The 57,671-nt window shown below is 69.0% G+C and carries 42 protein-coding genes (2 of these 42 only partly in view); 14 read left to right on the forward strand and 28 right to left on the reverse strand.

The window, feature by feature from the left end:
* The 4 genes from RN51_RS05235 to RN51_RS05250 form a co-directional block, all read right to left on the reverse strand.
* Positions 1-153, reverse strand: partial view of an SDR family NAD(P)-dependent oxidoreductase gene (locus RN51_RS05235; RefSeq protein WP_045262993.1) — the 5' end (the start) only. The gene continues 606 nt to the left of window position 1, outside the view; the window shows 153 of its 759 coding nt (coding positions 1-153); it begins with the start codon at positions 151-153; its stop codon lies off the left edge, out of view.
* Between the two features lie 110 nt (positions 154-263).
* Positions 264-1,652: a hypothetical protein gene (locus tag RN51_RS05240; RefSeq protein ID WP_052674592.1), complete on the reverse strand. Its 1,389-nt coding sequence runs from the start codon at positions 1,650-1,652 to the stop codon at positions 264-266.
* 34 nt (positions 1,653-1,686) lie between these two features.
* Positions 1,687-3,879, reverse strand: coding sequence for a peptidase C14 (locus RN51_RS05245; RefSeq protein ID WP_045262994.1), 2,193 nt, complete (start codon positions 3,877-3,879; stop codon positions 1,687-1,689).
* Complete coding sequence (locus RN51_RS05250; RefSeq protein ID WP_045262995.1) at positions 3,876-5,231, reverse strand: MFS transporter; 1,356 nt, start codon at positions 5,229-5,231, stop codon at positions 3,876-3,878. The genes RN51_RS05245 and RN51_RS05250 overlap by 4 nt, the downstream gene beginning before the upstream one ends.
* Before the next feature lie 150 nt (positions 5,232-5,381).
* Between RN51_RS05250 and RN51_RS05255 the strand changes: the two genes are divergently transcribed.
* Positions 5,382-6,038, forward strand: a complete 657-nt coding sequence (locus RN51_RS05255) for a GntR family transcriptional regulator (protein ID WP_045262996.1) — start codon at positions 5,382-5,384, stop codon at positions 6,036-6,038.
* An 8-nt stretch (positions 6,039-6,046) separates the two neighbouring features.
* Positions 6,047-6,883, forward strand: a complete 837-nt coding sequence (locus tag RN51_RS05260) for an SDR family NAD(P)-dependent oxidoreductase (RefSeq protein ID WP_045262997.1) — start codon at positions 6,047-6,049, stop codon at positions 6,881-6,883.
* Positions 6,884-6,988: 105 nt separating this feature from the next.
* On the opposite strand, the gene RN51_RS05265 is transcribed toward RN51_RS05260, so the two are convergent.
* The 9 genes from RN51_RS05265 to RN51_RS05305 all read right to left on the reverse strand — a co-directional run bounded on the left by RN51_RS05265 (position 6,989) and on the right by RN51_RS05305 (position 17,621).
* Positions 6,989-9,205 (reverse strand): peptidase C14, encoded by a 2,217-nt coding sequence (locus RN51_RS05265; protein ID WP_231579224.1) that lies wholly within the window; start codon positions 9,203-9,205, stop codon positions 6,989-6,991.
* 107 nt (positions 9,206-9,312) lie between these two features.
* Positions 9,313-10,278: a GNAT family N-acetyltransferase gene (locus RN51_RS05270; protein WP_045262998.1), complete on the reverse strand. Its 966-nt coding sequence runs from the start codon at positions 10,276-10,278 to the stop codon at positions 9,313-9,315.
* Positions 10,275-11,309: a hypothetical protein gene (locus RN51_RS05275; protein WP_045262999.1), complete on the reverse strand. Its 1,035-nt coding sequence runs from the start codon at positions 11,307-11,309 to the stop codon at positions 10,275-10,277. Before RN51_RS05275 ends, RN51_RS05270 begins: the two co-directional genes overlap by 4 nt.
* Positions 11,306-12,319 (reverse strand): hydroxyacid dehydrogenase, encoded by a 1,014-nt coding sequence (locus RN51_RS05280; protein ID WP_045263000.1) that lies wholly within the window; start codon positions 12,317-12,319, stop codon positions 11,306-11,308. Before RN51_RS05280 ends, RN51_RS05275 begins: the two co-directional genes overlap by 4 nt.
* Positions 12,316-13,401 (reverse strand): dihydrodipicolinate synthase family protein, encoded by a 1,086-nt coding sequence (locus RN51_RS05285; protein WP_045263001.1) that lies wholly within the window; start codon positions 13,399-13,401, stop codon positions 12,316-12,318. The genes RN51_RS05280 and RN51_RS05285 overlap by 4 nt, the downstream gene beginning before the upstream one ends.
* Entirely contained in the window at positions 13,401-14,435 is a 1,035-nt protein-coding gene (locus RN51_RS05290) for an NAD-dependent epimerase/dehydratase family protein (RefSeq protein WP_045263002.1), read from the reverse strand. Before RN51_RS05290 ends, RN51_RS05285 begins: the two co-directional genes overlap by 1 nt.
* A gap of 19 nt (positions 14,436-14,454) precedes the next feature.
* Positions 14,455-15,372, reverse strand: a complete 918-nt coding sequence (locus tag RN51_RS05295; RefSeq protein ID WP_045263003.1) for a carbohydrate ABC transporter permease — start codon at positions 15,370-15,372, stop codon at positions 14,455-14,457.
* On the reverse strand, positions 15,369-16,274 hold the full coding sequence (locus tag RN51_RS05300) for a carbohydrate ABC transporter permease (protein WP_045263004.1): 906 nt from the start codon (positions 16,272-16,274) through the stop codon (positions 15,369-15,371). Before RN51_RS05300 ends, RN51_RS05295 begins: the two co-directional genes overlap by 4 nt.
* A gap of 105 nt (positions 16,275-16,379) precedes the next feature.
* Positions 16,380-17,621 (reverse strand): ABC transporter substrate-binding protein, encoded by a 1,242-nt coding sequence (locus RN51_RS05305; RefSeq protein WP_045263005.1) that lies wholly within the window; start codon positions 17,619-17,621, stop codon positions 16,380-16,382.
* 201 nt (positions 17,622-17,822) lie between these two features.
* On the opposite strand from RN51_RS05305, the gene RN51_RS05310 reads away from it, so the two are divergent.
* The 4 genes from RN51_RS05310 to RN51_RS05325 all read left to right on the forward strand — a co-directional run bounded on the left by RN51_RS05310 (position 17,823) and on the right by RN51_RS05325 (position 22,519).
* Positions 17,823-19,007, forward strand: a complete 1,185-nt coding sequence (locus RN51_RS05310; protein WP_045263006.1) for an ROK family transcriptional regulator — start codon at positions 17,823-17,825, stop codon at positions 19,005-19,007.
* Positions 19,004-20,029 (forward strand): Gfo/Idh/MocA family protein, encoded by a 1,026-nt coding sequence (locus tag RN51_RS05315; protein WP_045263007.1) that lies wholly within the window; start codon positions 19,004-19,006, stop codon positions 20,027-20,029. The genes RN51_RS05310 and RN51_RS05315 overlap by 4 nt, the downstream gene beginning before the upstream one ends.
* Complete coding sequence (locus RN51_RS05320; protein ID WP_045263008.1) at positions 20,026-21,051, forward strand: Gfo/Idh/MocA family protein; 1,026 nt, start codon at positions 20,026-20,028, stop codon at positions 21,049-21,051. Before RN51_RS05315 ends, RN51_RS05320 begins: the two co-directional genes overlap by 4 nt.
* A gap of 463 nt (positions 21,052-21,514) precedes the next feature.
* The gene (locus RN51_RS05325) at positions 21,515-22,519 is read left to right on the forward strand and encodes a magnesium and cobalt transport protein CorA (RefSeq protein ID WP_045263009.1); all 1,005 of its coding nucleotides are present in this window, start codon (positions 21,515-21,517) and stop codon (positions 22,517-22,519) included.
* An 87-nt stretch (positions 22,520-22,606) separates the two neighbouring features.
* On the opposite strand, the gene RN51_RS05330 is transcribed toward RN51_RS05325, so the two are convergent.
* Positions 22,607-23,419, reverse strand: coding sequence for a hypothetical protein (locus RN51_RS05330; RefSeq protein WP_156149100.1), 813 nt, complete (start codon positions 23,417-23,419; stop codon positions 22,607-22,609).
* Between the two features lie 170 nt (positions 23,420-23,589).
* Between RN51_RS05330 and RN51_RS05335 the strand changes: the two genes are divergently transcribed.
* Positions 23,590-24,474 carry a PrsW family intramembrane metalloprotease gene (locus RN51_RS05335; RefSeq protein WP_156149101.1) on the forward strand — a complete coding sequence of 295 codons (885 nt, stop codon included), beginning with the start codon at positions 23,590-23,592 and terminating at the stop codon, positions 24,472-24,474.
* Between the two features lie 40 nt (positions 24,475-24,514).
* Positions 24,515-25,663, forward strand: a complete 1,149-nt coding sequence (locus RN51_RS05345) for a hypothetical protein (protein ID WP_052674594.1) — start codon at positions 24,515-24,517, stop codon at positions 25,661-25,663.
* A 93-nt stretch (positions 25,664-25,756) separates the two neighbouring features.
* Here the strand turns inward: RN51_RS05345 and RN51_RS17930 are convergent, their stop codons facing one another.
* From RN51_RS17930 to RN51_RS05400, 11 genes are all read right to left on the reverse strand, one after another.
* The gene (locus RN51_RS17930; RefSeq protein ID WP_052674595.1) at positions 25,757-27,931 is read right to left on the reverse strand and encodes a S8 family peptidase; all 2,175 of its coding nucleotides are present in this window, start codon (positions 27,929-27,931) and stop codon (positions 25,757-25,759) included.
* A 132-nt stretch (positions 27,932-28,063) separates the two neighbouring features.
* Positions 28,064-28,594 carry a hypothetical protein gene (locus RN51_RS05355; RefSeq protein ID WP_045263013.1) on the reverse strand — a complete coding sequence of 177 codons (531 nt, stop codon included), beginning with the start codon at positions 28,592-28,594 and terminating at the stop codon, positions 28,064-28,066.
* Positions 28,595-28,665: 71 nt separating this feature from the next.
* Positions 28,666-30,024 (reverse strand): glycosyltransferase family 2 protein, encoded by a 1,359-nt coding sequence (locus tag RN51_RS05360; protein ID WP_045263014.1) that lies wholly within the window; start codon positions 30,022-30,024, stop codon positions 28,666-28,668.
* A 21-nt stretch (positions 30,025-30,045) separates the two neighbouring features.
* Entirely contained in the window at positions 30,046-30,687 is a 642-nt protein-coding gene (locus tag RN51_RS05365; RefSeq protein WP_045263015.1) for an exosortase/archaeosortase family protein, read from the reverse strand.
* Between the two features lie 88 nt (positions 30,688-30,775).
* Complete coding sequence (locus RN51_RS05370) at positions 30,776-32,518, reverse strand: DUF11 domain-containing protein (protein WP_045263016.1); 1,743 nt, start codon at positions 32,516-32,518, stop codon at positions 30,776-30,778.
* 34 nt (positions 32,519-32,552) lie between these two features.
* Entirely contained in the window at positions 32,553-33,218 is a 666-nt protein-coding gene (locus tag RN51_RS05375) for a hypothetical protein (protein WP_045263017.1), read from the reverse strand.
* Positions 33,219-33,315: 97 nt separating this feature from the next.
* A complete protein-coding gene (locus tag RN51_RS05380) occupies positions 33,316-33,507 on the reverse strand; it encodes an LPXTG cell wall anchor domain-containing protein (protein WP_045263018.1) in 192 nt (63 codons plus the stop codon).
* Positions 33,507-34,652, reverse strand: coding sequence for a non-hydrolyzing UDP-N-acetylglucosamine 2-epimerase (gene wecB, locus RN51_RS05385; RefSeq protein ID WP_045263019.1), 1,146 nt, complete (start codon positions 34,650-34,652; stop codon positions 33,507-33,509). The genes RN51_RS05380 and wecB overlap by 1 nt, the downstream gene beginning before the upstream one ends.
* Positions 34,653-34,710: 58 nt before the next feature.
* Positions 34,711-36,861 (reverse strand): DUF11 domain-containing protein, encoded by a 2,151-nt coding sequence (locus tag RN51_RS05390; RefSeq protein ID WP_156149102.1) that lies wholly within the window; start codon positions 36,859-36,861, stop codon positions 34,711-34,713.
* Positions 36,862-36,968: 107 nt separating this feature from the next.
* Positions 36,969-38,411, reverse strand: coding sequence for a sigma-70 family RNA polymerase sigma factor (locus RN51_RS05395; RefSeq protein WP_045263021.1), 1,443 nt, complete (start codon positions 38,409-38,411; stop codon positions 36,969-36,971).
* A 110-nt stretch (positions 38,412-38,521) separates the two neighbouring features.
* Positions 38,522-40,336, reverse strand: a complete 1,815-nt coding sequence (locus RN51_RS05400; protein ID WP_045263022.1) for a DUF5979 domain-containing protein — start codon at positions 40,334-40,336, stop codon at positions 38,522-38,524.
* Between the two features lie 547 nt (positions 40,337-40,883).
* Here RN51_RS05400 and RN51_RS05405 point away from each other — a divergent pair.
* The 5 genes from RN51_RS05405 to RN51_RS05425 all read left to right on the forward strand — a co-directional run bounded on the left by RN51_RS05405 (position 40,884) and on the right by RN51_RS05425 (position 47,785).
* Positions 40,884-41,621, forward strand: a complete 738-nt coding sequence (locus tag RN51_RS05405) for an SGNH/GDSL hydrolase family protein (RefSeq protein WP_045263023.1) — start codon at positions 40,884-40,886, stop codon at positions 41,619-41,621.
* Between the two features lie 102 nt (positions 41,622-41,723).
* The gene (locus RN51_RS05410; protein ID WP_045263024.1) at positions 41,724-42,464 is read left to right on the forward strand and encodes a peptidase E; all 741 of its coding nucleotides are present in this window, start codon (positions 41,724-41,726) and stop codon (positions 42,462-42,464) included.
* Complete coding sequence (locus RN51_RS05415) at positions 42,461-43,816, forward strand: anaerobic C4-dicarboxylate transporter family protein (RefSeq protein WP_045263025.1); 1,356 nt, start codon at positions 42,461-42,463, stop codon at positions 43,814-43,816. The genes RN51_RS05410 and RN51_RS05415 overlap by 4 nt, the downstream gene beginning before the upstream one ends.
* Before the next feature lie 20 nt (positions 43,817-43,836).
* Positions 43,837-45,165, forward strand: a complete 1,329-nt coding sequence (locus RN51_RS05420; RefSeq protein WP_052674596.1) for a threonine/serine ThrE exporter family protein — start codon at positions 43,837-43,839, stop codon at positions 45,163-45,165.
* 109 nt (positions 45,166-45,274) lie between these two features.
* On the forward strand, positions 45,275-47,785 hold the full coding sequence (locus RN51_RS05425; protein WP_231579225.1) for a LuxR C-terminal-related transcriptional regulator: 2,511 nt from the start codon (positions 45,275-45,277) through the stop codon (positions 47,783-47,785).
* A gap of 76 nt (positions 47,786-47,861) precedes the next feature.
* Here the strand turns inward: RN51_RS05425 and RN51_RS05430 are convergent, their stop codons facing one another.
* The 3 genes from RN51_RS05430 to RN51_RS05440 form a co-directional block, all read right to left on the reverse strand.
* Positions 47,862-53,057 (reverse strand): beta strand repeat-containing protein, encoded by a 5,196-nt coding sequence (locus RN51_RS05430; protein ID WP_045263027.1) that lies wholly within the window; start codon positions 53,055-53,057, stop codon positions 47,862-47,864.
* Between the two features lie 307 nt (positions 53,058-53,364).
* Positions 53,365-55,884, reverse strand: coding sequence for an ABC transporter permease (locus RN51_RS05435; protein WP_045263028.1), 2,520 nt, complete (start codon positions 55,882-55,884; stop codon positions 53,365-53,367).
* Positions 55,884-56,651, reverse strand: a complete 768-nt coding sequence (locus RN51_RS05440; RefSeq protein ID WP_045263029.1) for an ABC transporter ATP-binding protein — start codon at positions 56,649-56,651, stop codon at positions 55,884-55,886. Before RN51_RS05440 ends, RN51_RS05435 begins: the two co-directional genes overlap by 1 nt.
* Before the next feature lie 108 nt (positions 56,652-56,759).
* On the opposite strand from RN51_RS05440, the gene RN51_RS05445 reads away from it, so the two are divergent.
* A protein-coding gene (locus tag RN51_RS05445) for a sensor histidine kinase (RefSeq protein ID WP_231579226.1) crosses the window boundary here: on the forward strand, positions 56,760-57,671 show its 5' portion. Its footprint extends 321 nt past the window's final position; the window shows 912 of its 1,233 coding nt (coding positions 1-912); the start codon lies at positions 56,760-56,762; its stop codon lies beyond the right edge, outside the window.

Below are 57,671 nucleotides of genomic sequence, written 5' to 3' on the forward strand. Positions count from 1 at the left end.
CCACAGGATCCCGGCGGGGTTCTCGCCCGCGGTCAGCCCGGGGACGCGGTCGGTCGCGACGACGAGGTAGCCGTCCGCGGAGAGTCGCTGTCCGATCTCCCAGCCGATGCCGGCCGAGCCTCCGGTGACGATGGCGACGGGGCGCGCGGTCATGTCTCTCCTCTACCTCGGGGATTTGCTATAGCAACTCTATCCCGTTCGAATCGCGCAAATGGTTCGATATCGACCGGAAGTGGAGCCATTCGCGCCATTCGAAGGCGGGACTACCCCAGCAACCCACCCACGACCGACACGGCGTGGGACTCCAGGAGCTCCAGGGCGCCGGGAGCCAGGGGCGTCTGCCAGGACTGATAGGCGCCGCGGTCGTAGGCCTCGCGGGTCGGGAGGTACACGAACCCCGGGCCGTTCGTGAGGTTCATCACCACGATCGGCGTCTGGGGGAACCGCTCCCGCAGGGTCGTCTGCAGCCGCGAGTAGGCCTCGCCCGGATGCCCCACGATCACGGCGTCTCCGAGCCGCCAGGCCCACACCGGATGCGACACGGTCGGCCCCTCGATGTAGCCGTCGCGGAGGTTCCGCGCTCGTCCGAGCCGCTCCTCCCGCGAGCGCGGGTCGATGTCCTTCCACTCCTCGGCGAGCTCTTCCAGGGTGGGCAGGTCGCGCAGCGGCAGCTCGACGGCCGAGACGACTCCCGCTGCCTCGTCGCCGCCGTCCGCCGGGGTTCCGGTCCAGATCGCGAGCGGAGCCCCCGACTCCACGACACCGTCCAGCGTCAGCTCCTCGCCGGGCACCGGCAAGCCGTCCAGCGCCGCGAGCACCGCGTGCCCGAGCGAGCGTCCGTGCCGGTCGGCCACCGCGACGTCGCCCGTGTACTGCTCCCGCGGGGCCAGCTCGCCCGAGGCCCCCTGCACGAACAGGCACGGTGCACCGGTCGCGGCCTCCACGATCTCGCGCATCGCGCCGACGTAGTCCGGCGACACCTCGCGGTTCTGCCAGGCCAGGGTCGTCGGATGGCAGGCGTAGTTGACCAGCGTCGCCCGCAGCTCCCCGTCGATGCTGATACGGCCGATGGTCACCGTGTCGTCGGCGGTGCCTTGGGGGTTGTATCCCACAAGCGCGCGGCCGTCGAGGTCGAGCTCCCGCTCCGCCGCGAGGGTGCAGGTACCCGTGGTCCACTCGATGAGCCCGGGTCGGGCGTTCTCCAGCGCTTCACGCCCAGCCGCGATACCCGCGGCGGATAGCGCCTCCAGGTACCCGGGGATGAGGTCCCCGCCCGGCAGATGCGCGTCCGCGGCGCAGAGCACGGCCCCGGCGTGGGTGTGCGAGAGGGAGAGCATGAGCTGGTCGGGCTCGAGGCCCAGACCGTCGAGGATCGCCCCGCGCACGCCCTGCTCGTCCGCGACCCGGCGCCACCATGTGCCGTCCACGGCGAGCAGCACCCGCGGCCGCTCGTCCGCGGCCACCACGGCGAGCGCGGTCAGCTCGAACGGCCGGTGCGCCCCCTCGGACCGCTCCCAGTCGGCCGGGCCCCAGTTCTTGGCGCGGATGCCGACGGGCGGCGTGATGTCGCGCCGGGCGACGCCGATGCGCGCCCGCGTGCGGGGGATGCGGATGCGGTCTCCGAGGTGCGTCGCCGCTGCGGTGTCGTTCACGCGTGGTCCTCCCTGATGTCCATGATGCCGTCCGTCACGCGCTCGCCAGCACGTCCGCGATGACGACGCGCGGTCCGGCCTCCGGGAGCGCCGTCTCGACGCCGCGTTCGACCGTGTCGCTGTAGAGCAGCGTCGACGGCTCGGCGAATCCGTCCGCCAGCCGCAGTCCTCCGCCGACGAACTGGCTGCCGGTGACCCGGGCGTGGTTGACGCCCGTGCCGATGTCGAGGTGCGCCGCGCCCTTCGGCACCGTGGAGGTCACCCCGCTCACCCGCCAGGTGACGACGCCGGCGCCGGCCGCCCTGCTCAGCAGAGCGCCGTCCGCGCGCTCCGTGGCGAGCTCGACCCCGTCCAGAGCGATGAGCTGATCCCGCACCGCGGTCGCGGTCAGGCGCACGTCGCGCACGGCACCGCCGCGGATGGTGACCTTGGCGGCGCCGACCTCGAAGGGCGCACCCGCCGCCGGGCCGCTGAGGCGGCAGTCCACGAACTCCACAGGCCCGGACCCGCGGGCCTTGACGCCGTCGATCCCGGTGATCGTGCAGTCCACGAAGCGCACGGGAGCCGCGACCGGGGTCTGCACGAGCACCTGGTCCTTCGGCAGCGCGAAGGTGGAGTCCGAGATCACGGTCGGTCGCGACGAGCGCTGCGACCGCTGTCCGATCGCCAGAAGTCCCGCGGTGCACCCGCGCACCTGGGCACCGTCGGCGTTGATGGTCATGGTCGCCTGCGGGTCGAAGGTCGAGCGGCCGATGACCCGCACGTTCTCCAGCGTCAGATCGCTGATCTTGGTGCCGGCGACGAACCAGGAGCAGACGTGGTCGCGCACCGTGATGCGCTTGGCGGCCGTGCCCCACTGCGCCCCGGAGTTGGCGATGTCCATGAGCCCCGAGTTGCCGATGAAGGTGAGGTCGTGCTCGTACTGCCCGTGCGTGGTGAACGGGTTGCCGCCCTGGTCGTCACCGTCGCCGTGACAGTTCTCGACGAGGCAGTACGCGCTGGCGGTGAGGTCGTTCAGGTGCCGGGCGTTCGACGACGTGCAGTCGCTCACTCGTCCGTAGAGGCTGTAGATCTGCTGCGTGAGGTAGCCGGCGCCGCCGTAGAACACCGTCGGCGGGTTCTCCACCGAGCAGCGCTCCGTCGTGAAGTGCGTGTTCCACCGCCGCATGATGACGGGCCACCAGGTGCGGCTCGCGTGCACGTCGGCGACGTCGCAGTGGATCGCGTACTCGAAGGCGATCGGGTGCGAGCCGGTGAGCTCCCGCGAGTCGGGGAAGGAGCCGTCGGTGGGACCGTCGAAGGGCCCGGCGCCGAGGAAGCGCATGTTCGCGATCCGCACACCCGCGACCGGGTCCATCTGCCGCCAGATGAGCTTCCGTCCCTTGTCCAGCGGCCAGCCGTTGAGGTAGTCGATGCGGATGTGCATGCCGTCGATCTGCTGCGTCACCTGCACGAACCGCTGCAGCTCGCGCTCATCCGCCCCTCCTCCGGCGACGGGATCGCACTGCACGGCCCACCAGGAGTCGACGGGGAAGCGGGAGGCATCCGGCACGGCGACCGCATCGGTCAGCTCGGGCCAGGCCTCGGCCAGCGCGTGCTCGACCGTGACGTCCTTCGGCACCCCGCTGAAGAACATCACGGCACCGAACGGGTTGTCGTGGCTGTTCGGCTCGATGCCGTCGGTCGTGATGACGTGTCCGCCGAAGTCGAGCTCGAGATACGACCGGTTGAAGCGATGCCTCCGCTGGAACAGCAGGTCGGTGCTCGCCTCTATCCGGCGGATGCGGGGATCGTTCACCATCGCGGCGAGCGCATCGTCGGCCGCGGTCTCCGGTCCCGTGATGCCGAAGACCCGGAAGTCGACCGTGCCGTCGTGCTGCAGCAGCCAGCGGCTTCCGCGCTTCCCGGCGACGACCGTGCCGCCGTTCGCTTCGATCTGCCCGTCTTCGCTGCCGACGTAGACGAGCAGCCCGGCGTCGCCCGGCGTGCGGTACCCCGCGACGATCGCGACCTCGCCGTCGCGAGCGCGGAGGCGGGAAAGCTCGGCGACGGACTCCGCTCGCGTGAGATCCTTCGCTCCGGCCACGACGGTGGCCGCCTGTGCGGGCGTCGTCGCGGCGAGGGAGCCCGCCGCACCGAGCGCGACCGCACCGAGTCCGGCCATGAGGGCACGGCGACTCGAGGAGCGCACGCTCTCGTCTGCCACCAGCGGAGTCCGTGCGCTCATGACAGCTTCTTCTCGGCCAGCAGCACCTCGGCGGGAACCGTGAAGTCCGTGCGCCGGCTCAGCACGAACGCGATGGTCGCCCCGAGCAGCGTGAGCCCGGCGATCAGCAGCAGCCCCCAGATCGCGGAACCCGTGGTCTCACTGATCCACCCGATCGCGTAGGGGCCGGCGAAACCCGCGAGGTTGCCGACGGAGTTGATGAACGCGAGTCCGGCCGCGGCGGCCGTTCCCGTGAGCACCATGGGCGGCAGGCTCCAGAACAGCGGTGTCGTCGAGAACAGCGCCGACATGCCGACGCACAGGGCGGCGAGCGCGAGCACCGGTGTGCCCTGCGCCGCGACCGCCGCCATGAGCGAGAGCGCGGTGATCGACAGCGTGATGCCGATCTGCAGCGGGATGTTGCCCTGCTTCCTGGCCGCGCGCTCCCACGGCAGCATGACCAGCGCCGCGCACAGGTTCGGCAGCGCGACGAGCCAGCCCGTCGTGGTGTTGGAGAAGTCGCCCATGCTCTTGACGATCGTCGGCAGCCACATGCCCAGTCCGTACGCACCGAACACGACGCCGAAGAACAGCACGATCAGGGTCCACAGGCGCCCGTTGCTGAACACTTCGCGCAGGCGCAGGCGCCCGTGCTTCTGCTCGGTCGCCGCGGTCTCGGCGGCCAGGGTGTCGGTGATCCAGCGCTGCTCCGTCGTGTCGAGCCAGCGCGCGTCCTGCGGGCGATCGGGCAGCCAGAAGAAGACCACGAAGGCAAGGAGAACGGCGGGGATGCCCTGCAGCAGGAAGACCAGCTGCCAGCCGTCGAGCCCCCACATCCCGTGGAGTTCGAGCATCCACCCCGACAGCGGCGCGGCGACCGCGTTCGCGATCGGGTTCGACAGCACGAACACGACCAGCACCTGCGTGCGGTACTGCCGGGGGAACCACAGCGTGAGGTAGAGGAGGACACCGGGGAAGAAGCCGGCCTCGGCGATGCCCAGGATGAACCGGGCGATGGCGAACTGCGTCGCATCCTGCACGAACGCGGTGAGGGCGGCGACGAGCCCCCAGGAGACCATGATGCGGGCGATCCACTTGCGGGCGCCGAACCGCTCGAGCAGAAGGTTGCTCGGCACCTCGAACAGCAGGTAGCCGATGAAGAAGATCCCGGCGGCGAATCCGAAGGCCGCCTCGGTGATCTGCAGCGCTGTCGTCATCTCGAGCTTGGCGAACCCTGCGTTGTTGCGGTCCATGTAGGCCACGAGGTACAGCAGCCCGAGGAAGGGGCCGAGGCGCCAGATCGCCTTCTTCATGGCGGAGGCGCCGACCTCCTCGGGTGTTCGAGTATCGGGGGCGGTTCGGGTCCCGGACATGACAACTCCTTCGTCATCGGTGGATGGGCTTGCTATAGCATCTAGCAATTACGGAGCCGTGTCCACCCATGGACGAAATGCCATAGCATCGATCGAACGATTGCGCGCCCGCTCGACCAGACGGCACCGCGGATCGAGAAGGGCAACCGAATGCGCAGCGTCTCGGATCAGAACATCGCCGAACAGGTGGCAGACGAACTGCGCACGGCCATCCACTCCGGAGAACTCGCGCCCGGCGAACGTCTCGTCGAACGCAAGCTCGCCGACCGGCTCGGGGTCAGCCACATCCCTGTGCGCGAGGCTCTGACCCGCCTCGCGGAAGAGCGCCTCATCACACGGGAACCCCGTCGTGGCGCCCGAGTCGCCGAGCTCACCGCGCAGGACCTGGAGGAGATCTCCAGCCTGCGGATCGTGCTCGAGCAGTTCATGGCCATCCGGGTGCAAGAGCGGTGGAACGAGGAATCCGCTGCGCGGCTCGGCGCGATCATCCAGTCCATGTCCGCTGCGGCGCCCGGTGACATCGCCGAGGTGCTGCGCCAGGACCGCCTCTTTCACGAGACGCTCGCCGACCTCGCCGAGCACCGATTCCTCGACGAGGTGAGCGGCCAGCTGCGCGGTCGCATCACGGGCTTCATCCAGGCAGCCAACTCCGCGCTCGATCCTGCCGAGCAGGAGGAGCATGTACGCAGCCACCAGCAGATCGTCGATGCGATCGCGAGCGGCGACCCCGAACGGGCACGCACCGTGATCGCCGAGCATGTCACCAGAGCCGTGCAGCGCATCACACCCTCCGTCTCGGCCGAGTGAGCCGCGCCATGACCCCGAAGACCATCGTCCTCACCGGAGCCTCCGACGGGATCGGAGCCGCCGCCGCACGACAGCTCGCAGGACCGGCCCACCGCCTCATCCTGGTCGGGCGGTCCGCCGAGAAGACCCGTGCCGTCGCCGAGGAGACCGGCGCCGAATGGTTCACGGCCGACTTCGCCCGCCTCGACGACGTGCGAGCGCTGGCCGGGAAGATCACCGACGCCGTGGGCGACGCCGGCATCGACGTGCTGGCGAACAACGCGGGCGGCATCTTCGGCGACCGCACTCCGACCGTCGACGGGTTCGAGAAGACCATGCAGGTCAACCACCTGGCGCCGTTCCTGCTCACGAACCTGCTGCTTCCCCGGCTGCTGCGGACCGGCGGAGCGGTCATCAACACGTCGAGCATCGCCCATCGCCTGTTCGGGCACCTCGATGTCGACGACCTCGACAACGCCCGCCGGTTCAGTCCGAACAAGGCCTACGGGGATGCGAAGCTCGCCAACGTGTTGTTCGCCAAGAGTCTGCACACGAAGTTCCACGCCGACGGACTGAGCGCCGTCGCTTTCCACCCCGGCACCGTGCAGACCAACTTCGCTTCGGACTCGTCGAGCGTGATGCGGCTGCTCTACCGCACGCCACTCAAACACCTCATGCTCATCGGCGCGGACAAGGGCGGTGCGACGCTGCGCTGGTTCATCGAGGGAACCCCCGACGAGACCTGGTTCTCCGGCGCCTACTACGACGAGCGTGTGCTCACCACGAAGGTGAACCCGCAGGTGGACGACACCGCCCTCGCCGAGGCCCTCTGGCAGCGCAGCGCCGAACTCGTCGCCCTCCCCTAGCCCCACGCCCGGGAAGCCCTCCGCTCCCGTCGCACTTTCTGTCGCTTCACGGGCGTCAGAGCGACAGAAAGTGCGACGGGAGCAGGAGGAATCACGCGCCCGGGGTCAGACCGCGAGGTTGGCGGTGTCCACCACGCGAGGGCCCTCGGCGGGGAAGGCCGTGCGGGTGACACCGGACTCGACGTTGCCGGTGTGCAGCAGCGTGGAAGACGAGCCGAACGCGGCGTCCGCCAGCTCCAGTGCTCCCCCCTCGAAGCGGTTGCCGACCGCACGGTAGTGGTTCGTGCCCTTCGTGACCGAGACATGCGTGGCCGAACCCTCGGCACGGAAGGTGCTGTCGGAAAGCGTCAGATGCAGCTCGCCATCACCGGTGCGTGCGACACCGGCGCCGCCCTTGTTCGCGACGTCCGATCCCGCGATCTCGACCGTCTGGCGCTCGCCCCTGGCTGCCGCGATACGCACGTTGCGGAGGGTCGATCCCTCGAAGCGCAGCCGCTCGGACGACGACACGACAGGCGCCGCATCGTCGGCGGCGGTGAGCGTCGAGCCGCGGAACGTGACTGCGCCCGCACCGGTGATCTTCATGCCGCCCACCCGGTCGAGCACGGTGTCGACGAACGTGACCGGCGTCTTCACCGTGGCGTTGGTGAGCTCCCCCGGGGCCACGAACGTGAAGTGCGAGTCGGCAATGGTCGTCGGCCGCGCCGAGTTGTCCGAGGCCTGCGTGATGATCAGCGTGTCGGATGCCGTGCACCCCCGCAGCTGCGCGCCGTCGGCGTTGATCCACAGCATTCCGGAGCCCGCGAGCGACGGCTTGCCGATCACCTGCACGTCTTCGAGGGTGAGGTCGGTGATGCGCACGCGCGCCACGAACCACGAGCACACGTGCTTGCGCACCGTGATGCGTTTGGCCGCCGAACCCCACGCCGCCCCGGAGTTCGCGAAGGTCATCAGCCCGGAGTTGCCGGTGTACGTGAGGTCGTGCTCGTACTGTCCGTGCGTGACGAACGGGCCCTGGTCGTCGCCGTCGCCATGGCAGTTCTCGACCAGGCAGTAGGCGCTCGCGGTGAAGTCGTTCAGATGGCGGGCGTTCGCGGTGTGACAGTTGGCGACGTAGCCGTAGAGGCAGTAGATCTGCTGCGTCAGGTAGCCCGCTCCACCCCAGGTGACCGAGGTCGGGTTCTTCAGCGTGCAGCTCACGGTCGAGTAGTACGTGTTCCAGCGGCGCTGGATGAGCGGCCAGAACGTGCCGGTGCCGTCGATGTGGTCGACGTCGCAGCGCACCGCGTACTCGAACGCCAAGGGGTGCGAGCCGGTGTACTCGTCTGTGCCCGTGCCGAGGAACTTCAGGTTCGACACCGTCACGTCCTGCACCGGAACGACCCGTCGCCAGGTCATCGTGCGATCCTTGCCGAGCGGCCAACCGTTCTTGTAGTTGATGCGGATGTGCGTGCCGTCGACGATCTGCGTCACCTGCACCAGCCGCTGCAGCTCGCGCTCCCAGCGACCCGAAAGCGCGTTCACCTCGGCCGCGTACCAGTCCCCGACCGCGAAGAACGAGGAGTCGGCGACAGGGAAGATGTCGCCGAGATCGGGCACGACCTCGCCGAGCTTGGCCTCCTGCACGGCATCGGTCACCTCGCCGCGGAAGAACATGACCGCGGCGAACGGGTCGTCCTTCCCGGCGTTCTCGATGCCCACGGTCGTCATGAGGTGGCCCCCGAAGTCGAAGGCGATGTTCGACCGGGAGAATTTGTGGCGGCGCACGAAGTTGAGGTCGGTGTGCGCCTCGATGCGGTGGATGCTCGCATCGTTCACCATGGCGTCGAGGGCGTCGTCGGCATTCACGCTCGCATCCATGATCCCGAACACACGGAAGTCGACGACTCCCTCGTGCACGAGTACCCACGATCCACCCTTGGGGCCCGCGAGCACGGTGCCTCCGTTCGCGGCCGGAGCGTCCTTCTTCACGAAGCGGTACAGCCCGGCACCGCCATCACCCGGCGTCGCGTAGCCGGCGGTGCGGGCGAGGTCGCCGTCCTTGCCCTTCCGGTTCGCGAGCGCCACCGCGGTGCCGCCGTTGGCGACGCTCTTCGAGCCCGAGGAATCCTGGGGCGCCACGGGGCCGGCCGCCTGCGCCGGAGTCTGCGCAGTGACCGCCGCGACGCCGCCGATCGCCGCCGCACCGAACCCCGCGAGCAGCATGCGCCGGCTGCGCAGGGCCGCGGTCTCGTTCCTCTCACGTGCCGACTGGTCCTGCAGGGCAGTGCTCGACTCCAGGGTCGTGCTCATCTTCCGGGTGGTCTTCAACTTCTGGGCCATGCTCATCCTCCTTGCGGCGTCGTCGCCGCGGTCAGGCGTCCGGCTGATTGCCGGGCCGCATCATCCGATCGATCCCCAGTCCCCAGAGCTGCATCCGAGCGGATCGCTCAGAAGTAGTCGCCCGCCGTGAAGTGGCGGATGCCGTCCAGCCGGGCCGCGCGCCGCAGCGGACGGATCATGCCGGTGCGGTCGTCCTGCCGCACCGCCCGCGGCGCGAACGCCCGGAGCGCGGATTCCTCCTCGGGCAGCGCGGGGACGGCGAGCTCACACGACGTCACCCCGGCGCGCGCCCAGTCCACGGCGACGGCGGAGAGCAGTTCGTCGCGCACACGCCCGGAATCCGGGATCACGGCGCTCTCCAGAAGCACGCCGAGGTCCCCTCGGTGCTCGGCGATCAGGTAGCCGAGCACGGTCGACCCCTCGATGCGGCGGTACAGCGTCGCGCCCCGCATCCGCACCTCCGCCATCGCCGCGTCGCGGTCGCTGCGCACCGGGGCGAGGAGGACGCGGCCGGCACGCGAGCGCTCGTAGACATCACGCAGAGAACGGAAGCTTCCGAGCCCGACCGTCTCACGCTCGACGCTCCCCGCCGCGCGTCCCTCGACACCTCCCTCGACGCGTCCCTCGACACTTCCCTCGACTCTGCGGAGCGCGGGATCGTGCCAGGGCCCGGTCAAGGTCCGCGCCATGGAGAAGCTCTCGAACCCGCTGGAGCGGTACACCTCCGGGGTGCCGGTGAAGAGCAGCGCCCATTCGGCGTCGCCCGCCGCATCCAGGGTCGCGGCCACGAGGCGGCGGGCGAGCCCCTGCCCTCTGGCACGCCCGGCGACCGCGACACTGCCGATCGCGTGCACGTCCGCCACACCGCCGTCGTCCTCCCGCAGCCGCTTGGGCAGACCGTAGATGGATCCGCAGACCCCTCGATCGTCTTCGGCCACGAGGGTGTGCGCCAGCCGATCGCCATCGATCAGCCACTGGTCGGGAGCCAGCGGTGGAGTGAACGCGGTCGCCCACAGCGTCGTCAGGTCGGGCTGGTCCTCGGCGCGTGCGGCGCGGATCATCGGGCCGCTCATGCCTGACCTCTCGAGATCTCAGCAGCGTGGATCGTGTTCGCCACGACCGCCCGTGCGCTGGTCCAGGAAGCGACTGTCGCACCCTGCGCGGCGGCATCGAGCAGCGCGCGGATCAGGCCGCGGAATCCGAGCTCCGTGTTCGCGTCGTCGACGTCGAGCGCGAGCGAACGGATGCCATCGGCGGTCACGACCTCCAGCGTGTACGCGTCCGGTCCGGGAGTCCCGGTGACCAGCACCTGCACCGGCACCTCGCGCTGCGCACCGGGAACCCGCAGCAGGCCTTCGATGCCTGCCGCATCCTCCGACACGGTGTTCGATCCCCGCCGCACGCGCGTCCATCCGGATCCCGACACGAGGGTCGCGCCCGGCAGCAGGACGTCGATCATCTCCCAGGCATGCACACCGACCGTCACGGCGGTGCCGCCGCCCTGTCGCGGATCGTCCTGCCAGGAGCGATCGGACGGCCCAGCCCCCGGTTCCCGTCGCACTTCCTGTCGCTCTGCCGCGGTCTTGGCGACAGAAAGTGCGACGGGAGCATCGGATGGGCGGCGGCGGAAGGCCGCGTTGTCGTGCTGGGCATGCACACGGAGCGCGAGCACCTCGAACTCGACGGGGCGGATGGAGGTGGCGAGGGCCGTGAGCGCGGGGGCGAAGCGCAGCACCGAGCTGGTTCCGACCGGGACGGACGATGCCGCGAGCGCACGGTCGAGCTCGGCGAGCTGAGCCGTGGTCGCCGCGATCACCTTGTTCGCGAACACCGGTGCGCGCCCGCTGTCGAGCGCCCGCAGGAAGGGCACGATCTCGTGCGGACGCGGTGTCGCGATGACGAGGTCCGGTCGCAGCACCGCCAGCTGCTCGACCGAGGCCACCGCCGCCCCACCGAACCGCGCCGCGAACTCTCCTGCCGCCGCGGTGTCTGCATCGTGCACTCCGACGACCTCGGCCCCGAGCGCTCGAACGTTGGCGGCGTCGGTGTACGGGTGCGAATGCGCGAGTCCGGCGAAGGCCACACGCAGCGGCGTGCCGCTCATGCCATCGAAGACAGCTGGTCGCGGGTGATGGTGTGCGCGAGGGGGCGGCCAGCGGCGAAGGCCTCGACCTCGTCGACGACGATCCGTCCCTGCCGCAGCCGCCCCTGGTGCGTGCCCGCCGCGCGATGCGGGGTGACCAGCACCCCGGGCAGCGTCCGGAACGGGCTGTCCGCGGCGAAGGGCTCCTCGTCGAACACGTCGATCGCCGCGCTGAGCCGCCCGCGTCGGAGCTCGTCGAGCAGAGCGGTCTCGTCGACGAGCCAGGAGCGCGCGGTGTTGACCAGGCCTGCTCCGTCGCGCATCAGCGCCAGCTCGCGGCGACCGATCATGTGGTGGGTCTCCGGCAGCGTGGGGGCGTGCACGGCGACGATCTGCGCGCGGCGCAGGGCCTCCTCGAGCGGCACGAGCTCGGCGCCGAGAGCAGTGGCCTCGGAAGCGCCGAGCGTCGGGTCGACCAGCAGCGGTTCGGCCCCGAGCGCGCGGATGAGGTCGAGGTAGGCCCGCCCGGTGCGCGAAGCTCCGATCACCGCGATGCGCGTGCCGAGGATCTCGCGCTGCACCCCGACCGTCGCCGCGTCGTACCAGCCGTCGCCGGCGCGCAGGGCGTTGTGCATCTCGGGCACGCGGTGCAGCAGCGCGAGCGTGAAGGTGAGCGACACCTCGGCCACCGGTCGCGCCATCCCCGCGCCGGCCTGCGTCACGACGACGCCGCGGTCGAACAGCTCATCGGTCGCGAAGGGCTTGATCGTGGCCCCGGTGTGCGCGACCAGTTCGAGCTTCGGCAGCGCCGAGAGCACCGCGGCGTCGAAGGGACCGACACCCCAACTGGTGATGACGATCCGTGCATCACGGAGTTCCGCGTCCGCGAGACGGTCGACGCGCACGAAAGCGCCACCGAGACGAGCGGCGACCGCGCCCAGATGCTCGGCGTCCGCGGACGAGAAGAACTCCGCGAAGAGCTCTTCCGAGACGACCGCGACCACGGCCGGTGCGCTCGCCGCGGCGTTCATCGCAGCCAGTCCTCGAGGTTCTCGGCGATGAAGGCGTCGTCGTTCAGAGCCGGGTACGCCCGACGCACGCGGGCGATCTCCTCGGCCTGTCCCGGCGAGAGCCCCTCGGCGGGGTCGAGGCACCAGATCCCCTCGAGCAGCCCCTGCTGACGCAGCATCTCGTGCACGCCCGCGATGACCCCGTGGAAGTCGTTGCCCGGATCGAACACCGCCTGATTCACGTCGACCATGTCGGAGGCGACGAGCCCGAGCTCGCGATAGGCCTCGGCGTCGCCGGCCATCGCTCGCTGCGCACGATCGAGCAGCGCGACCGCCGCCCGGGTGCCGACCGCCCACTGGCCCAGGAGCCCGCCGACGAACCGCAGGGTGCGGGATCCGTCGGGCGAGTCCACGTGGAACTCGGAGAGCAGGTCGGCCACGATGGCGTCGTCGTTGCCGGTGTAGAGCGCGATCTCGTCGGCACGGCCGGACGCAGCCACCCCGCGCACGAGCTCGAGCGTGCGATAGCGGTCGAACGGGGCGGCCTTGACCGCCACCACCGAGGGGATCGCAGCGAACTCGCACCAGAAGTCGCGGTCGAGCACGGGTCCGCCGATCGCGGTCTGCAGGTAGAAGCCGACCAGCGGCAGCACCTCGCCGACCGCGCGGGCACGCTCGAGCAGCGCACGCTCGTCGGCCCCGGCCACACGCGGGCTCACCAGCACGGCGTCGTAGCCGAGCGAACGCGCGAGCTCTGCCTCGGCGACTGCCTGGGCGGTGTCGCCGGCCACCCCGGCGATGCGCACGAGCGTCGCATCGTCGCGGGCGTCCATCTCCTCCGCGGCGAGCGCGAGCACCGGCTCGAAGAGCGCGTGCTCCGGGTCGCGGATCTCGAACTGCGTCGTGTGCACGCCGACGGCCAGGCCACCGGCCCCCGCGTCGAGGTAGTAGCGGGAGAGAGCCCGCTGGCGCCGCTCGTCGAGGGAGCGATCGGCCGTGAGGGCGAGCGGGTGCGCGGGGATCACGGCCCCGCGGGCGAGCGTCGCCGCGGCTTCGGGGCGCAGCGACGGCACGGTCGCGGTGCGTTCGGCAGAACCGGCCATCAGAACTTCCCGTCCCGCACGGCCCACTTGGTCGGCTTGGCGATCATCGGCAGCCCCTTCTCGATCCATTCGGCCTGCATCCCGATCAGCGTCTCGGCGGACACGGCCGGGTAGCCGAACAGGGCCATGCACCGGCGCGCGTCGCTGAGCAGCGCGGTCGACTGGGGCTCGTCCACGACCTCGACCTCGCGGTCGAACAGCGTGCCGAAGCGGCGGGCGATCGACTCGACGCTCAGCAGCTCGGGGCCGGTGAGGTTGATCGTGAACGGTGCCGTCGACGCGTGCACGAGACTGCGCAGCACGACCTCGTTCGCGTAGCCCTGCCAGATCACGTTGACGTTCGCGGTGGCCACCGAGACCGGCTGCCCGGCGTGCACGGCACTGCCGATGTCGGCGAGCACCCCGTAGCGCAGGTCGACCGCGTAGTTCAGGCGGATGATCGCGACCTTGGTGCCGCGCTCCTGAGCCCCGAACTCGAACACGCGCTCACGGCCGAGGCACGACTGCGCGTACTCGCCGATCGGCGCGGGCTGCACCTCTTCGGATGCTCCGCCCGACGACGCCGGCAGGAACGGGTAGACGTTGCCGGTGGAGAGCACCGAGATCGAACTGTCGCGGTAGCGGCGGGCCACGCGGTCGGGCAGGGCGGCGTTGACCTCCCACGCCCAGGAGGCGTTGGTCGCTGCACCGAACTTCGCACCGACCATGAACACCACGTTGGGAGCGTCCGGCAGCGAGGAGAAGTCGTCGTTCTCGATCAGGTCGAACGGGACGACCTTGACACCGGCGGTCTCCAGGCGCTCACGGATCGCGGCATCGCCGAAGCGGGAGACCGCGTAGACCGCGTCGTCCTGTCGGCCGGCAGCATCCATCCCGCGGCGAGCGAGCATGGCCAGTGTGGGGCCCATCTTGCCGCCCGCGCCCAGGATCACGAGGTCGCCCGCCCCGCGCGCGAGGTCGTCGATCAGGGCGGCGCTCGGTGTCGCGAGCGCCTCCTCGAGCTCCGCCTCGGAAGTGAAACTGTGCTGAGTCATGTGGTGCTTTCCCTTCTTCTCAGCCCTTGATGCCCGTACCGGCCACGCCCTCCTGCACGTACCGCTGAGCGATGAGGTACGCGAGGAAGATGGGCAGCAGCGCCACGACCGAACCGGCGAGCATGGTGCTCAACGGAACGTTCTGCTGCTGCAGCGACGAGATGCCGACGGTGAGTGTGAACATCGCGTTGGACTTCGCGATGATGAGCGGCCACAGGAAGTCGTTCCAGTGCCACAGGAAGACGAAGATGCCGAGCGTCGCGAGGATCGGCTTGCACAGCGGCAGCACGATCCGCAGGAAGATGCGGAACTCGCCGGCGCCGTCGATGCGGGCAGCCTCGAACAGCTCGTCGGGGAGCCCCGAGATGAACTGCCGCATCAGGAACACGGCCTGCGCGTTCGCGAGCGAGGGCAGGATCAGGCCCCAGTAGGTGTCGACGCCGCCGAGGTTCGCCATCAGGATGAACGTCGGGATGAGCGTCACGTGGAACGGCACCATCACCATGGCCAGGAACGACCAGAACATCACCTCTTTGCCACGGAAGCGCTTCTTGGCGAAGGCGTAGCCGGCGAGCGCCGACAGGAACAGCACGGCGACGACCGAGACGAGCGAGTAGATGAGGGTGTTGCCGAGCCAGCCGAGGATGTTCTGCCCCGCGAGCACCTGCTCGTAGGCGTCGAAAGAGATGTCCTGGAAGGGCAGCAGCGAACCGGGGAGCTCGACCACCATGCCGGGCTTCAGGCTCAGCACGACCATGGCGTAGAACGGGAAGAAGCTGAGGATGCCGGCCAAGCTCAGCCAGACCCATCGGCCCACGATCCCCCACCCGGTGGGCTGGAGTGCGCGATACGCACGGCGCTGCTTCGGCGACGTCTTCGGGGCCTTCGGGGTCTTGGACGTCTCGGTCGGCGTCGGCGGCTGCATCAGAGCGGTCATTTCTGCTTTCCGATCACCAGGCGCTGGATGAGCGCGACGACGAGGGTCATGACGAACAGGGCCACACCGATCGCGGCCGCATAGCCGTAGTCGAAGTAGCGGAAGCCCTGGTCATAGAGCATGTAGACGAGCGAGTAGCTGGCGTTCGCCGGCCCGCCCTGGGTCATCACGTAGATGACGTCGAACACCTGGAAGGCGGCGGTCGTCTCGATCACCGCGAGGAAGAAGAAGGTGGGCCGCAGCACCGGGAGGATCACGTAGCGGAAGCGCTGCCAGGCGTTCGCGCCGTCCATCAGGGCGGCTTCCTCGAGCTCGCGCGGCACGTCCTGCAGCGCGGCGATGAGGATCATCATCCCGTAGCCGAATCGCGACCAGACGCCGACGACGACGATCGCGGGGATCACCAGCACGGTGCTGCCGAGCCAGGAGCCGCCCAGGCCCAGCGGAGTCATCAGCGCGGACCAGGGGCCGTTGGCGGAGAAGATCCAGACGAAGATCGACCCGGCCAGCACGAGCGAGGTGATGACGGGGAGGAAGAAGATCGAGCGGAAGAAGCGCGCGCCCCGGAAGGCCCGACGCACACCGAGCGCCATGACGGTCGAGAGCACGAGCGCTATCGGCACGGCGAACACCGTATAGATCAGCGTGGTACCCATGGCCCGCCAGAACAGCGGGTCGGCGATCATGCGCTGGAAGTGGTCGAGACCCCGCCAGGAGATCTCGCCGGTGATGTCGTAGTCGAAGAAGCTCAATGCCACACCGGCGATGCTGGGGCCGAAGCGGAAGGCGATGAACAGGAGGAAGGCGGGGAGCACGAACAGGAACGCGATCCGCGCCTCGCGTCGTGCGATCAGCCTCGTCACCCGCCCTGCGGGCTTCTTCGCCGTGGTTGCCGTGGTCATCAGTGCTACCTCACGTGGGGAGAGGGACAGGGTGCGGGGGCATGCGGAGCTCGGGTTCCGCATGCCCCCGGTCGACTACTTCTCGATCGACTACTTCTTGATCAGCTACTTCTTGATCAGAGGCGCCGCAGCCGTCGCGGCATCCTTCAGCGCCGCCTCGGGAGTCTTGTCTCCGAGGAGGGCGGCCTGGATCTCGGGCGCGAGCACGCCCATCAGTGCGCGGGACGACGCGTTGAGCTCGCCCACGGTGGTGTCCGGAACGTACTTCTCGACCTCGCCGAGCAGCGGGTCATCCGCGTACAGCGGCTCGGTGGTGCTGAGCGCCGAGAAGTAGCCGGCTGCCTTGAGGTAGGGCTCGACGACGTCCGCGCCGGTGGCGTATTCGACGAACTTCGCTGCCGCGTCCTGAGCCTTCGAGCCCTTGAGCACCGAAAGCGAGCCGACCGTGCCGTATGCCACGGACTCCTTCTCGGTCAGCGGCGCCAGCACCTTGACGTTCTCCTCGCCCCAGAACGGCACGACCTCGTTGACCGCGTTGTTCCAGGTGCAGGCGACCTTGCCCTGAGCGACCGCGGTCTGCTCGAGCGGCACGTTGGTGGTCAGCGCCTCGGGGTCGAGGGCACCCGCCTCTGCCAGGTCGGTGAGGAAGGTGAGCGCCTGCACGCCCTGCTTGCTGTCGAAGCCGACGTCGCCGTCCTTCGTGTAGACCGCGCCACCGGCCTGCCACAGCAGCGGGTAGTACGTGAGGTTCAGGGTGTTCTCGGCCGATGCCGGGTAGTTCAGGGCGTACATGCCCTTCTCGGTGAACTTCGGCGCCATCGCGGTGATGTCGTCCCAGGTCTCGGGGTACTCCGTGACACCGGCGGCCTCGAAGGCGGCGGCGTTGCAGATGAGCGGCTGGGCGCTGGTGAGGATGGGGGCGCCGAGGATGTCGCCGTCGAGCGTGACCGACTTCTTCACGTTCGGCAGCAGGTCGTCCTGACGCTCCTGGCTCAGCAGGTCGTTGAGCGGAGCGATGGACTTCTGGTACGCCGCGAGCTGGTCGGGGATGAGGTAGACGACGTCGGGACCCTTGCCCGCGGCGATCGCGGTCTGCAGCGCCTCGTCGCGGTTGGCCCACGGGAAGATCTCGTACTTCACGTTGACGTTCTCGTTCTGCTTCTCGAAATCGGCGATCGTCGAGTCCCAGAAGTCCTTGTGCACCGCCTCGTCGGCGATGACCGGGTAGAGCCAGACCGTGATGTCCTGCTCACCCTCTGCGGTGTTGCCTCCGCCGGCCGAACATCCGGCCAACAGGGTGGCGGCCGCGAATCCCGCGACGACGCCGGTGATCTTGCTGACGCGCATGGTGCTCCTTTGCTTATACCGTGCTGAGTACGGTTCATTATGACACTGCGATGGGATAATTCGTCAAGTACAAGTTCGCAGGCCCGTGTTTCAGCGGTGTTTCCGGTTCGAGAACAACAAAGCTTGATCTGAGAATTCGGTGTGCTAATTTGATCGCACCCGACGTTGATCGCAACGAAGCCGGAGAAGAGGGGGCAGCACATGGCCGTGACAGGTCCGCTTTCGATCGTTGCCCGATCCGCGCTGCAGCTGCGTGATTCCGGGCCCGCCACCGTCAACGACCTGTCTCGTTCCCTCGAGATCTCGCGCACTTCCGTCGAGAACGCCGTGACCGCCCTGAGCGACTCGGGTCTGATCGTCGACGCCCCCGCACAGAACGCCGGCGGCGCTGGTCGACCGGCCCGCCGCTACTCGTTCCACGCCGCCGCAGGAACCGTCGTCGGCGTCGACATCGGAGTCGCGAGCGTACGCGTCGTGCTGGCAGACCTGGCCGGACGCGTGATCGCACAGCGCAGCTACCCGGGTGTCGCCGAGCAGCCCGATGGCGCATCCAAGCTGGCTGCCGTGATCGGCGATGTGCGGCAGACGCTCTCCGCGGTCTCGATCCCCGCCTCGAAGGTGCGCGCGGTCGGCGTCTCGCTCCCCGGCATCGTGGACGACACGGGGCGCGTCACCACGTCGGTCGTCATTCCCGAGTGGTCGGGGATCGACATCGGCTCCCAGCTGCGGCAGGCGTTCGGCTGCCCCGTCGCGGTGGACAACGGCGTGCGCCTCGCGGCCGTCGCCGAGCATCATCTCGGCGTCGCGCAACTCGTCGACGACGTCATCTACCTGTCTGTCGGCAACCGCATCGCGATGGGGCTGATCCTCGGCGGACGGCCGCGCCGCGGAATCCACAACGCCGCGGGCGACATCGGCCGCCTCGCCTTCCGGGGACTGAACACCGAGACGGGCCAGATCACATGGCGCACCGCCCCGACCGCCGCCGAGGTCTTCGCGAAGGCGCGCGGCGGTGACGCGGCCGCGCAGCAGGAGCTCGACGGATTCATCGACGAGCTCGCCCATGGCATCGCGACCCTGATCATGACGGTCGACCCGGCCATGATCGTGATCGGCGGCGGACTCTCGGCCGCGCATGAGCAACTGCTCGACCCACTGCGCGCGGCACTGCCCGGCCACCTCGGCCTGCCGTTCCAGGTGCCGATCGCCGAAGCGCGCCTGGGGGCGGAGGCCGCGGCTCACGGAGCGGTCGTGCACGCGTTCCAGCGGCTCGCCGCCGAGATCTACGGCATCGAGGACATGCCGGCTCCGCCGATCATCCCCCTGCGGGTCGCCTCTTCGGAAGCCGCTGACCCGACCGATGAGACAACCGAGGAGAAGCAGTGAGCACGTTGAAGGTCGGACTCATCGGCGCGGGCGGGATCTCCCGCGTGCACGCCGACGCCTGGCGGGCGCTCGGGGCGGAAGGCTACGTCACCTCGCTCGTCGGCGCAGAGGAGATCGCCGCGGAATACGGGTTCGAGCTCGTCGACGATGTCGACACCCTCATCGGTCTGGTCGACATCGTCGACATCGTGACCCCGAGCAGCACGCATGCCGACTTCGCCCTGCGCGCCATCGCCCGCGGCCTCGACGTGATCTGCGAGAAGCCGCTCGCGGAGACCGCCGAGATCGCAGCGACCGTCGCCCGCGCCGCCGAGGAAGCGGGCGTGCGCCTGTTCCCCGCCCATGTCGTCCGGTACATGGGCGAGTACGCACAGATCAAGGCGGGCATCGACGCCGGCCGCATCGGCACGCTCGCGGTGCAGCGCTTCAGTCGCGCCGGCTCCGCCCCGCAGACCCCGTGGTTCTTCTCGGAGCGCGCGGGCGGCGGGATCATCCGCGACCTGATGATCCACGACATCGACCAGGCGGTCTGGTTCGCCGGCCCCGTCGAGTCGGTCTACGCGGTGCAGAACCCGCCGACCATCGACGACCGGGTGCCCGCACCGGTGACGGCGCACGTCGTGCTCACGCATCGCAACGGCGTCATCAGTCACATCCACGGCAGCTGGATCGCCCCGGGCATGCCGTTCCGCACCAGCGTCGAGGTCGCGGGGTCGAAGGGGCGCCTGCGCTACGACAGCGCCGAGGACAACGCGCTGCGCGTCGACGCCGTGCTCCCGGAAGGCGACACCGACTACCTCCCGCCGATGTCTCCGCAGGAGAGCCCGTACTTCGCCGAGATCGCCGACTTCGTGGCCGCGCTGCGCGAGGGGCGCGACGCCAGGGTCGGTCCGGCGGACGGCATCGAGGCCGTCGCCGTGGCCGAGGGCGCGTACGCCTCGATCGCCTCCGGCGGCCCGGTCGCCCTGCCCGTCGCCACCCCTGCACCGTCCGCACGCACGACCGAGGAGGCCACTCGATGACCGCCACCACCCCGCTGCGGATCGCCGTCCTGTCGTTCGCGCACACCCATGCCCTGAGCTACGTGCACGCGCTCAACGCGATGCCGGATGTCGAGCTGATCGCCACCGATCCCGACGGCGCCACGGCCCCCGACGACGCGCCCCGAGGAGCGGCGTTGTCCGCCGAGCTCGGTGTCGCGTACGTCGAGACCTACGACGAGGCCTTCGCCTGGAAGCCCGATGCGGTCGTGATCGCCGCAGAGAACTCCCGACACCGTGCCCTCGTCGAGCGCGCGGCCGCCGCCGGGGTGCACGTGCTGTGCGAGAAGCCCCTGGCCACGACGGTCGAGGATGCGATCGCGATGCGCGAGGCGTGCGAGCGTGCCGGCGTGATCCTGATGGTCGCCTATCCGGTGCGATTCGCCCCGAGCGTGCGGGAGGCGATCGCGGACCTGCGCAGCGGTCGCCTTGGCACGGTGCTGGGCGTCACCGGGATCAACAACGGCAAGCTGCCGCAGGACCGGGCCTGGTTCACCGATCCGGAGCTGGCGGGAGGCGGCGCACTCGTCGACCACGTCGTGCACTGCGCCGACCTGCTCGACGAGCTGCTCGGCGAGCGTGCCCAGTCCGTCCGCGCCGTGTCGAACGGCATCCTGCATGCGGAGCGCGACCTCGAGGTCGAGACCGGCGGCCTGGTGACGATCCAGTACCCGAGTGGGGCCATCGCCACGATCGACTGCTCCTGGAGCTGGCCGATAAGCTCGGCCACCTGGGGCGGACTCACCCTGCAGGTGATCGCCGAGCGCGGCACCGTGACCGTCAGCCCCTTCGCCAAGGGTGTTGCCGGGCACGATGCGCACGGCGAGACGTGGAGCCCTGTGGGCGCCGACCTCGATGCGCTGCTGCTCGACGAGTTCGTGCACGCCGTGCGGGAGGGCCGTCAGCCGCAACCCGACGCCGGCGTCGGCATCCGCACGGTCGAGATCGCCAAGGCCGCCCAGGCTTCGGCGGCTCGCGGCGGCGAGGTCGTCACGCTCGCCTAGCCGCTCGACGCTTCGACCATCGTCCATCAACCCTGGACAAAGGTCGCCATACGGTGTTTACTTGTGCGGGCCGCACGCCCGATCACCCGACTGCGGTCGGGGCGCCGCGAGTCGGCAGATCAGGATCCGCTCTCGACCCGAACGAGAGCGGATCCTGATAGCCGCCGGCCTCAGGCATCGGTCGACGCATCCGGCTGGACCGCCGGGCCTGGCGCCCAGCTTCGAGGAGTATGCTGACCCCTTGGGTCGTTCGGCCCGACGAGTCCCGAAAGGTGGTGATGGCGATGTCCGGTGATAGTTACGACGCCGCCTTCGCTGCGTCGCGACTCCCTGCGCTAGCGCGTTGACCCTCTGGTCCCCTTTCGCACGTCCTTCCCCGCAGCCGTCGGCGGCGTCATCCGCCCCCTGACGAACCGCGCACGGAGTTCTCCGCTGCCGTGCGCCTGCGAGAACGGAGCCGATCATGGCCCTCATCGACAACGGCGTGTACGTCCACGGACGTCGCGTGGAGACCCCCAAGAACCTGGACGAGACCTACCGGATGCTGGACGCTGCCGGAGGCATCGCATGGATCGGTCTGTACCGACCCAGCCCCGAGGAAGTGGCGTCCGTCGCTCGCGAGTTCGACCTGCATCCGCTGGCCGTCGAGGATGCCCTGTCCGGCCACCAGCGGTCGAAGGTGGAGCGCTACGGCGACACCCTGTTCGCGGTCCTGCGCCCCGCCCGGTACCGCGACAAGGAGGAGTCGATCGAGTTCGGAGAGCTGCACCTGTTCGTGGGCCCCGATTTCGTGGTGACGATCCGGCACGCGGAATCGCCGAACCTCGCCGCCGTGCGCGCCCGCATGGAGGCGAACCCCGAGCTGCTCGCGATGGGACCGGAGGCCGTGCTCTACGCGATCCTCGATGAGGTCGTCGACGGGTACGAGCCGATCGTCGCGGGGTTGCTGAACGACATCGACGAGATCGAGGACCAGCTCTTCGGCGACGGCGACGACGACAGCGCGCTCTCCCGCCGCATCTACGAGCTGTCCCGCGAGGTGATCAACTTCCAGCGGGCGGTGCATCCGCTGAACGGCATGCTGGAGTGGCTGCGTCGGGGCTCTGCGAAGTACCGCATCGACGAGGAGCTGCAGCGCTCCCTGCGCGACGTGCTCGACCACACGATCCGTGTCAACGAGAAGATCGACTCGTTCCGGGCGATCCTGGAGAACGCGTTGACCGTGCACTCCGCGCTGGTCGCCCGGCGTCAGACCGAGGCCGGGCTGGCACAGAACGACGAGATCAAGAAGATCTCCTCCTGGGCGGCGATCATCTTCGCGCCGACGCTCGTGGGCACCGTGTACGGGATGAACTTCGACGTGATGCCCGAGCTGCACTGGGCCTTCGGCTACCCGATGGCCATCGGCGCGATGCTCGCCTTCGCGGTCGGCCTGTTCGGGGTCTTCAAGTACAAGAAGTGGCTCTGATACGAGAAGTGGCTCTGACGCAGACGGGAACCCCAAGGGCATTCCTCGGGGTTCCCGTCCTGTGCTGACGCGGTCTTCGGCGATGAACTACATGCCGCTGCCGTCGAAGAAGAGAGCGAGAGCGGGGGCGGTGTCCGCCACTGTGGACAGGTTCGCCAGCAGCAGCAACCCGAGTGCGGGAAGGAGCATCGGGAGTGCGAGTGCACCCGCGAGAAGCACTCGACGCGGTCGCTTGTCGGCCTTGGGCATTCGGGCACGGCGCACCCAGAGAGCCACCGTGGCGGTGATGACCCCGACGATCGCGACGACCAGGCACGTCACCAAGACCGCGTGATAGGCGCGGAAGTCGTTCACGAGGGCTGTCGTCACGGCGTCGGGCGTCCCGGCGGCGAGCTGCGCCGTCACCTGTCGCACCCCGGGGGTGGCCTCCGCGGGAAGGAACGTGAGCACGGAGGACAGCGGGGCGAATGCTCCTTGCACGTTCGCCATCACCACGAGGAGGGCCAGGACCGGAAGACCGACCCCTGCCACGCCGACGGCGCTCCACCCCGCCCTGGCTGCACCGGAACGGGACCGAGCGGCGTGCGACCAGATGCGGACGCCCGCGACGATCAGCGCGGCGAGAAGCGCGACCCCCAGGACCGCCTTCACGATGTGGAACACGGCCCAGAACGTCACCGCCCCCGAGAGCGCCGGCCCGTCCGTGCCGGTGAGCACCCACTGCTCGAATCCTTCGGCGATGCCTGCGCCGAGGTTGGACATGGTCACCTGCCCACCCGACGACCATGCCGCCACCGCGCCGGGTGCGGCCATCACCGCCGCGCCCAGGCCGATCGCGGCCGCACCCCACAGCGCGGTCTGCCGCCGCGACATCGTCGGTTCTGAAGACACTACGGACATGCCTGTCCCTCTCTCGCAAGGAGGCCGAACGCCGGCCCCCTTAGGAGGCTAGGGATCGTCCCCGCCCGCCGGCGTCATCCTCTGTGACCGCTTCGAGGATCCGGGGTCATACGTCAGAACGACATGCGGCCGGAGATCGAATCCCCAGGTTCGCTCGGCGAGGATGAAGTGTGAACTCGTCTGCATCATCGCCTGCCCGCATCCGATGGGTGGGCGCGGCCGTTCTCCTCGTCTTCGCCCTGACCGTGGCACTTTTCACCTGGCAGGAAGGATCGGTGCTCCTCCTCTCTCTTGCTGCGGTCACTCCTGCCGCCGTGGCGACGATGTTCGCGGCACGCTGGCTGGATCGGAAGAATCGGCCGGGGTGGGCATCGACCGTGATCGCGCTCGTCTGGGGTGCGGGTGGCGCCGTGCTGCTGGCCACCTGGGGCGGCTCCTGGCTGGCAGAGGCGGTCGTCTACATCGATGCCCAGGGCACGCTGCGCGAGCGGATTCCCAGCAGCTGGGTCCTCACTCCGCTCGTCGAGGAGACGGCGAAGGCTATCGGTGTCCTCCTCGTGATCCTCGCCGTAGGACGCTCTCGCTTCGGCGGCGTTCTCGGCGGCGCCATGGTCGGCGCCCTCGTCGGTGTCGGCTTCGGGTGGTTCGAAGACGCCGCGGCGATCGCCACGGACATTGCCGCGAACGATCTCGGCTACGGCATCGGCACCTGGATCGTGCGCACGCTGACCTCTCCCACGCACGCCGCCTTCACGATCTGGACCGGTGCGGGAATCGGTCTCGCGATGACGGTGCGCCGCCGATGGGCCCGCCCCCTTGTCGCGATCAGCGGGTTCGCCATCGCCTGCATCGCACACGGCACCGTCAACCACGCGAACCTCGTCGGCGACTCCCCGATGGCCTCGTTCATCACCGCGGTGGCGACGGCCGCCGGGTGGGTGCTGCTGACCGTCGCCATCGCCGTCGCCGCGCGGCTGTGGCTCACCCGCAGGGGCAGCCGGATCGCCTTGGACTCGCCCACCGTCTCCCAGCCGCGGTCCGATTCCATAATCTAAAGTTTTACTCCTGCCCGCTTGACGACAGGAGCTTCCGATCATGAACCGACGCCCGGTCGCGCTCGACGCACCCTCCGCCCGCCGGCGACCTATGAGACGCGCCATCCTGCTCGCCCTCGCCGCGGTCGTGCTCGGTGCTCTCGGCGTCCTCGCCTGGAAGCTGTTCGCTCCCGCTCCGTCAAGCTACGACGCCCTCGACGCGACCGACCGCGAGATGCTGCGCCAGCTGTCCGAGCAGTACGACGTCACGGCCTCGCGCGGGGACGCGGTGTGGACGGACGGCTACCAATACGAGCAACAGCCCATCGTGTTGCTGCGCACGGACGGGGAGAAGAGTCCGATCTGGTCACACGCCTTCCTCGTCAACATGAGCGGTGTCACCGACACCACCGGCATGGCCAAGATCGACGTTCCCGGCGCGACACACCTCGACGATGTGCGGATCAGCGACTCGTTCGGCGCAGGTGATGCCGCGCTCCACCTCCCGGCGAACTTCAGCCCCATCGAGGTCGACGGCCGCGAGGTGCTGGCCTTCAAGTACCACGACGCGATGCTGCAGACCGAGAGCACGACGTCCCAGGGGTTCCAGCGCTTCTCGATGCACGAGAACTTCCACGTCACGAAGCAGGGCATCGACTCCACCGCCGCAGGTGCGTGGCCCTGGGAAGCCGGCGGCCTGATCGAGGACTACCCCCACACGGAGGAGCACTACGAGCTGTTGCGCGTCGAGGCTCGAATCTTCGACCGCGTCGAGAACGAGACCGACCCGCAGGTGCTCTCCGCGCTCGCGACCGACCTCGCGAACGTCAGGATGGCCCGGTACACGACCTGGCCGACCCTGCGCCTGGAGATCGAGCTCGAAGCCATCGAGGGGACGGCGACCTACTTCGAGCGAGCCTTCGACCGCGCGCGGGGCCTGCACCCGAAGGTCTCCACGTTCGCCGATGGACTCGAGCTCTTCATCTCAGACCCCGAACAGAACGTGGTGCTCGAGCGCGACTACGCCTACTTCACCGGAGCACAGCTCGGCCTCCTGCTCGACACCGTCGCACCGGAGTGGCAGCAGAGCATCGAGCCCGCGCCGAGCGGGGAAGCGGCGACCCCCTTCGCGACCTTGCAACGCGCCACCGGGGTGACCGTCGCACCCGACGAGGCAGAGCTCCGGGCCATCGTCGACCGCTACCTCTGAGGCGCTTGTCCTGTCGCGGGCGCACCTCGTCGAGGGTGGCCATGCAGGTCACGGACCCCACATCTGGCGGATGAGGTCCCCTGATGCGCCGCCCTACTTCACGACGATCACCGGGAACGACAGGTCACCGGCACCGGCGTGCACCGGGATCTGCAGCTGCACCTTCTGCGCCGAATCGAGCGTCAGTCTCCATCGCAGGCCCTTGTCAGAGCGCTCGATCTCCCCTGTCGAGGGCACCGGAACCTGGAAGCCGTCGTAGTCGGTGAGGTCGATTTCCACCACGGCCTCCCCTCCCGACGCCCCTGCGTTCGTGAGGTCGAGGAGGATCAGGCTGTCGTCAGCGCCCGCCTGTGGGGCGATCTGCACCGAGTACGACATCGCCGACGCTGTATGGACGGAGAATCTCGTCGGGGCCGTCACGGCCGACGTGTCCGATCCGACGAACGTGCGCGCCGTCACCTCATAGTCCCCTTGCGGAAGCGGGGCCTTGGTCGACCATCGACCATCCGTTCCTACCTGCACGAACCGAAGGAACGGCGTGAGGTCGCCGACGAAGACGTGCACACGCACCAGAGACCCGGGGACTCCCGTGCCCATGATGTTCGTGCTCGTGGCATAGACCGTCGATCCGGCGACGGGAGTGACCACGATCGGCAGCGCTGGGGATTCGCGGATGAGGACCGGGGCGGATGCGCTTCCGCCCGTGAGCGTGGCCTCCCCCAGGGCTGCGTCAGCGGGAACATCGAAGACGGTGGCGAAGCGACCGGCACCGTCGGTGCGCACCTGCTCGACAGCTTCGCCGATCTTCAGGTCGACGGTGCTCCTCGCCGGGTACCCGCTGCCGTTGACGCGGAACGGCTGCCCGGTGAGGGCGACCTTCGAGTAGACGCCGATCGTGGGAGTAGAGCTTGCTCCGGCGTCGACGAGTCCTGCCCCGACCCGGTCCGCGCTGAGCCCGGCGAGCGGATCCGCCGTTTCCGTGATGCGCTGGGTCAACTGGTCCGGCGTGAGACCTGGAGTCTCCGAGAGGATGCGGGCGGCGACCCCGGCCACGTGCGGCGACGCCATCGACGTTCCGGGATACAGCGCGTAGACGGAGCCGTCGTCCTGGCGTGGCACTGCTGACCACACGAAGCCCGGCGCGGTCACCGTGACCTTGCCCGCACCGTAGTTCGAGAATCCCGCACGCACGATCGCGCCCGTCGCCTCGTCCTGATCTGCGGCAGCGACGGCGATGACACCCGGCAGCGCGCCAGGTGCCTGAAGACAGGAGGAGTTCACCGGCCGAGGCTCGAGCGTCCCGTCGTTCGGACTCATCTCATCCGTGGTCATGGTGGCGAGATCCTGACCCTCATTGCCGACCGCGGCGACGTTCAGCACGCCCTGGTCGTGGGAGTAGGCGTATGCGCGACGGAGCGCTTCGAGAGCCGCACCCTGTGAGTCGACATCAGCGCACCAGAGGTACCAGGGGTCGACGTAGTAGCTGTGGTTCACGATCGGGATGCCGTGGTCGGCAGCCCACATGGTCGCGCAGATGCTGGCCTCCGGGTAGATGCGGCCGTCATCGTTGACGACCTTGATCGATGCGAGGCGCGCATCAGGGGCGACACCGACGATGCCGGTGCCGTTCGCCGCTCCCGCCACACTGCCGGCGACATGTGTTCCGTGCGCGCTCGCGCCGTCGGACCCCGGCTGCCACGCCTCCGGCCTCGTGTCCGGTACGCCGTTGACGGTGCAGCCGACGGACAACGCCGGGTCGATCTGGCCGGCGAGGTCCGGATGTCCGGTGTCGATGCCGCTGTCGGCGATGCCGACGACCACCCCCTTCCCCGACGGTGATGTCGCCCCGATGGCGACGGTGTTCCACGCGGTGCCCTCGGCCGGCATCGTCGTCGGCTCCGTCGTGTCGCCGGAGATCGGTGGCGCGGGTGCGGTCGGCGTGTCCGGATCGGTCGACGTTCGGGTCGGGCCAACGGACTGGACCCAGGCGAGACTCTCGAGCTGAGTGGGGAAGTCGCCGTCGGGTGCGCGGGCGACCGTCACCCCGATCTCGGGATAGGAGATCAAAAGCTCCCCGCCGGCGCCTTCGATGGCCGACCGCAGCGCATCCGCGCTCGGCGCTCCCGGTCTCGTGTTCACCACCCAATTCAGTGCGGACTGCTCCGCTGCGGCGACGGGCACGGCGGCCGTCAGCGGGGCGCTCATCGCGAGTGCCGCGCCGACGGCGAGGACTGCACAGGTACTGCGGACGATCATGCGACTGGTCATTCAGGTCTGCCTTTCCGCAACGCTCGACGGAGAACTGCCGAGTCGAGGACTCTCCTGCGTACAGGAGTGGAAAGGCGGAATACCGTTACGCGAGGCGGATGACGTCTCTGCGGATGGCCGGGACTCAGCAGATCAGCTGTCGGAGCGGCTGATCTCGTCGAGCAGGTCGTCGAGGGTGCCGAAGTCGATGGTCTCCGAGCCGTCGAGGTCGCGCACCTCGACGCCGTCGACCTCGAAGTCCTCGTCGAGTTGCACGAGGATGCGCGACTCGGGGAACTGCTTCGGCGCGAGGAAGGCGAGCAGCACCGCGTCGGCGAACACGACGACCGAGGTGGCCTCGAGATCATCGCGCAGGTCGATCTGTTCCGCGACGGGCTCGTCATCGACGGCATCTTCGATGTCGGCGACGATCTCGTCGATCACCGAGCGCCACCGAGACTCTCCGACCGAGAGAGTGCGAGCGACTGCCGCGACCAGCGCCTCATGATTCACATCATCGCTCTGGACGTCATCCAACTCCGGATCGACGTTCACGTTGACGGTCGTACCGGCGGCGTCGATGATCGCGCGTCCGTACACCAGCCCGTTCTCGGCGATCGGATCCTCGAGCAGTCCGCTCTCGACGATGCGGGCCAGGAGAGTGTCGAGTGCAGGCGAAGTCATGCCTCCAGTCTTTCGCATCTCGCTCGTGCGGGGGCTGCGAGCCGTGAGATCCCGAACGGGCGTCCCCCGCGTCACACCTCGACGGCGACCGAGCCCCCGACCACGACGTGCGCTTCCGCGTTGCGTCGCGTCTTCGCCCAGCCGTTCTTCCGGCGCATGATGCGCAAGAAGGCCCGCGCGATGCAGATGTACATGTAATACACGTAGAGCCAGACACCCAGCCCCCACATCAGGGCCGTGAACCAGCTGGCCTGCGGCTCGCAGCGCACCTTGTAGACGAATCCCCAGACAGCGAACGGGGCGATCGAGAACACCGAGAGAAGTCCGACGAGGCCCAGGACGCTGCCGAGCGCGAGCTGCACCTGAGCGGGATCCTGGATCAACAGCGACACCTGCGCGCCCAGCAGGATCGTGAATGACAGCGCGCCGAGCATCTGCAGGAACGGGAGGACGAGGTAGTAGCTGGTCTCGATCACACCCGCGCTGTCGACATGAGGAGACTTCACCACTTCGGCGATGTACTTCACGCACTGGATGTTGCCCTGCGCCCAGCGCGTGCGCTGCGTGAGGAGGCGGCGGATGGACGGGAGCGCCTCCTGGTTCACGTGGGTGTCGTAGACGTGCTTGACCTGGAAACCGGCGAGCACGACGTGCACGCCCAACTCGTAATCCTCCAGGAGAGCTCCGTGCCACGGTTCGCCGAACCTCTCGCCGATCGCGTCGAGAACCGACAGGCGCGTGAACTGTCCGTTCCCACCGAGCCCCACGGTTCCCGTCTTCGCGCGCAGGGACTGCATCGCTGCGATGGTCGTGCGGAACTCCAGGTCCTGCATGCGCAGCAGGAAGCGGGCGAAGGTGTTCGCGAACCGGCCGCTGTTCGGGTAGGGCTTCTTGTCGTCGCGGTTCTTCATCCACACCGCGATCTGCGCCGCACCGACCGCAGGATCGCCGAAGGTGTCCTCCGCCGAGCAGATCTCCAGGGCGTTGGGCTCCATCTCGCCGTCGGCATCGATCACGACGACGACGATCCGATCATGGTCGGCGTCTTCGGGCAGCCAGCTCAGCAGCTGATGGTAGGCCGCATTGAGGGCGTCGCCTTTGCCGGTGCGGGCTTCCGGACGGCGGCGCTGCACCAGGTGCACGTGCGAGTCCTCTGCGGCCCACCGCGAGACGATCGCCGAGGTGGCGTCTTCGCTGTCGTCGTCGATCACCCAGGTGTGCGCACCGGGGAAGTCCCGACGGGCACGCGAGATGGTGGTGTCGATGACCGCCTCCTCGTCACGGCACGGGATGAAGAAGTGCCATTCGAAGTCGGCGGGATCCCCCGGGATCGCCTTCGGGTACCGGAGGTACGGAACGAGGATGAAGACGACGTAGGTGACGAAGGCGACACCGAGAAGAATCGTGAAGGCGTTGAGTATCGAGAGCATGGAACGGCCTTTCAGGTCGCGTCAGCGCGCGCCGTTTCGGTGGTAGTGAGGCCCCTCGGTCTCTTCCGGCACGACGCGGCGACGGCGACGCGGTCGCACGCCGACGATGAGCAACAGGGCGGCGAGCCCGAGCGCATAGCCGATGATGCCGACGACGGAACCGACGAAGACATGGCTGACCTCGTAACCCGGGTCGAGACCCCAGGTCTGCGTCGACCATCCGATGATCGCGAGCCGGAGGAGGTTGACGACGAAGATGACGGCCCACATCGCCAGGATCCCGAGCATGCTGCGACTCCATGGCACTCGGGTGCTGGCGAGGATGACGGCACCGACGACCGTCAGGGGAACGCCGATCAGCAGCGTGGTGCACTCGACGGTGACGCGAAGGGCGATGAGCTCATGCTCGGGCGTCCGCACGAAGTAGTGCTCGGCGATGGGAAGACGCTGACCCTCGACGAAGGGGGAGAGAGCCCAGGTCGCTGCCGAGGCTTCGAAAGAGCGGAACGCCTGGTTGACCCAGACGAGGGCCAGCACCGCGAGGATCAACAGCGACGCCGCGAGGATTCGAGCGGCACGGTCGCCCTTCGGCCCGCCGAGCGCGAACCGCACAGGAGGTCGGAGTTCTCTTCGCGGGTCTTCGACGATCGTGCTGCTGGCCATGACTACCTCTCACTGCGGGTGGTGCGAAACGGGGCGAGGAGAGGACCGCCCTGGAAGGACGGCCCTCTCCTGTTCGCCGGGGCGCGCCTTAGCGGGCGCTCCCGTAATAGGTGACACCGGGGAAGGCGAAGCCGTCTCCGTTGCCGTTCCAGACACCGGTGAAGGTGATCACGACGGTCTGGCCGGACGCCAGCGGACCCTTCCAGTCGATGGTGTTGCCACTGACCACGACGGTGCCGCTGTTGGCCGTGACGCTGGACGGGTTCCAGGTGGAATCATCCAGCACGCCGGCCAGGGCGTACTCGATCTCCGCATTCGCCGAGTCGACGTTGCCGTTGTTGCCGAACTCCATCCGGTACGTGACCGCCTGACCCGGCTGCGGGTCGGTCGGGTTCGAGTTGAACGTGTACTGGAAGAACTCGCGCTTGACGGTGTCGGTGTCGGTGGCGCAGACGTTCGCTGCGTTCGATGCGACAACGCACGCCTGGTTGGTCAATGCCCCCGGCGCTGCCGACTGGTTGACTTTGGCGTTCACCTTGAGCGTGACCGACTGCCCTGCGGCGAGGTCGCCGAGGTTGGCGGTCACGTTGCGCCCGGAGGCCGTGACCGTGATGCCCGCAGGACCGCTGCCCGACACGAAGTCGAGACCGGCCGGGAGCGGATCGCTGACCACGACGCTCTTGGCGGCACCGTCACCGGTGTTCCGCACCACGATGTCGTAGGTCAGGTTCTGACCCAGCTTGACGTCACCCTGCTGGTCGTCCTTGGTGATCGTCAGGACGGGCTTGGTCTGCTTGTCGATGGTCGTGTCGTCCCAGTCGCACGCCTGGTTGGACGAGGTCGCGACGGCACAGGCGTTGTTGCGCAGGTTGCCGAGCGGAGTCGACGTCCCGACCGTCGCCTTCACCGTCAGAGTCGACGAGGCACCGGGCGCGAGAGACGGGATCGTGCCGCGCACCTGCTGTCCGGAGACCGTCACCTGACCCGAGCTACCTGCCGTGTAGGAGGCGGTGATACCGGTCAGACCGGCGGGCAGATCGTCGCTGATGGCGACGTTGGTCGCCGTCGCATCACCGGTGTTCTTGACGACGATGTCGTAGGACAGCTGGTCGCCGATGACCGCCGCGTCGCGGTGGTCGTTCTTGTCGACGGTCAGCACGGGCTTGGTGGGCTTGTCCACATCGATGTCGATGCTGTGCAGGTCGCTCGGCACCTTGGTCCACGTGGGGACCAGGCCGAGGAAGGCACCCTTCGACCGCATCGTGACCTGGAACTCGACCCTGGAGACCGTGCCGTTGATCTGCACGGTGCCGCTCTTCGCCGCGAAGTTCGTGGAGGTGATGGTGTTCGAGGTGACGTCGAGGTTGCCGGACGACGAGCTCAGAGTCACGCCGGAGGTCTTCAGCGTGTACTTCGCGGAGCTGTTGACGACACCGCCGATGGCGTACACGTCGCCACCGAGCTTGTCGAGCGTGATCTTCGGGTTCGTCACCTGCTGACCGAAGTCGACTACGACGTTGCCGCGGACGCACTCGATGCCGTTCTTGCAGGGAAAGCCCTCGTTGAGACCGATCACGTTCAGCCCCAGCTCACCGCCGTCGCGGACGGTGGCGAGGTTGACGACGTCGCCGGAGCTCTTGACCTGGATCTTGTCGGTGGTGGTGATGGTCGCCGTGGCACCGGCCGCGGAAGCGGTACGGGTGTCGCCTGAACCGGACCAGCCGTTGACGTCTGCTGCCGTGGCCGCGGGGGCCGCCGCGAGGGCGCCCACCGCCAAAGCGGCGAGCAACCCCCCGGCCAGCGCACCCCGGAGGATGGATTTCTTCTTCACTGTGGTTTCTTCCTCTTGAGTGAGCCGAGCGCGGTCAGTCGGTGGCCGTGGAACGACGCCGCAGGGCGAGTGCCCCGAGAGCGCCGACCCCGATCACACCGGCGCTGGCGAGTCCGACGCCGGCATCGATCACCGGCACCGGAGGGCGCTGCGCGAACTGGTGTGCGTAGTTGTACGTGAACCGGACGTCGTCCGTGAACACTCCGCCCGTGTAGACGACCTTGGCGCTGTTGGTGATCGTCGGTCCCCAGTAGCCGTCGGCCACCGTGAACGACGCCATCGGCTGCACGATCCGCGTGCCACCGTCGTGCGTGACGTTGAACGTCCACACGACGTTGGAACCGACCAGCGCGCCCCCTTCGGTCGCCGAGGCGAACGTGGTGTTCGCCGGCACCGGAAGGATCACCTTGTAGACGCCGTCGATCTGCTCGTCGTTGACGAGCTGTACGATGGCGCCTTCCTTGATCTCCGATCCGGGAGTGACGCCGGTGGCGGCCGTCTGTGTAGCGCGACCGAGGTAGCCGCGGACCTGCACGGGAGAACTCACCTTCTCGGTGCCAGTGGTGCTCGTGGTCGTCGTCGACGAATCCGGTGTGACCGGCTGGTCGTCGGCCATGGCCACTTGCCCGCCGAGCACTGTGCCTCCCACGATCAGCAGGCCGATGCCGGCGGTGCAGGCAGTCTTGAGGATGCTCTTCATCTCGAGCCCCTTCCTTCCATTTGAGTGACGCGCAGAGTGCATCGCCGCCGATAGGACCGCGGATCGAACGTTCGATTACGCCCGTGCAGGAAACGCCTCAACGGCACGGCCGGCGTCGATCCCGCCCAGCCGGGACGGCCCGGCGCAGCACGCGCCGACGGACCGTGAGCAACGCTCCAGCCCCCATGGCTGCCGCGCCCACGATGACCCAGGTGAGCACCGACTCCGGACCGGTCATCGCGAGGAGGCCGACGGCGGCGAGAGGCGTGGTGAGATCGCTGCTGTACATCAGGACTCCTCTGCGGCGAGACGGACGACGGAATGGATGTGCGTGGCGATGCGTGCCGTGGCCTTGCCGTCACCGAACGGCGACGGCAGGGCGCTCAGCTTCTCCAGGGTCCCCTCGACATCGGCGAGCACAGCCGCCGCCTCGCTCGCGAGCGTCTGCGGTGTGACGAGCTTCGTGAACGATCCCAGCGCCTCAGGGCGTTCCGTCGAATCGCGCACGACGAGCACCGGTCGCCCGAGCACCGTGGCCTCCTCCTGGATGCCGCCGGAGTCCGACACCAGCACTGCCGCGTGCGCGGCGAGGGCGAGGAAACGCTCATAGCTGTACGGCTCCTCGGCGATCAGGGCGTCGAGGAGATGCTCCGCGTCCAGTGAAGTGAGCATCGCTCGCGTTCGAGGGTGCACGGGGAAGACGACAGGCCATCCCGAAGCGGCGATCTCGTTGAAAGCGTGCAGGGTCGAGATGAGGTTGGCCGGGGTGTCCACGTTCTCCTGACGATGCAGGGTCGCGAGCACGTAGCGGTCGGGGTGGACCCCGAGCCTGACGAGCTCGTCGACGTCCGCGGCGACGTCAGAACGCTGCATGCGAACCGCCTCGACCACGGGGTTGCCGGTGACGAGGATGCGCTCGTCACCGATTCCCTCCTCGAGGAGATTGGCCCGGTTGGTCTCGGTCGCGGCGAAGAGGTCGTCGGAGATGTGGTCGACCATCACCCTGTTGTGCTCCTCCGGCATGCGACGATCCCGAGCCCGGAGGCCGGCCTCCACGTGCCCCAGTCGCACCCCCGCCGCGTTGGCGGCGAGCGCGGCGGCGAAAGTCGCGTTCGTGTCGCCCTGGACGACGACGTACTTCGGGTCGAGCTGGGTGATCGCCTGTGCGATCTGCTCGGCTGCTCGGCCGATCTGCGCAGCGCGGGGGAGTCCACCGACATGCAGCTGGAGATCAACGCGCTTGATGCCGCACGCCTGCAGGAAGACACGGGACATGCCGGGGTCGTAGTGCTGGCCCGTGTGGACGATGTAGGCGGCGTCGCCGAGGCTTCGCACCAGCGGGGCGAGCTTCACGATCTCAGGGCGGGTGCCGAACACCACCATCACCGAGGATTTCGGAAGCTCGGCGGACGAAAGGGATGAAGAGGATGTCATTTCTGGGTACTCCGATCAGCCCCCGGGGTATCCCCGGGGACGACGTGTGTGAGGGGATCTAGCGGTTGGACCTGCGGCGCACACCGACGACGATGAGGAATGCCCCACCGGCGAGGAGGATGACCGCGGGGATGGCCAGCGCGAACGTTGCACCGGTCTGGGCAAGAGCGGCAGGAGCCGGAGTCACCGTGGTGACGGCACACGACCACGAGGCGTCATCCGCACACGCATGCACGGCGGTCAGCGGAGGCAGTGCCGGCAGCTCGGACAGGTCGGCATTCTCAGGAACGGGCATGCCCGCCTGCTTCGCCGCGCTGCGGAGGGATTCGTTCATGACCTCGTCGTAGGCGACCGTGGCACGGTTGACGATCTTCCCGTTCAGGGTGGCCGGAACCTGAGCCCGGAGACTCATCGTCGCCGACTGGCCAGGGAGGATCTCCTCCACCATCCACCCGACGCGGTCCTTGACGGCGACGCCGCCCGTCGAGGCGGAGATGAACCGCGTCCCATCCGGAAGGTCATCGACGACCGGGATCTGCGTCGCGGTGCCAGGACCGGTGTTCACGACCGTGATCGTGTAGTCGAGGATCGCGCCGGACTGTGCGGCGGCCTGCGCCACCGTCTTGCTGATCTCCAGAGAAGCGAGCGCGGGGATCGCCGTCACCGCACATGCCTGCGCGACGTCGTCGATGCAGGGCGTGAGGATCGTCGGGTCGGGCGTGCCCGCCGGGACTCCCGCCGGGTTCTGCACCGTGGCCCTGTTCACCAGCTGCGCCTCGTCGAGTCCGCCCGGGGTGGTTCCGACGACGTGCAGTTCGACCTGACCGCCTGCCGGTACCTCGGCCACCGTCCAGCGGACGGTGTCGCCCTCGATCACGCCGCCCTGGTCCGCGGAGACCTCGGTCAGCGTGGCCGGAAGCTGATCGACCACCGGGACATCTGTGGCGGAAGCGACGCCCGAGTTCGCGACGACGACGGTGTAGGCGAGAGCCTCACCATGTCCGGCGACCTGCTTGTCGACGACCTTCGACAGCGAGAGCGCCGGCAGCGCGGCCACGACGGTGGTGGCACACGCCGCAGACGGGTCGTCGGCACACGGGGTCGTGCTCGTCGGAGCCGGAGTGCCCACGGGCGAGTCGACGGGGTTCTTCACGCCGGCGCGGTTCACGAGGGTGGTGCCCGCGCTGGAGCGATCAATGGCCCCCGTCACGTGGAGTTGCCTCTCGGCACCTGCCGCGAGGCTGTCGATCGTCCACGCGATCGTGGAGCCCTCGATCGCGCCGCCCTGGTCGGCAGACACACTGGTGAGGCCCCCCGGAAGCACGTCCGTGACAGGTACCTGGCGAGCCTCGGCATCACCGGTGTTCTTGACTGTCACGGTGTACTCGAGCTGGTCACCCGGCACCGCAGCACCCTTGTCCACGACCTTGGACACGGACAGCGCAGCGTACGTGGGCTCAGGAGTCGGGGTCGGCGTGGGAGTCGGCGTCGGCTCCGGCGTGGGCGTCGCGGTCGCGGTGACACCGAAGGCGTATCCGTCGATGAAGCCGGACTGAGTGCCGCCCAGAGCGAAACGTGCGACGTCGAACACGATCTCAGTGATCTGCTTTCCCGTCACCGTGAAGCTCCCGCACCCACCGGGCTTGCTCGCCGCAGTGCACTTGATCGCGGCGTCTCCCCGGTAGTAGCCATCCCCTCCGTCGGTGAATGTCGCTCCGCGAGAGACGGTGGCGCTCGATGCACCGCCGTCAGCAGAGGAGAAGCGGATGCCATCGGCGGCCGCGACCCCGCCGCCGAACGGGCTCGTGGACGCAGTTCCTGCGCCGAATTCGGCGATGTGGATGGCGGGGTCGTCCACGGGTCGATCGAAGCGGACCGTGATCTGCCCTTCCCCACACCGCTTCGACGAACCGCAGTTGTTCTTCGAGTGGATCCCGACGACCGGAAGATCCTTCGCTGACACCCCCTCGGCGTACATCGCATCGGTTCCGCTCCACGCGCTGAGGGACTTGCCGTCGTCGGCGAACGCACGATCACCCCCGCCGGAGATCGTGGCCGTCGCGACGGTGCCGTCGGCGAGGGTGAAGGTTGCGGTCTTGGCGTCTCTGACGCTGGCGGATCCTGCGGCTGCGGCGGGGAGCGCCGTCGTCGCGACGGCACCCAGTGCGAGCAGGAGTCCGAGCATGAGAGTGCCCGATCGTTTCCACATGCGGTTTGGTTCCAATCTGATTCCCGGTCGTCCGATCGCGCACTCGTCAGAGTGCCGGACAGATACTGGACGGCTGCGAAACACATCCATTACGCGTGCTCACGAAATCAATCGACGATGGTCACCTGGGCCGAGGCGCTCTCGGAAACCCCGGCGGTGTTCGACTGCACGAAGTCGAACGTGATCACGGTTCCGGACGCCACCGGATAGGAACCGACATCGATGCTCGCCTGCCAGGTCCCGCTGCTCGCACACGTTCCGACCGCCGCCGTGACGCCGAAAGCCGACACGGTGACATCGGCGCCGGCTGCGCACCGGATGCTCGCGGACACCCACGGTGTCTGGGACCGCGAGACCTGAGAGGGGACGGACAGGATCACCGGAGCGCCGGGGGTCTGTGCCGCGGGTGGAGCGGGCGCGGCAGGAGGGGGCTGCGGGGCCTCGACGGGAGTCGAGGCCTGCGGGGCAGGAACGGGGACATCTTGCGGCGGAGGCGTCGGGCTCGCTTCGCTGGGGACCGCGGTCGGCAGAAGCGTCGGGAGCCGGTCGGACTCCGCTGCATCGAGCCTTTCGGCCGCTGCATTGGTCTCGACCGTCTCGACATCGCTCGTCATCGTCGAGGTGATTCCCGCGGAAAGCGTCACGACCGCGACGGCCGCCGTCATCAGGATGCTCGTCTTGGTCGCCACGAGCCCGACGGCAGGCACAGTGATCGTCGCCGGCATGGGTGATGCGCTGGCCGATATCCCGGACGTCGTGAGCGTCTGCCACAGCTGAAGGCCCGTGCCGACGCCGATGCCGGCGGGGAACAGCACAGTCAGAATCCGCGAACTCGCCCGACGCGCCTCGTCAGCCTTCGCGGTGCAGTCGGCACACGTCGCGAGATGAGCTTGCACCCGTCTGTCATCGCGCGCGGTGAGGCGTCGACGGGCATGAGCACCCAGCTTGCCGAGCGTCCATCGACACTCCTTGGAGGCTGGCGGTCTGGACGTCAGGTGAGCCGAGATCCAGGCCTGACGGAGCCCCTCTCTGGCACGGAACGCGAGCACTGCCGCCGCGCGTTCGCTGATCTCCAAGCGCTTGCCGATCTCGAGCATCGACAGGTTCTCCACCTCTGCCAACCACAGCACGTCCTGCCAGCGCGTCGGCAGGGTGAGGATCGCCTTCGAGACGAGCGCGGCATCGAAGTCGGAATCCGCCGCCTGGTCCGTCGAGGCCGGATCCTCGACGGCTTCGATGTACTCGATGGGCACCTCGCGTCGGGAGCGTCCCCAGCTGATCGCGAGATTGCGCATCGTGGCGAAGAGGTAGGGCTTGAAGGCTGTGGTCGGCCCTTTCCCCGTCTGGATGGCCTGGTAGATCCGCGTGAACGATTCCGCCACGAGATCGTCGGAATCGGCGGACCACCAGTAGGTACGAGCGACCGCCCTGGCAACCTGTGAGTAGCGTGCCCAGAGCTCAGCGTAAGCACGTTGGTCGCCGGTACGCACACGAGCCAGGAGATCGGAGTCTCGATCCCCTGGCTGGGTGATGTCATCTTCTCTGTTCATGGATTCTCCCTTTCCCCCCAGGGATCTCAGGACGGGATGGAAACGCCGTCCTGCACGAGTCATGCCCGAGTGGGCCGGGCGGGTGCACCCGGCCCACTCGGGCGATGGAGTCAGCGCGAACGATTGAGCCGTCGTCGCATCACGAGACGCGTACCTCCGATCAGCAGCAGGCCCGCGAGGAGCAGAGTCGAGGTGGCGGCCTGCATGCCGGTAGCCGCCAGGTTCATCACCTCGGGAACACTCGGCGTCGGCGGCGGTGGCGTGACCGTCTTCGTCAGCGGGTTGGTGACTGCGACGGTGACCATGTCACCGCTCACCGTGAAGTGGGCGGGCGAGATCACCGGCTTGCCCCAGGTGAGTCCGTCGATCGGTTTCGGAGCACGTTCCCGCACAGTGACTTCGGCACCCACAGGGAGCGCGGAGCTTGAGACAGGGGTTCCCGCTTTGAGAGCGAGCTCGCCGGAACCCGCCTCGAACCCCGGGCCGGCCGGGTACGAGTACTCGAGCACGTACTCCGTATCCGTCGGGACGAGCGAGGTGGCCGCAGCTGGACCGTCGAGGGTCTTCAGCGCCGAGAAGGGCAGGGTGCGCACCGTCGCCGTGTTCGTGAGTGTGACGTCGATCGTCGCCTCGCCCTTGATGACCAGGGTCTGCGGCGAGAACTCCGGTGCGGCCCACTCCAGATTCCACGGAAGACCCTCGAGCGACTCGGTCAGTGCGATCGTGCTGCCCTCGGCGAAGGACGGGCTGACCCACGGCTTGCCGACCTGCACGGCGAACTCGCCCGAGGTGACGATGCCCTGCGGGTCGGTGGCGGTGTACCCGCCGCGGTAGGTGACATCGCCGAGGTTCGCCGTGTCTCCGAGGACCTTCTTGTCGATGGTGAAGGTTCCGACCCGCGTTCCGGTTCCCGTGCCCGACCCTCCGTGACGGGTGACCTCCGCGGTGGCAGTACCCGTGCTCTCCGTGCCGATGCGGATCGTCGCGTCGTTCTTGTACACGCCCGCTGCACCGCCGTCGGTCACCTTCGAGAGGTAGTGCACGTTGTAGAAGTAGCCCTCGCGGGCTGTGAACGTGACCGTGGTCCCATCTGCGGAGACGGCGTAGTCGGAAGAGGGCACCTCGGTGAACGGACCCGGGACCACCAGCCCGCTCGGGAGCGTCTGCAGCTCATTGGCCGCCCAGAGGCTGGGGTAACGCTCGCCGGTGGCCGACTGTGCGACGAGCTCCTGGTTGGCGCCGATGGTGTCGGTGACGACCACTTCCTGCCCGCCGATCATTCCCTTCGCCCCGGCAGCGACCGCGACGTCCCAGAAGATCGTGTCGGTCCCGTTCTGATACTCGCCGCTCTTGAAGTTCCAGCGGCCGGTGAAGTCGCAGTCCTCCTTGCAGATGAACGGATCGGGCCGCACATCGACCGTGGCTGTCGCATCCCCGAAGTCGTAGGTCACGGTCTTCTGCTCGGTCACCTCCGTCGTGACCGTCGCCCAGAAGGAGAAGCCGCCGGAAAGACCGCGCGGGTGGCTGCTGAGGTAGGTGCTGTCGAAGTCGCACACCAGTTGGCTGGCAGTGGTCACGCAGTTCCCCGCCGCGGTTCCATCGGAGTCGAGCAACGGGAAGGAGTCCGGCAGCCCACGCAGATCATCCGGGAGGTCGACCACGAACCCGGCGGGGCTCACGGGGTTGTCGGGGAGGGACCACCGGCCGGTCAGCTCGGCCTTCGTGCCGCTCGTGATCGCGCTCTCCGTGAACGTGATCGAGTCGACCTTCGCTTCGGTGGTGTACGGAGGTGCCGCAGAGGCAGCGAGCGGGGCGGTGATCGCTCCCGCCGCTGCCGCGATCAGGACGACAGCAGCGGCGCCGAGTCGGATGATCCGGCGGGAGTGGGATGGGGAATGCCCGCGGGCGGGCGGCTGGTGGTTCACAGGACTTCCTCCGGTTTGTCGAATGGCGGGCAGGTGCACAGCACGCCATGCGGAATAGGACAGGGGATGTGTGTCCCGATAACGGCCGTCCCGGCCATTTGGAGGTGACCGATAACGTCGTTGCACTGTTGCTCCAAACCGAGCCGGTTCTCGCGGCTCGCCGCAGCGGACTCGAGGTCTGGGGCCCGGAGTGCAGCACCGAGGTTAGGCAGCCGTCGCCGAGCGAACACGAAGCAGCAAGCCGTGAATATTCGCGACATATCGATGTGCTGGCATTCATGCCGCCGCCCGGTCACCCCATGGAGAATGTGCGGCGGGTCCGGGGAGAACCCGCCGCACGGAGGGTCGACTTCTGGGGAAGCATCGACGATTGTGGGGAACCGCCGTCGGGGCGGACGGAGTATTCCGTGAGAAGCGCCCCATCGAACCCTCGAAGCTATGACTGCACGAATGCCGATCCATTACGCGCGATGGTCGTCATTTCTCGTCGACGCGACCCCCGGGGCTGGCCGGCTGCCCGCCCCGTCCGGCCGATAGGCTCGGTGCCGTGCCGAACGTCGAGCCCTCCTCCCCCGCATCCGCCGTCTCCGACCTCCACCGCATCGCCGCGGCTCTCGCCGATCCGCAGCCGCTGAACTGGGTGATCACGGGCGACTCGATCACCCACGGCCTGGTGCACACGCAGGGTGGACGCAGCTACCCGGAGCACCTGCACGAGCTGATCCGCGGCGAGCTGGAGCGGGTACGCGATGCCGTGCTCAACACCGCGATCAGCGGCAATCGCATCGTCGACCTGCTCGACGACTGGGAGCGCCGTGTCGCGTCATGGCGGCCCGATGTCGTCACCCTCATGATCGGCACCAACGACGCCTCCGACGGCGGACCGCGCGAGGTCATCACGGCAGACGACTACGCGGCGTCCCTGCGCGACTTCGTCGCCCGCGTGCGTGAGCTCGGCGCGGTTCCCGTCCTGCAGACGCCGCCGGCGATCGACGTCCGCAATGCCCCGGAACGGGCGCGCATCGGGGAGTTCGCCGAAGCGGTGCGTCAGGTCGCCGCGAGCGAGGACGTGATCCTCGTCGACCAGTACGCCCGCTTCGCCGAGCTCGGCGCCGGCTCCGTGCCGTGGGGGCTGATGAACGACCCGTTCCACCCGAACACGGAGGGTCACGCGGCTCTCGCCCTCGAACTCGCGCGCGGTCTCGGGATCCGACCGGAAGGTCCCCGCGCCCGTACGTTCGCGCTCCTCGACGGGCTCGTCGCCACCGCTCGACTCAACGGTTAGGCCGCCCGCACGCCCTCACCCGCGGTGGACGAAAGACCTCTGGACGCGATGCTCAGCACCGCACTAGGTTGAGCGCATTCGCAGTCGTCGAGAGGTGGGGGCATGTCTCACGTGGTGGCAACAGGGGCCGGCAAGGCCATGATGGAGCGTCGGAACGACCCGACGCACGACTACATCCTGGGCCTCACCGGCAAGGAGAGACCACGGGTCCTCTTCGTCGGCACCGCCACGGGCGACGACACCGCGTACATCGTGAGCTTCTACTCCACGTACGACTCCGACCGGTGCGCGCCCCACCACCTCCCGCTGTTCCACCGCGCGGTGGACGACCTCGCCGGGTTCGTGAAGGGCTTCGACGTGATCCACGTCGGCGGCGGCAACACCGCCAACATGCTCGACGTGTGGAAGCGGCAAGGCCTCGACGAGATCATGCGCGAGATGTGGGAGGACCCCGACTCGAACGTCGTCTTCACGGGCGGCAGCGCCGGCGGCATCTGCTGGTTCGAGGGCGGCACCACCGACAGCTACGGACCCACGCTGCAGGTGCTACCCGAGGGACTCGGCTTCCTGCACGGCAGCTTCTGCCCGCACTACGACGCCGAGGACCAGCGGCGCCCGCTGTTCCACGCATCGCTGCTCAGCGGGGAGCTCTCGACGGGGTACGCGGTCGGAAACCTCCAGTCGCTGCACTTCGAGAACTCCGAGTTCGTCACCGCGGTGAGCCCGGTCGACGATGCCCTCGCTCTGCGCGTCGAGGCCGTCGACGGGAAGATCGTCGAGACCGAGCTGCCCACCGAGATCCTCAGAGGCAAGGCTCCGATCGTGAAAGGGCCGTCATCATGAACGACAACGTGTGGATCCTCGTCGCCGAACTCGTCATCGTCGTCCTCGCGATCTTCATGGGGACCCGCACGAGCGGGATCGGCCTGGGCGTCTGGGGGCTCGTCGGCGTCGCGGTCCTCGTCTTCGTCTTCGGCGAGGCACCGGGCAATGCTCCGGTCGACGCGGTTTTCATCGTCATCACCGTGATCACCGCCGCGTCGACCATGCAGGCGGCCGGCGGCATCGACTGGATGGTGTCGGTCGCGGCGAAGGTGATCAGACGCAGACCCCGATCGGTCGTCTTCCTCGCCCCTGCGATGTCGTTCCTCTTCACCGTGGGCGCCGGCACCGGCAACATCTTCTATCCGCTGCTGCCCGTCATCTACGACGTCTCGTACCAGCAGAAGATCCGCCCGGAGCGGGCGCTCTCGGTGTCGGCCGTGGCCTCGCAGGTGGGTATCCTGTGCTCGCCCGTGTCCGCCGCGACCGCCTCGATGGTGGTGCTGCTCGCCCCGCAGGGCGTCGACCTCGGCGGACTGCTGCTGATCATGTGGCCCGCATCCATCGTGGGTCTCTTCGTGGCGGCACTCGTGATGATGCGTCACGGCAAAGACCTGGAAGACGACCCCGAGTTCCAGAAGCGCCTTGCCGATCACCAGATCAAGCCGCCGGAGACCGACGCGCACGAGAAGAAGCTGCCTCCCACCGCGGTGCTCTCGGCCTCGCTGTTCCTCGCCGGCGTCGGAGTGATCGTGCTGTTCGGCCTGTTCGAGAACCTGCGCCCGGTCATCGGGACCGATGACGCGGGCGACCCGGTGCGCCTCAGCGTCACGGTCATCATCGAGGTCGTGATGGGCATCATCGCCGCCCTGATCTTCGTCTTCTGCAAGGTGAAGGCGGCGGATGTGCCCAAGCAGCCCACGTTCCCCGCCGGCATCGTCGGAGCCATCGCACTGTTCGGCATCGCCTGGCTGGCGAACACCTTCGTCGCCGCGAACCAGACGCTCATCGTCGACGGCCTCGGCTCCGTCGTCTCCGGGTCGTCGGCCTTCCTCGGCGCACTGCTGTTCGCACTGGCACTGTTCGCGGTCGCGATGCTCACGACGAGCCAATCGAGCGCGACGAACGCGATCGTGCCGATCGGCATCACGATCGGTCTCCCCGCCTCGCTCCTGGTGGGCCTGTGGCCGGCGGCGATGGGCATCTACACGCTCCCGGCCAACGGCAGCCAGGTCGCCACCGTGGCGTTCGACCAGACGGGCACGACCAAGATGGGCAAGTTCGTCTTCGACCACTCGTTCCAGCTGCCGAACCTCATCTACGTGGCCGTGGCGATCATCGTGGGCGTGCCGCTGTCGTTCCTGTTCACCTGACCTGAGCGGCCGGCGACGACATGACCGACGGCCTCGATCGGGCGACACTGCGCCAGTTCCTCCTGGGACTGGCGCAGGGCATGAACGCCTCGGCCGAGTCGGTCGACCGCATCCGCGACGTCATCGCAGAGGTGGCGAAGGCCTACGGCGGCGACGACGCGGACTTCGTGGTGCTGCCGACGATCATCCTCATCGAGAGTGGTGAGTCCGACGAGTCGCGCGTCGCGATCCGTTCGGCGACCAACGCGTCGTTCCGCTTCGACCAGATCGCCGCCCTCTACGAGCTGATCGCCCAGGCGAAGACCGGCTCGGTCACCCCGCTGGACGGCATCAGACGCCTGAACGAGATCGGCGCGATGCGCCCGCGGCTCGGCTGGATCACCCGCACGTTCGGACATGCCGTGCTGACGACCGGGCTCTCTCTCCTGCTCGCCCCCACGTGGCAGGGCGTGATCGTCGCGTTCGTGCTCGGAGCGGTGATCGGATTGCTGAAGCTGGTCCGCTCTCCGACGCTGCAGCTGATCATGCCCGTGGTCGCGGCGTTCGTGTGCGCCACCGCGGTCTTCCTCCTGGCCGAGGTGATCGAGATCGGGGACCCGATCCGCCTGCTCATCGCCCCGCTCGTCACGTTCCTGCCCGGCGGCGTGCTCACCAGCGCCACCGTGGAGCTGGCGGCGGGACAGATGATCTCCGGTGCCTCGCGGCTGGTCTACGGCTTCGTGCAACTGGCACTGCTGGCGTTCGGCATCCTCGCCGCCGGCACCGTCGTGGGGGTCGACTCGTCCTCGTACGAAGCACTCGACGGAGGCTCGCCGCTGCCGTGGTGGGTGGCGCTCGTCGGTATCCTCGTGTTCGCACTCGGGAACTATCTGCATTTCTCCGCACCACCGTCCACTTTCGGGTGGGTCCTTCTCGCACTCGTCGTCGCCTACACCGGCCAGTGGGCGGGCACGGAGTTCGTGGGCGCGACGGTCGGCGGGTTCGTCGGCGCCGTCGCGATGACCCCCGTCGTGCTATGGATCGCGACCCTCCGCCATGGAGCACCGTCGCAGCTCACCTTCCTCCCGGCGTTCTGGCTGCTGGTCCCGGGAGCTGCCGGGCTCGTCGGGCTCACGGAGGCGGTCGCGACCGACGGCGGACTCTCCGACTTCACGACGGCGCTGGTGTCGGTCATGTCGATCGCGCTCGGCGTGCTCATCGGCACCGCGCTGTACCGCGTCGTGCACCACGGCGCCGAGGAGATCGTGCAGTTCGCCGTCGCCCTTCCCTCCGCCTCGGACGAGAGCACCCCGGCCCCGAGTCTCTGGTCTCGGCTCACTGCACCCTGGCACCGGATCGGTCACCGCTAGCGGTCTCGGGCACGCTCCTCATCACCGGCATCGCTCGTTCTGACGGGCGTCGCTTGTCCCGCCGAGATTTCGGCATATCGTAGAGGGAGGGGACCTGGGGAGGTACGGGGTGTCGGCATTTGTCGCGCAGGGGGACGGACATATCCCGCGAGTGTCGGCGCACGCCATCAGGCGTCCGCGTCTGAGCGCCGAGTTCGAGACCGAGACGCCTCTCACGCTCGTCCGCTCCGCCTCCGGCTCCGGCAAGACCACTGCACTGGTGGATTGGGCGGCCACGACATCCGCCCATGTCGTGTGGCTGACCGTGACGCCCGCGATCACGAGGAGTGAGGCACTTGCCCAGGCGCTGCTGCGTCTCCTGCCCGGATCCGACCGGCGGGACGACGACGAGGGCTGGGCCGCCGTGACCACGCGCCTGCACGAGGCGGATGGCCACCTGGTCGTGGTCCTCGACGATGCTGCGGACGTCGAGCGCGAGGGCGCGTTCGCGCTGTGTCGCGCGGTCGGTTCCGCCGCCCGCACACGGCTGATCGTCGCCACGAATCGACCCAGCGCGTTCGACAGCAAGGGGCTCGATCTCTTGATCGACACGACGCTCGTGACTCCCGAAGACCTCATGTTCGATGATGAGGAGATCCGTCGCGCGCTCGACGTCGACGAAGAGACGGCGGCTGCGACGCGAGAGGCCACAGGCGGGTTCCCCGCACTCATCCGCGCCCTGGCGCTGCGGGGAACCGTCATGGATGCCGCGTCCTTCCGAGCTGCCGCGACCGTGATCGAGGACTACATGCAGGACAGGCTCGCCGAGTGCGGCTTCGACCCGCAGACGCTTCAGAGTCTTCTCCGGATCAGCATCACCGATTCCGTCGACGTTCCACTCGCCACAGCTCTCACCGGCGATCCGGACATCACGAACGCGCTGGACCAGGCCGAGACGTTCGGCTTCGGTCGCTGGGCCGCCGACGGCCGCAGCTCTTTCGAGCTCACGCCCCTGACGCGCGGGATGCTGCGCCGCGAGCTCCGCACCGCACTCCCGGAGGAGGTGCCCGGGCTGAGGCGCATCGCCGCGGAGGGCGCCGTGCGCCGTGACCTGCCCCTCGAAGGTCTGCGTCTCGCCGTGGAGGACGACGACCTGCGTCTCGCGACCCACGTCACGATGTCGGGGTGGAACCGTCTGCTGCATCGCGACCGAAAGGGTGTCGTCGAGCTCCTCGGCGATGTGCCGGTGGCGCGACTGAAGCAGGAGCCGCTGGTGGCCATGCTGCTCGGGATGAGCCTCAAGCCCAGCCGTCTCCGGCGCCAGCGGGGGCTCCAGCTGCTGCGCATCGCGGTGGCGGCGGCGAACGCCCGCAGGACCACGCTCTCGGCCACGGAGCGGATCTTCATCTGGGCGGCCGAGAGCGCGTCGCTGCGCGCCATCGGACGGCCGGAGCGCGCCGCACAGGTGGCCGCCCGATCGCTGGCACTGTTCAACGAGACCCCCGAAGCGCAGTGGCAGCAGTACGCCCGCGACATGCCGCTGCTGTGCACGCACCTGGGCATCTCCCTCTACTACGGCGGGCAGCAGGAGGAGGCCATCCACCTCTGGGAGCAGGCCACCGCCCTCGCCGCCGCACACGGGGGCAGCAACGCCTTCCACGGCATCTGCCTTCTCGCCGGCGTGCACGCCCTGAACGGAGACCTCCCGGAGGCGAGGCACTACGTCTCCCTCATCCGAGACGGCGGCTGGGACCAGGCGCTGCTCGACAGCTACCGCGGCACGTTCTACCGCGTGGCCGAAGCCATGCTGGCGGTCGAGGACGGCGATCTCGCCGCCGCGAAGCAGCACATCCGGCATTTCGAGCCGTATCGCGCGACCAGCGAGCACTGGACGACGATGGCCTCCGTCGAAGCATGGATCGCTCTGCATGAGGGCGACGCCCCCGCGGGACTGGAGCGCCTGGAATCGTTCGTGCGTCTGCGCGGCAAGGAGGCGGGTGCACCGCACGTGCGCCAGGCCCTGTCACGCCCCCGGATCTTCCTCCATCTCGCCCTCGGCGACCTGAACGCGGCCAAGGCCGTGGTGCAGCGGGATGCGATCCCCGACCGTTTCGCGACCGTCCTGAAGCGCGCACGCCTGGCCCTCATCGACGGCAAGGCGGCCGACGTGGTGCGGCTTCTGGGGCAGACCCGCCTGCGCCCGACGAACGCCAGGGAACGCGCAGAGGCCTCGGCGGTGCAGAGCGCCGCCCTGCACCGGGTGTCGCCGGCGGCCGCGCAACCGTCGAGCGAGGCGCTGAACGCCCAACTCGCCGATCGGGGCCTCACCACTCCCCTTGTGCTGCTGAGCGCGGAAGACTTCGGCACGGTGCGGGCCGATCTCGACCCGACCGGCACTGGGACGTTCCCGCTGCGATCCGCGCTGCCGTCGTTCGCGGCCCGACCGCGTCTGTCGTCACGCGAGCAGGTCGTCCTGCGCGCTCTCACCTCCGGCGCGTCTCTGCCGGCGATCGCCCTGGAGCTGCGCGTCTCGCAGAACACCCTGAAGACCCAGCTGCGCAGCATCTACCGCAAGCTCGGCGCGCGCAACCGCACCGAGGCAGTGGAGCAGGCCGCGCGTCACGGCCTCCTGCCGGAATAGCCCCGGCTCAACCCGCCGAAGGGATGGAAAAGGCCCCGCTCGTCGAGTTCGACGGGCGGGGCCTTCTTCATGACCGTCAGGCCTGGGTGCGGCGTCGACGCAGGATCAGCAGCACGGCACCGCCGAGCAGCAGAGCGATCGCGAGCCCCAGCACCCACGGTGCGAGCATTCCACCGGTGAGGGCGAGCGGCGTCAGCACCGGGTTCTCCGTCGTGCTGGGCGGCGGCGTGATCGTCTCACCGCCGGGAGGCGTGGCCGTGCCCACGGCCGCGTTGCGGAGAGTCGCACCTGCCGCGTTCGCATGCACGGTCACGGAGTACGTGATCGTCACACTCTCACCCTCGGCGAGGCTGCCCGTCCAGCGCAGCTGCGTACCGTCGACCACGGGTGCTGCCACCGTCCGCTCGCCGACGACCGCGGTCGCCCCGGGCTTCAGATCGGCGTGCCGCAGCACTCCGGAGAGGTCATCCGTGATGACGACCTCGTCCAGGCCCGTCTCACCCGTGTTGGTGCCGACGAGCGTGTAGGTGACGGTGCTGCCGGTGGCGACGGCCGTGCCCGATCCCGGGTTCGCGGTCTTGACGAATGCGAAGCCGGGGGTGCCGACCGGGTTCTCGGTCGTCACGGGCGGAGGCGTGAGCTCACCACCACCGGGCGGGGTGGCGGTACCTGCGACCTTGTTCGCGATCGTCGCGCCGCCCGCGTCGCCGTTCACGGTCACCGAGTAGGTGATCGTGACGCGCTGTCCGATGGCGAGCGCACCCGTCCAGGTGAGTCCGTCACCGTCGACCACAGGGGCGGCAGCGAAGCCGTCGACCACGGTCGCCGTGGCGTCGCCGTTGTAGGCGGCATGGTCGAGCACGCCGGACAGGTCGTCGCTGATGCGCACGGGGTCCAGCGCCGTCTCACCGGTGTTCACGCCGGTCACCGTGTAGGTGATGACGCTGCCGGGGTCGACCCTGGTGCCCGAGGCGGGATCAGCCGACTTGCGCAGCTCGAAGCCGGGCTCGTTGACCGGGTGCTCCGTCGTCGCCGGAGGGGTCTCGATCGGGGGCACTCCGCCCGGCGGGGTCGCCGAGCCTGAGGCCGAGTTCTCGAGGACGGTGCCACCGGCGTCGGCCTTCACGGTCACCGAGTAGGTGAGCGTGACGGTCTCTCCGACCTGGAGCGCGCCCGTCCACGACAGACGCTCACCGGCGACGGCGGGTGCCGCCGCCGCGGTGTTCCCGATCATGGCCGTCGCGTCGCCGTTGTAGTCGGCGTGTGCGAGGACTCCGGAGAGGTCGTCGGTGATGGCGACGGGATCGAGCACTGTCTCGCCGGTGTTCACGCCCGTCACGGTGTACGTGATGACGCTGCCGGGGTCGACCGCGGTGCCCGCTGCCGGATCGGCGCTCTTCGAGACCGAGAATCCGGGCACGTTCACGGCGTTCGTCGTGGTGCCGGGCGGAGGGGTGATCTCCTCGCCTCCCGGCGGGGTCGCCGTCGCCGTCGCACTGTTCTCGATCACGGAGCCGACGCCTTCGGCCTTCACGGTCACGGAATACGTGACCGTGACGGTCTGACCGACCGCGAGGGCGCCCGACCAGCTGAGCTTCGCGGCGTCGAACGCCACTGCTCCTGCCGGCGCTCCGGCGATCACCGCGGCGGCGTCCTGGTTGTAGGACGCGTAGGGCAGCACCTTGGAGAGGTCGTCCGTGATCGCGACCGGGTCGAGCGCCGTCTGGCCGGTGTTGACGCCGGTCAGGGTGTACGTGATCACGTCACCGGGATCCACGGCCGTCCCTGCGACGGGATCGGCCGTCTTGGCGAACGTGAAGCCGGGCTGGTTGACCGGGTGCTCGGTGGTCGCCGGCGGGGGCGTGATCGGCGTGCCAGGGGTCGTCGGGCTCTCCGGGTCGCTCGGATCCGTGGGGATCAGCGGGGTCGCCGTACCGGTCACCGTGTTGGCGATCGTCTCGCCGCCCGCGTTCGCGTCGACCGTCACCGAGTAGGTGATGACGACGTTCTGACCCGGACGCAGCGTGCCGCTCCAGGACAGGGCTCCGTCTGCCACGCGGGCGTCGCCGCGGGTGGCCTGGACGTCGTCGTTGTACGAGGCGTGGGCCAGCGCAGGGCGCAGGTCATCGGCGATCGAGGCAGGGTCGAGCACGGTGTCTCCCGTGTTCGTGCCCGTGACGGTGTAGGTGATGACGCTGCCGGGGTCGACGCGCGTGCCCGTCGCCGGGTCGGCCGACTTCGCCACCGTGAAGCCGGGGGTGGCGACCGGGTGCTCCGTGGTGGAGGGCGGAGGCGTCACCGGGGTGCCCGGCGTGGTCGGGCTCTCAGGGTCGGTCGGGTCGGTCGGGATGAGAGGGGTTCCCTCACCCGTGACGGTGTTGCGCAGCAGCACACCCGTCGCGTCCTGGTCCACCGTGACCGTGTAGGTGATGGTCACACGCGCACCGGGAGCGAGCGCGCCCGTCCAGGTCAGCGTCGTGCCGGCGATGTCGACCGCGCCGGTCGAGGCCGTCACATCGCCGTTGTACTGTGCGTGCGCCAGCACGGCGGACAGGTCGTCGACGATCGTCGCGGGGTCGAGGGCGGTGTTGCCCGTGTTGACGCCGGAGATCGTGTAGGTGATGGTGTCGCCCGCGCGCACGGCGGTGCCGGAGGCGGGATCGGCGGACTTCGTCACCTCGAAGCCGGTGTCCACCACCGGGTGGTTCGTCTCCACCGCGGGAGGGACGATGGGCGTGCCCGGGGTCGTGGGACCGTCGGGGTCGCTCGGGTCCACCGGGATGCGAGGCGTGGCCGTGCCGGTGGCGGTGTTGTGCAGCAGTGCCTTCTGGACATCCGCATCGACCGTCACGGTGTAGCGGATGACGACGGACTCGCCGCGCGGAACGGCACCGGTCCAGGTGAGCGTGGTGCCGGAGACGGAGGCGGATCCGCGGCTCGCGGTCACGTCTTCGTTGTAGGCGGCGCTGTCGAGCACACCGGACAGGTCGTCGACGATCCTCGCCGGGTCGAGGTCGGTGTCACCGGTGTTGGTGCCGGTGATGGTGTACGTGATGGTGTCACCGGCGGAGACGGCCGTGCCCGAGGCGGGGTCGGCCGACTTGCTGATCGTGAAGCCCGAGCCGACGACCGGGTGCTCGGTGGTCGTCGTCGGCGGGACGATCGGCTCGCCCGGCACCTGCGGGCCCTCGGGGTCACCGGGCTTCGGAGTGGTCGGCGTCGCCGTGCCGCTGACGGTGTTCTTCAGGACCTTGCCGGACGTCTCGGGTCCGACGGTGACGGAGTAGGTGATGGTCACGGCCTGTCCCGGCTGCAGCGCGCCGGTCCACGAGAGGGAGTTTCCGTTGATCGTCGCCGCGCCTGAGGTCACCGGGGTTCCCCCGACGGTGGTCGCGATGTCGGAGTTGTAGGTGGTGTGGGCCAGCACACCCGACAGGTCGTCGGCGATCGATGCGGGGTTCAGGACGGTCGCGCCGGTGTTGGTTCCGGTGACCGTGTACGTGATGACCTGACCGGGCTCCACGACGGTGCCCGATGCCGGGTCGGCGGTCTTGACCACCGTGTACCCCGCCACGGGGTGCTCGGTCGTGACGGTCGGCGGAGTGGGCGGAGGAAGGGTGCCCGGCGGGGTGCCGGAGGCGGTGACGCTGTTGGCGATCCGCTCACCCTCTGCGCCCTCGTCGACGATCACCGAGTAGGTGATGGTGACCACCTGGCCGGGCTCGAGCGCGCCGGTCCAGGCGAGGTCGTCACCGGTGACGGTCGCGGCCCCGGAGGTGACGGTGGTTCCGTCGATCTTCGTGGCGATGTCGCCCTGGTACGTCGCGGCCGTGAACACGCCGGAGAGGTCGTCGGCCACCCGCACGGGGTCGAGGCGCGTGTTGCCGGTGTTCTCCGCCTCGACTGTGTAGGTGATGCGCTGGCCGACCTGCACGGGCGCGCCCGGGGCCGGGTCGGAGGTCTTGCGCAGCGCCAGATCCGGGGCGAGGCGGACATTGGTGAACGTGCACGTGACGTCGGTGCCGAGCGAACCGGAGGGCTGGGTCACCTGACCGTCAGCGGTCACGGCGACCGGCACTGTGGAACCGTCCGGATTGACCTGGACGCAGACCAAGGACTCGGCGTATCTCGTGCGATCCGTCGTGCCGGACGCGGCCTCGCTCAGACGGAAGACGTCGCCCTGGTTGGTGAACACGGGGCCGGCGTAGTCGGGCTGCAGTCCGGTGCGCTCACCGCGCGTGACGGCGTCGGTCTGGGGGACCTGATACCCGGTGGGCGACTGCACGCGCAGGGCGAACTGATCCGTGGGCAGGTGGCGCCCCTCCGGGAGGTCCTTCTTCAGCGTGAGGGTGTTCGGGAACGTGCAGCTCGCCATGTCGGTGGGCTGGAAGGTTCCGAGCGAGGTCGTGTTGACAGTGGTGCCACGCGGCAGGTCGACCTCGATGATGCGGTTTCCGCCACCGGACACCGAGACGAAGATGTGGCCGAGGTTTCCGAACGCGATGCCGTTGCCCTGGACGCCCGCACCCATGTCGTGCACCTGCTTGGCGTCGATCGTGGCGGTGCTGGGGGTGAGCGAGGTGGGCAGGTCGGAGGAGTAGATGAAGTTGTCGGCCACGAGCACAAGCTGACCCGAGGCGCTGAACGCCATGTCGCCGTTCGCCCCGAAGGCGCTGCTGCCCGCGGTCGGGCGAAGCGTGCCCACCTGCACGAAGGTCTGCGGCGTGACGCTCTCGTTCCAGGCGTAGAGGTTGATGGCACCGCTCACCGTGCCGCTGGCGAAGTAGTAGACGCCCGTCACCGGGTGCACGGCGCCGCGCAGCACCGACGAGTTCAACGAGAACGTCGTGACGGCCGTGGTGTCGGTCACCCGATCGTGCTTGGCGAGCGTCTTCGTGCCGGCGGCGTTGGTGACGGTGTACGCGTAGCGGCCGTTCGAGGAGATGCCGAGGGCGTTGTTGGAGTGGTTGACGCCGAGCGTGGTGGCACCGAGCGTTCCACCGTTGCCGGGTGCGCCCTGATCGTTCACGACGAACTCGCGCACCTCGGTGGCGCTCTGGACGTACACCGCTCCGGGCGTGCAGAGGAACGGATCAGCCGCGGCGGCAGGAGCGGCGGTCAGGGTTCCGCCGATGAAGACCATCGACGAGGCGACGAGCGCCGTGCTGACGGCGCTCCCGATCAGCTTCTTCGCACGGCCCCGCCAGCGGCTGAGCCGCTCGGACGGAAGGCCATCGGATGTGTGGTCCTTGCGGGCAACACGGAATCCCATGACTGTCTCCCCATTCATCGCTTCACCGCTGCGCGTTCGCACACGGAAGCCCCCGCCCCCTCAGGCGACCGCCGAGCACCACTCGGGCATGGTGAACTCGGTCCGGGCCACCGCCAGCCTGGCCTGGCCGCGAGGTGCGTTCCGGACGACCCCAGGATTTTCACCCCGACTTTTCACCCCATCACCCCCCGACCTACGGCACCATCGACCCCTGACTCACGTCCACCTGGGCGCCAGGTTCCCGGGGCGGAGCTGATTCAGCTCCGACCCCAGCAATCGCGGAGTCCGCACCCCTCTTCGATGCCGCCTACTGGCGCGACCCGATCTCGTCGATCGGACGCGTGCGCATGGTCGCAGCGGTCCCGATCCGCATGGCCGCCAGGGCGAGGGCGCCCATCGCACCGATGATCGTGAGCGACCCCAGCACGGGCAGCACGGGCAGCGGCTGCCCCGAGATGCCCATGCTCACACCGATGAGCGGAGGGATCGCGACCACGACACCGAATACCATCGCGATCACCGCGACCAGCACGGCCTCGATCCGCATCATCGCGCGCACCTGCCCACGCGAGGATCCGATCAGCTGCAGCAGAGCCAGCTCGCGCGTGCGCTCTCCCGTCGCCATCACGAGCGTGTTCACCACGGCGATCGCGATGTAGCCGAGGATCACGAGCAGGGCGATGAGGTTGACCCACCCGTTCTGCGCCTGTGCTCCCGCCCCCGCGGCCTCCTGCCCAGAGCCTTCGCTCACGAGCAGACCGCTCGCACCCAACGCTGCACGGACCCCGTCCGTTACGCCCGCGTCGACCGCCACGAGCGCGAAGGCATCGAGGCCTGCCGTGGTGTGGCTCCTGACCGCATCGGCGGCCATGGTGAGATCGCCGAAGCCGAGACCGCGCTCGTACACCGCGACGACTGCGGCCTCGAAGGGCGAACCGTCGCCCAGGTATCCGATGACCGTTCCGCCGATGTCCAGACCAAGCGCCTGCGCGGCATCCGTGCTCACCGCGACCGTGGTGGTGCCGTCGAGCTGCGCGAGCGCCCCCTCCCGCACCCGCAGATCGAGGCTGTTCGCGATGTTCGTCGGATCGATGCCCTGCAGCACGTGCTCGTCTCGTTGAAGCTTGCCTTCGAAATCGAAGGAGTCCACCACCGCCGCGCTGAGGGCGACCCCCGAGACCTCGGTCACCCCTGGTGTCTCGCGGATGGCCTCGATCATGTCGGGCGAGAGGCCCGCCGGGGCCGTCACGCGCAGGTCGGCGATCACGCCGGCTGTGGCCTGCGTCGCCGCCTCGGCCGCGATGATCGACGGCGCCCCGATCTGCACGAGACCCAGCCCGATGCCGAGGGCGATCGGCAGGATCGCGGAGGCGAGGCGCCTGCTGTTCGCCGCGGCGTTCGCCGAAGCGAGGAAGCCGGCGGATGAGAGCCGACGCAGCACCGTTCCGATCAGGCGGACGCTCAGCGCCACCAGCCACGGGCCGAGCACCGCCAACGCGACGATCAGCAGCATGGCTGCACCGGCCGCCGCACCGGCCGCGATCTGTCCGCGCACCACGAGCGGCACGGTCGAGACCGAGATGCCCGCGGCGGCGAGCACGATGCCGGTGATGATGCGTGGCAGTCCGATGGCGGGCGCACCCGTCGCCGACTCCCGCAGCGCCTCGACCGGGTCGAGCTTCGCGACCCGGGCGGCGGCGATGCGCGCAGCGCCCCAGGCGGAGGCGAGCACGAGCAGCACCGCTCCGACCGCAGGAAGCGGCCCGACCGCCAGCGCGAAGTCGCCCGGGATCACACCCCCGGCCACGAAGGCCGACTGCAGCGCGGTCGACAGCAGGTATCCCGGCACGATGCCGAGCAGCACGGCGACCGCCGACACCCACAGCACCTCACGGGCGACGAGCGCGTGCACCTGGGAGGGGCTCGCACCGACCGCCCGCAGCAGGGCATAGTCACGACGACGCGACTGCACCGACAGCGACAGCGTGCCCGCCACGATGAACATCGCCACGAGGATGCAGGTGCCGACGAACGCGCTGCCGATGGCCACGAGCGTGGACCGCGCCGCGCCCGAGTCGAGGAACTCCACGTCGCCGCGCGCGTCACCCGTGCGGGCGACCAGGTCGGGGTAGGCCTCGTGGATCGCGGTCGCCGTCTGCTCGGGATCCACCCCGGAGGCGAACACGCCGAGAGCCCGCGCGGCACCCCCGTGCGGGTCGAGCTGGTCGATGCGACGCTCGCTCAGGAAGACATGTGCGCCCCGTTCGGGTGCGACCGGAGCGGCGACCTCGCCGACGACGCGGTACTCCGACGGCACGCCGCCGTGGGCCAGGACGACCGTGTCGCCCACGGCACGACCGCTGCCGGCCGTGACGACGACCTCATCCGCCGCCGCCGGTTCCTGCCCCTCGTGCAGCTCGAAGCCGGTCAGCGCCGTGGCGGGCCAGGGGTGCGCCTCGACCACGACGGCACCGGCCGCATCCGCTTCCTGCACGACGAGAGGAACCGTGACGTCGGCGACGACGCGGTCGACTCCCGGAAGGGCGGCGATGTCGCGCACCGCGTCGACCGGCAGCGGCGCGCGCTCCCGCAGCGGAACCGGCAGGTCCTCCGGCACATCCACCTGCTGTGGCGCACCGACCACGACGTCGACCGCGGAGTAGCGCTCGGGCGCCAGCCCTCCGCGCATGCCGGATTCGACGAGCACGCCGAGGCCTGTCACCAGTGCGCTCGCGACGAACACCGCGACCGCTACGCCGACGAAGCTTCCGCGGTGGTGGCGAAGATCGGCACCGACGAGCCGGCCCAGGCCCAGCGAGCCCGACATCACCACTCCCCCAACGCGCTCATGCGATCGTTGATCTGCGCAGGGTCTGCACCGTCGAGATATCCCGCGAAGGCCCCGTCTGCGAGGAAGATGGTGCGATCCGCGTGCGCGGCCACCACCGGGTCGTGCGTCACGACCACGACCGTCTGGTTCAGCTCCCTGGCCGTGTGCGCGAGGAGGTCCAGGACCTGCTTGCCCGATCGGGAGTCGAGGGCGCCGGTCGGCTCGTCGCCGAACACCACATGGGGTCGGGTGATGAGCGCACGTGCGATCGCCACCCGCTGCTGCTGACCGCCGGAGAGCTCGGACGGGCGGCGGCGCCGGAACTCGGTGAGACCCACGGCGTGGAGCAGGAAGTCGAGCCACTGCGCCTCGAGACGACGGCCGCCGAGCCGCAACGGCAGCGTGATGTTGTCCTCGACGTTCAGAGCCGGCAGCAGGTTGTACGCCTGGAAGACGAATCCCACGTGATCACGACGAAAAGCCGTGAGCTGGCGCGGCTTCAGCCCCGAGATCTCGGTCCCGCCGAGGTGCACGGTGCCGCTGCTCGGCCGGTCCAGCCCCGCAGCACTGTGCAGGAGCGTGCTCTTGCCCGAGCCCGAAGGGCCCATGATCGCGGTGAAGGTGCCCTTCGCGATGGCGAGGTTCACACCCCGCAGCGCGGTCACGCGGCTGGCACCGGAGCCGTAGGTCTTGACGACGGACTGCAGCCGCAGCGCTTCGGAGGGCCGTGCGTCGATGGCCGTGGCGAGTGGTGTGGAGGTCATGATTCGAAGCTAGGGACGGGTGGATCGGCATCCCATCCCGCCTCCTGCCGCATCGATGGTGGTGCTGGCTATACCGTGCCGTCGCGGCCGCTCGGGCAGACTGTGAGAGTGAAGGACGGATGGATGCGACGCTGGATGCGCGCGTGGGGATTCCTGGCCGTCGAGGCCGGAGTCTCGATCGCATCCGTCCTGTTCCTGAGCGTGGGCATCGTCCTGCTGCCCCTCATGATCATCACCGGCGGCGTGCTGGTCATGCCCGAGGCGGTGCAGGGTCTGCACCGGTGGACCGATGTGAACCGACGTCGTGTCGGCGCCTACCGGAGCGAGCCGCTGCCGCCGATCGGCCACGTGCTCCCGCCGGCGTCGACCATCGAGGACCGGCTGCGCTTCGCGTTCTCCCGCGCCACCGGCCGCGACGTGCTGTGGCTCGTGGTGCAGGGCCTCCCCGTGCTGTTCCTGTCCCTGCTGACGATCTCGCTGCCCGTCGCGGCAGTCAACACCCTCGCCATCACCTACTACTGGCAGTTCGCTCCCGTCGACGACCCCGTCGGATCGGTGTACCCCGTCACGTCGTGGGAACTCGCCGCCACGATGCCGCTGCTCGCCGCGGCGTACGCGATCCTCTCGGTCTTCCTGATCCCCGCCGTCGCCCGCCTGGTGTCGTTCGTGTCGGCGAAGCTGCTCGCGACTCCGGAGAAATCACGCCTCGCCGCCCGCGTCGACGCCCTGACCCTCAGCCGCGCAGCCGCCCTCGATGCCCACGCGGCCGAGCTGCGGCGCATCGAGCGCGACCTGCACGATGGCGCGCAGAACCGGCTCGTGAACGTGGTCATGATGCTCGGCATCGCCGAACGGGCGCAGGAGACCGGGGGCGATGTGCTCGAACCTCTGCGACGAGCGCAGGATGCCGCGACCGACGCGCTCGCGGGCCTGCGCCGCACGGTGCACGACATCTATCCGCCGATCCTCGACGAGCTGGGGTTGGAGGGTGCCCTGGCGTCGCTCGCCGGACGCAGCGTC

This window comes from Microbacterium oxydans (genome assembly GCF_000956405.1).
Classification (GTDB): Bacteria; Actinomycetota; Actinomycetes; order Actinomycetales; family Microbacteriaceae; genus Microbacterium; species Microbacterium oxydans_C.

Bases quoted from the DNA above. Each gene is read 5' to 3' on its own strand.
- RN51_RS05305 (WP_045263005.1), bottom strand. From the start codon at position 17,621: ATGCGCGTCAGCAAGATCACCGGCGTCGTCGCGGGATTCGCGGCCGCC.
- RN51_RS05270 (WP_045262998.1), bottom strand. From the start codon at position 10,278: ATGAGCGGCCCGATGATCCGCGCCGCACGCGCCGAGGACCAGCCCGAC.
- wecB (WP_045263019.1), bottom strand. From the start codon at position 34,652: ATGACATCCTCTTCATCCCTTTCGTCCGCCGAGCTTCCGAAATCCTCG.
- RN51_RS05440 (WP_045263029.1), bottom strand. From the start codon at position 56,651: ATGACCTCCACACCACTCGCCACGGCCATCGACGCACGGCCCTCCGAA.
- RN51_RS05265 (WP_231579224.1), bottom strand. From the start codon at position 9,205: ATGGCCCAGAAGTTGAAGACCACCCGGAAGATGAGCACGACCCTGGAG.
- RN51_RS05415 (WP_045263025.1), top strand. From the start codon at position 42,461: ATGAACGACAACGTGTGGATCCTCGTCGCCGAACTCGTCATCGTCGTC.
- RN51_RS05285 (WP_045263001.1), bottom strand. From the start codon at position 13,401: ATGGCCGGTTCTGCCGAACGCACCGCGACCGTGCCGTCGCTGCGCCCC.
- RN51_RS05325 (WP_045263009.1), top strand. From the start codon at position 21,515: ATGGCCCTCATCGACAACGGCGTGTACGTCCACGGACGTCGCGTGGAG.
- RN51_RS05295 (WP_045263003.1), bottom strand. From the start codon at position 15,372: ATGACCGCTCTGATGCAGCCGCCGACGCCGACCGAGACGTCCAAGACC.
- RN51_RS05380 (WP_045263018.1), bottom strand. From the start codon at position 33,507: ATGTACAGCAGCGATCTCACCACGCCTCTCGCCGCCGTCGGCCTCCTC.
- RN51_RS05375 (WP_045263017.1), bottom strand. From the start codon at position 33,218: ATGAAGAGCATCCTCAAGACTGCCTGCACCGCCGGCATCGGCCTGCTG.
- RN51_RS05250 (WP_045262995.1), bottom strand. From the start codon at position 5,231: ATGTCCGGGACCCGAACCGCCCCCGATACTCGAACACCCGAGGAGGTC.
- RN51_RS05365 (WP_045263015.1), bottom strand. From the start codon at position 30,687: ATGGCCAGCAGCACGATCGTCGAAGACCCGCGAAGAGAACTCCGACCT.
- RN51_RS05280 (WP_045263000.1), bottom strand. From the start codon at position 12,319: ATGAACGCCGCGGCGAGCGCACCGGCCGTGGTCGCGGTCGTCTCGGAA.
- RN51_RS05260 (WP_045262997.1), top strand. From the start codon at position 6,047: ATGACCCCGAAGACCATCGTCCTCACCGGAGCCTCCGACGGGATCGGA.
- RN51_RS05355 (WP_045263013.1), bottom strand. From the start codon at position 28,594: ATGACTTCGCCTGCACTCGACACTCTCCTGGCCCGCATCGTCGAGAGC.
- RN51_RS05410 (WP_045263024.1), top strand. From the start codon at position 41,724: ATGTCTCACGTGGTGGCAACAGGGGCCGGCAAGGCCATGATGGAGCGT.
- RN51_RS05255 (WP_045262996.1), top strand. From the start codon at position 5,382: ATGCGCAGCGTCTCGGATCAGAACATCGCCGAACAGGTGGCAGACGAA.
- RN51_RS05390 (WP_156149102.1), bottom strand. From the start codon at position 36,861: ATGTGGAAACGATCGGGCACTCTCATGCTCGGACTCCTGCTCGCACTG.
- RN51_RS05320 (WP_045263008.1), top strand. From the start codon at position 20,026: ATGACCGCCACCACCCCGCTGCGGATCGCCGTCCTGTCGTTCGCGCAC.
- RN51_RS05275 (WP_045262999.1), bottom strand. From the start codon at position 11,309: ATGAGCGGCACGCCGCTGCGTGTGGCCTTCGCCGGACTCGCGCATTCG.
- RN51_RS05330 (WP_156149100.1), bottom strand. From the start codon at position 23,419: ATGTCCGTAGTGTCTTCAGAACCGACGATGTCGCGGCGGCAGACCGCG.
- RN51_RS05310 (WP_045263006.1), top strand. From the start codon at position 17,823: ATGGCCGTGACAGGTCCGCTTTCGATCGTTGCCCGATCCGCGCTGCAG.
- RN51_RS05430 (WP_045263027.1), bottom strand. From the start codon at position 53,057: ATGGGATTCCGTGTTGCCCGCAAGGACCACACATCCGATGGCCTTCCG.
- RN51_RS17930 (WP_052674595.1), bottom strand. From the start codon at position 27,931: ATGACCAGTCGCATGATCGTCCGCAGTACCTGTGCAGTCCTCGCCGTC.
- RN51_RS05435 (WP_045263028.1), bottom strand. From the start codon at position 55,884: ATGTCGGGCTCGCTGGGCCTGGGCCGGCTCGTCGGTGCCGATCTTCGC.
- RN51_RS05290 (WP_045263002.1), bottom strand. From the start codon at position 14,435: ATGACTCAGCACAGTTTCACTTCCGAGGCGGAGCTCGAGGAGGCGCTC.
- RN51_RS05245 (WP_045262994.1), bottom strand. From the start codon at position 3,879: ATGAGCGCACGGACTCCGCTGGTGGCAGACGAGAGCGTGCGCTCCTCG.
- RN51_RS05395 (WP_045263021.1), bottom strand. From the start codon at position 38,411: ATGAACAGAGAAGATGACATCACCCAGCCAGGGGATCGAGACTCCGAT.
- RN51_RS05420 (WP_052674596.1), top strand. From the start codon at position 43,837: ATGACCGACGGCCTCGATCGGGCGACACTGCGCCAGTTCCTCCTGGGA.
- RN51_RS05360 (WP_045263014.1), bottom strand. From the start codon at position 30,024: ATGCTCTCGATACTCAACGCCTTCACGATTCTTCTCGGTGTCGCCTTC.
- RN51_RS05345 (WP_052674594.1), top strand. From the start codon at position 24,515: ATGAACCGACGCCCGGTCGCGCTCGACGCACCCTCCGCCCGCCGGCGA.
- RN51_RS05300 (WP_045263004.1), bottom strand. From the start codon at position 16,274: ATGACCACGGCAACCACGGCGAAGAAGCCCGCAGGGCGGGTGACGAGG.